The organism is Mycobacterium sp. 155 (assembly GCF_000373905.1).
GTDB lineage: Bacteria > Actinomycetota > Actinomycetes > Mycobacteriales > Mycobacteriaceae > Mycobacterium.
Window position 1 is genome coordinate 3,105,551 of the sequence record NZ_KB892705.1, and the last position, 57,366, is coordinate 3,162,916.

Sequence of the window (57,366 nt, forward strand, 5' to 3'; positions counted from 1 at the left end):
CACCCGCGCAGGCAGGACATTCGCATGCGCCGCCGCGACCTGTGGCCCACCGACATCGTGGAGCGCCATGGTCTTCGCGTGACCTCGTTGCCGCTGACCGTCGTCGAAGCCGCGGCGAGGCGGGGCGGTGGGGCCAAACTGATGGATTCCGCCTTACAGCGCCATGTAGAGCTGAAGGACCTGTGGCGAGTGCACATCCGCAACAAGGGCAGACACGGCTCCCCCGCAGCACGCATACTGCTGCAGGCCGCAGCCGACGGGGCACGCTCAGAGGCCGAACGTCTGCTCGTCAAACTGCTCAGGGAGGCCCAGATCACGGGGTGGAAAGCCAACTATCGCCTCGGCAGGTTCGTGATCGATGTGGCATTTCCCAAGCACAAGATCGCCATAGAAACCGACGGCTGGGCCTTCCACCACGACCAGGACGATTTCCAGAAAGACCGGGTCAAGCAGAACGAGATCGCGTTGATGGGCTGGCAGGTACTGCGATTCACCTGGCTGGATCTCACCGAGTACCCGCAAAGGGTGCTCGCCGAGGTCCGGTTCGCTATCGAGTCCCGTACAGCCGGCGAGCCACGGTGACCGCCACCGCCACCCACGCCGCCAACGCAATCCAGAAGAACACCACTGAGACGCTGGCCAGCGGCTGCCAACCGGTTCCGATCTCCATGGCATAGTTGGCCGCCGAGTACATGCCGAGCGGGAACACCGCCGGCCAGTCGAACATCTGGCGCCAACTGGTGATGGCCAAGGGCACGATCTGCACCGTGGCAACGGCCAGCGTCAGGATGGTGACGATGCGTACCGCGTCGGCGAGCGGGCCCGGGTGCAGGGCGGCGTGAATGTGCTCACCGGCCAGCGTGGCGATTGCAAGGCCGCCCATCAGTATCCAGTGATCGGGTGGAACGTTGCGCCGAGCTTCCGGCTCCCGCAACGCGCGCCACGCGATAAGTCCCGTCATCACGCAGTACACACCCAGTGCGACGATCCAGAAGATGAACGCCCAGAACAGGATTCCATCGGTGACGAAAACAATGGACAGTCCCGACGTCGCGACGCTGGCGAGTTCCCAGGTGCCGTGCGCCCGGTCACGCAAGCCTGTCGGGCCCAGCCGCCACATCCGCTGGAGCAGCCGAGGGACCAGTGACAGCCACCCCAGCAGCCCCAGTGTGCCCAGCACCCATACCGCCACGCGGTACTCGGCGAATCGCGAGGCCAGCACCGTACACGCCGCCACGTAGGTGAAAAACCCGACCACGGTGTTGATGTCGCGCAGGTCGAACGATCGCCAGCGCGTGGCTACCAGATACATCAGCACCGGCAGTCCGACAGCAGCCAGAGTCGCCAACCCAATGCTGAGAAGACCGAAACCGTGGTTCGCGGCGGATATCGAGACGATGCCCGTCGCCATGACCGAGGCGAACACCTCGGCCTTCATGCCGCGAGCTCCACCACCAGATGCCGTATGCCGGCAAGCCGACTGCTGCGGTCGACACCGAGGCAGTAGTGGACGCCATATCTGAAACCCAAGTGCGGATTGGGTTTGTCCAGATCGGCCAAGTCCACCAATCTCACAAGATGGCACCCGAGGTGTACTTGGCGGCCTCCGGGTAACGGCTGACCAGATCGTCGACGGCGGCCACCACCCCATCGACCTGCGCGCCCGCGGCTCCGGTGAACACCTGCCGATCAGCGAGGGCCGTCTCCAGCGCAACCCGGTCTAGCGGCAACCGCGGATCGGCGGCCAGCCGGTCGACAAGATCCTGCTCCGCACCCTTTTCTCTCATGGCCAGGGCCACCGCAACCGCGTGTTCCTTGATCACCTCGTGGGCGGCTTCCCGCCCCACCCCGGCGCGCACCGCGGCGATCAGGATGCGAGTGGTGGCCAGGAACGGCAGGTAACGGTCGAGCTCGCGCTGGATCACCGCCGGGTAAGCACCGAATTCGTCGAGGACGGTCAGGAACGTCTCGGTCTGTCCGTCGATGGCGAAGAACGCGTCGGGTAGCGCGACGCGGCGCACCACCGAGCAGAACACGTCGCCCTCATTCCATTGCGCCCCAGCCAGTTCCGCTGCCATCGACCCGTAGCCGCGCAGCACCACCTGCAGTCCGTTGACCCGCTCACAGGACCTGGTGTTCATCTTGTGCGGCATGGCCGAGGAGCCGACCTGCCCGGGCGCGAAGCCCTCGGTCACCAGTTCGTGCCCGGCCATCAGCCGGACGGTGTGTGCCATCGACGACGGTCCGGCGCCCAGCTGCACGAGCGCGGACACCACATCGTGGTCCAGCGACCGCGGATACACCTGGCCGACACTGGTGAAAACGTCGGTGAATCCCAGGAATTCGGCGACGCGACGTTCCAGCTCAGCCAGCTTCGCGGTGTCGCCGTCGAACAGGTCGAGCATGTCCTGCGCGGTGCCCATCGGTCCCTTGATGCCACGCAGCGGGTACCGGTCGATCAGCTCACGGAGGCGCTGCAGGGCCACCAAACTTTCTTCGGCCGCCGAAGCGAACCGCTTGCCCAGCGTGGTTGCCTGCGCAGCGACGTTGTGACTGCGCCCGGCCATCACGAGGTCGCGGTAGACCACGGCGCGCTCGGCCAGCCGCGCCACCACCGCCACACCGTGGGCGAACACCAACTCCAGGGAGCTGCGGATCTGCAGTTGCTCGACGTTCTCGGTGAGGTCGCGACTGGTCATGCCCTTGTGGACATGCTCATGGCCGGCGAGTGCGTTGAACTCCTCGATGCGGGCCTTCACATCGTGGCGGGTCACCCGCTCCCGCGCGGCGATCGAAGCCAGGTCGACGTTGTCCAGTACCTGCTCGTAGTCGTCGATCACGCCGTCGGGCACCGAGACGCCCAGCTCTGCCTGGGCGCGCAGCACGGCGACCCACAGCCGGCGCTCCGCGACGATCTTGGCCTCCGGCGTCCAGATCGCGACCATCTCGTCGCTGGCGTAGCGGTTGGCCAGAACATTCGGAATCGTCACGAACACACAGCTTACGGTCCGGGCGGACGCACCAATGAGACAGTGGATGGATGCACTTCGTCGGACTCGACCTCGCGTGGGGCGAGAAGAATCAGACCGGTGTCGCGGCGATCGACTCCGACGGGCGGGTTCTCTACGTCGGTGTGGCGCAGGACGACGAGAGCATCGCTGCGACGATCAAACCGTATGTCAGCGGCGACTGCCTGGTCGCCATCGATGCGCCGCTGATCGTGAAAAACGCGGAAGGTTACCGGCCGTGCGAGCGGGCGCTCAACCGAGACTTTCAGCGGTTCGACGCCGGGGCCCGTCCCGCGTTCACCGAACGGCCGGAGTTCAAGCACCCACGCGCAGCCCGCATCGCGTCCGCACTGGGCCTCGATGTTGACCCCGCCTCGTCGTCGCGCCGACGCGCCATCGAGGTCTACCCACACCCCGCAACGGTGGTGCTGTTCGGGCTCGACAAGATCATCAAATACAAGCGCGGCGCCTTCGAAGACCGCCAGCGTGAGCTGCTGAGACTCATGACTCACATCGAGGAGCTCGACAAGGCGACACCGCGGCTACGGGCCAACCGCAACGTCAGCTGGGTCGAGCTGCGCAAGCGGGTGGAAGCCGCGACCCGACCAGGCCAGCTGGACCGCGACGAAGACCCCGTGGACGCCCTGATCTGCGCATACATCGGGTTGTACTGGTATCACCGGCCGGAAGACGTGACGGTCTACGGTGACGTCAAGGCGGGTTACATCGTCACCCCGTCACTGCCGGCCAACCGGCTCCTCCGCTCGCAGAGAACACCCGCGGACCAGCCTGCGACCCCGCCCGCGATGACCGCGCAGAACGCCGTGGCCGAGTATCGGGAACGGCGGCCCGCCCTGGTCACGTCCACCGAGCATTACCTGGCGCTGGTGACGGGGCTGCTCGACGACGCGGGCATCAACTACCTCAGCATCAGGGCACGGACCAAGAGCGTCGAATCGTTCGCCGCCAAGGTGGACCGCACCGTCGACGGCAAGCGGCTCTACACCGATCCGCTGGTGGAGATCACCGATCAGGTCGGGCTGCGGGTGATCACCTACCTGCGCGAGGATGTCGACACGGTGGCCCATCTGCTGGCCACGGAGATGCGTCTACTGGACGACCAGGACATCGGCCTGCAGACCGCGCGCAAGGGTCGCTGGGGTTACGCCAGCCGACATCTGCTCGTAGGCGTCGAGGGCGAAAAGCAGCCGGCGTCGATCCAGGTCCGCACGGTGCTGCAGCACGCATGGGCAGAGTTCGAGCACGATGTGCGCTACAAGGGGCAGATCCCGGCCGAGCACGGCGCCGACCTGGATCGCCGCTTCACCCTTGCCGCCGGGCTACTTGAGCTGGCCGATCGGGAGTTCACCGCGATCCGCCAGCGGCTGCGCACCAGCGTGACCGAAGAGGAGCCGGACTGGACAGCGGATTCGCGCATCCCCACGCCGGTGCTGGCAACGTATTTGGGCAACCGTTATGCAGATGCGGGCTGGTCGCGGACCGACCACTACAGCTGGATTTCGGGGCTGCTGCTGGAACTGGGCATCACGTCGCCGGACGCGCTGACCGAGGTGTTGGACTCGGTGAATGACGACGAGGTCAACGACGCCATGGGTTACCGGTTCCCAGCGGGTGCGGTGCGCCGTCTGGACGACGCGCTGCTCGCGGTGTACGGCGATCGCTATATCGGACTGGACGGCAATGCACACCGAACTGAGTTGCTGCACAACAGGATTGAGAAGCTGCGCGGTAGTTCTTAGATGTGCACGGGCCGTTCGTCGACCGGGGCGAGCACGTCGATGACATCGATGAGCGTCGCTCGGGCACTGGCGCGGGGACCGTCGCCTTCGTCCATGAGCGACGCGACGACCGCGCCGTCTACTGCGCACACCAACGCGGTGAGCAGTTCGGAGCGCACCGCACGGCCGGACCGTTCGACCACTTCGACCACCGCCTCGGTGCGCTGTTGACGAATTCGGCGCTGGATGTCGCGCAGCCCGGGCTGGCGCGCGCACGCGATGTAGCGTTCGTAGCGGGAGATCAGTTGCTCGGTCACCCGGGTTTCCGGGGACTCCCCGACCAAGAGGTCCACCAGTACGTCGGCGGTGGACTCCGCGCCGCGGCGGCGGCGACTCAGCGCGGCCACGCCGGCCTTCAGCTGCTCGGCTTCGCGCGTTCCGATGTCCTCGACAGCGTTGGCGATCAAGTCGTCGAGGGAGGAAAAATAGTAGGTGGTCGACGCCAGCGGCAGACCGGCCCGGCGGGCCACCGCGCGGTGCCGGACGGCGTCGAATCCGCCTTCACACAACAGGTCAGCGGCCGCCCTCACGAGTGCGCACCGCCGACGCTCCCCCTTCGGAGTGACTGCTGCTGTCACCACTAGCATGCTGCCAGTCGAGCCGATCCGCCATCGGGCTTTCGGCCAATCATCAGTCTTTACACAGGTTCGTCGGGTGACGGCACCATTGGCCGGTGGCCATGGCGCGATGGCAAGATGGCCGCCATGCCCAACTTGAACCGTCGCGCCCTGCTGCGCCTCGGTGCCGGTGCGGCCGGCGCCTACACGCTGGGGTCCGCCCTGGCGTCGGCTCCCGCGATGGCCGATCCACCCGCCGCGGCGCCCACCTATGCCAGCGGATCATTCACGTCCGCAGCGCGTGGAGGCGTCGACACCAACTGGGCCATCGCCCGACCGCCCGGGCAGACCGGCAAGCTTCGACCCGTGATCGCGCTGCACGGCAAGGGTTCCAACGCCGCGGAGGTAATGGCCGGAGGCGTGGAATCCGGTCTGGCCCAAGCGGTTGCGGCCGGGATCCCGCCGTTCGCCGTGGTCGCCGTCGACGGTGGCGGCGGTTACTGGCACAAGCGCGCTTCGGGTGAGGATTCCGGTGCGATGGTGCTCAACGAGCTGATTCCGATGCTCGGCGACCAGGATCTGGACACCTCGCGGGTGGGCTTTCTGGGATGGTCGATGGGCGGGTACGGTGCGCTCCTGCTCGGCGCGCGGCTGGGACCGGCACGCACCGCGGCAATCTGCGCAGTGAGCCCGGCGCTGTGGACGTCGTCCGGCGCGACCGCGCCAGGTGCCTTCGACGGCGCCGACGACTACGCGGCCAATACCGTGTGGGGACTGCCCGCGCTGGGATCGATCCCCATCCGAATTGATTGCGGCACAAGCGATCCATTCTATTCGGCTACTCAGCAGTTCATCGCACAGCTGCCGAATCATCCGGCCGGCGGATTCTCCCCCGGCGGGCACGACTCGGCATTCTGGAGCCAGCAGTTGCCCGCCGAGATCGCCTGGATGGCTCCGCTGCTCGTGGCGTAATCCCGGTCACCTTCTACCGCGAGCAGACGGGGCGGTCCCCGACACGCGGCGTTTCCGGGACCGCAGCGTCTGCTCGCGGTAGAGGGTGAGGCCTAGAGGCTAATGTGCCCTTCGGCCGCGGCGAGGGCGATGTCGGTACGGAAGTGGCTGCCCGGCAACTTGATTGACGTGACCAGCGAGTACGCGGCGTCGCGGGCAGCTGACAGGTCAGGGCCAGTGCCCACGACGGACAGCACCCGGCCTCCGGAGGAGACGATGGCGCCGTCGTCGCGACGCGCGGTCCCGGCGTGCAGCACGCCGTCGGCTTCTGATCCGGTGATCACGTCGCCGACCCGGGGCCGGCCCGGGTAGTTCTCTGCGGCCACCACCACGGTGACGGCGTAGGCGTCCTGCCATTGCAGCTCACCGAACGACGCCAGTTGACCCGTCGCGGCTGCACGCAACAGCTGTCCCAGCGGTGACTCCAGCAACGCCAGCACCGCCTGTGTCTCGGGATCGCCGAAGCGACAGTTGAATTCGACCACCGCGGGCCCGTTCGACGTGATGGCCAGACCCGCATAGAGCAGGCCTGAGAACGAGCTGCCACGCGCAACCAGTTCGGCGGCAACGGGTTTGACGATCTCGTCGACGATCTGCGTGGTCACGGCGTCGGGCAGCCACGGCAGCGGCGAGTAGGCGCCCATACCTCCGGTGTTCGGTCCCGAGTCGCCGTCGCCGACGCGCTTGAAATCCTGTGCGGGCAGCAGCGGGACCACGGTCTCCCCGTCGACCACACAGAACAGCGACACCTCGGGGCCGTCGAGGAACGACTCCAGCAGCACCGGGTGGCCCGAGTCGAGCAGGCTGGCGGCGTGTGCCCGCGCGGCATCGCGGTCAGCGGTGACCACCACCCCCTTGCCCGCGGCCAGACCATCGTCCTTGACCACCCAGGCGGCCTCGCCCGCGGGCGGCCCGAACCGGTCCAGCGCCGCGTCGAGGTGTCCGGGATTGTCGACGATCTCGCTGCTCGCAGTACGAACGCCAGCCTTGGTCATGACGTCCTTGGCGAATGCCTTGGAGCCTTCGATACGCGCCGCATCCTTCGTCGGGCCAAAGCAGGCGATCCCGGCCGCGCGCACGGCGTCGGCGACACCGAGCACCAGCGGCACCTCGGGACCGATGACGACCAGATCCGATCCCAGTCGCTCGGCGAGCTTGACGACCGCTTCTCCCGAGGTGACGTCGACGTCGTATTGGTCGGCGATGATCGCCGTCCCCGCATTGCCGGGGGCGATCGCCAGCTCCTCGACTTCCGGGTCCCGGCGCAGAGCCAAGAGCAGGGCGTGTTCACGGGCACCGGATCCGATCACGAGGACGCGCACGGTGGTAAAGCGTAGCGGCAGACCATCGGACATACGCCGGCCACCACGCACCGGTGGCCTACCTGCGGCGATGGGTCGAATCTGCCGTCATTGCGGCCATTGCGTCGCCCTTAGACTGAGGTAATGAGCGCGCTCGACGCCTTCTACTCGACCTGGAATCAGGCCCGGAACACCTTCGGCTCCGGCGTACCGCAGAGCGGTGCGGAATTCGACCGCAGCTCGCAACTGCGCCAGATGCAATCGGCTGTCGAGGCCGCGACTCCCGATTCGCGGTGGCAAGGTTCCGCCGCTGACGCCTACACCGCCAAGAACCAGCAGCACGCGGCGGCCTACGGCAAGCTCGCCGATCTCGATCAGCGGATGGCCGCCGAGGTCGACCGGTCCGCAGCCGTGGTTACCGCAGGCCGGCAAAATCTCGACCAGATCCGCGACTGGGTCACCAGCACGGCAGCATCAGCCCCCAACGACAAGTCCAGTGAATACGTCAAACTCGCCATCGCCAGCAAGGGCCTCGGTCGGATCAGCGACATCATCCAACAGTCGAACAGCGAGATGAGCGCGATCGGTGAGCGTATCCGCGGCATCGCCAAGGAATACGACGAAATCGCTGGGGCCAAGGCCACGCCCGCCCCTGCGCGAGTTCCGGGCCGACACGGCCCGGACGAAGCCGCCGGGACCGGCATCGGTGAACTCCGCTGATAACTTGGACATGTGTCCAGTAATGGCGTGGTAGTAGTCACAGAAACGCCGCGCAACCGCCGACAGGAAGAGACCTTTCGCAAGGTCTTGGCTGCCGGAATGGAGATGCTGCGCGAATCGTCGTATGCCGATCTCACGGTGCGCGCAGTCGCCGCCCGCGCGAAGGTTGCGCCGGCGACTGCCTACACCTACTTCTCTTCAAAGAACCATCTGATCGCCGAGGTCTATCTCTACCTGGTCAGCCAGGTGCCGTTTTTCACCGATGTCAACGACGCGGGGGCGACGCGAGTCGACAAGACGTTGCGCGCCCTGACGCTGGTCGTCGCCGACGAACCGGAAGTCGCCGCGGCGTGCACGGCGGCGCTGCTCGGCGGTGGCAGCGATCCGGCGGTACGCACCGTTCGCGACCGTATCGGCGCCGAGATCCACAAACGGATCCGTTCCGCCGTCGGCCCGGACGCTGATCCACGCATCGTGTCGGCCTTGGAGACGACGTTCTTCGGCGCGCTGGTCAATGCCGGCAGTGGCGCCGTCACGCACCACCAGATCGCTGACAACCTCACCTATGTGGTCGGTCTCATCCTGGGAGAGCCCGCAACGACCAGACCCACCGAGTGATGCCGAGATGGCCGGGCCGATCGACTGATCCGATCGGCACCGCGCTCACTATGCTCGGGGCATGGCGACCGTCTTCACCAAGATCATCAACGGCGAACTGCCCGGCCGATTCGTCTATTCCGACGACGAGATCGTCGCGTTCCTGACGATCGCCCCGATGACCCAGGGCCACACACTCGTCGTGCCCCGCGCCGAGATCGACAACTGGCAGGACATCGAACCGGCCGTGTTCGGCCGGGTGATGGAGGTGTCGCAGCTGATCGGCAAAGCCGTGTGCAAGGCCTTCGGCGCGGAGCGGGCCGGCGTGATCATCGCCGGCCTGGAGGTTCCTCACCTACACGTGCACGTGTTCCCCGCCTACAACCTGTCCGACTTCGGGTTCGCCCACGTCGACAACAATCCCTCGCCGGAGTCCCTCGACGAGGCCCAGGCCAAGATCACAGCCGCGCTGGCAGATCTGCAATCCGCGGCAGGCTGACGGTAAAGCGGCAGCCCTCGCCGGGGGCGGTGACCACCCGCACCGTCCCGCCGTGGGCGTATACCAGCGAATCCACGATCGAGAGGCCCAGCCCAGTGCCGCCACTGGCTCGGGTGCGCGACGTGTCTGCCCGGTAGAACCGCTCGAAGACCCGCCGCGCATCCTCCTGGCTCATGCCCGGACCTTCGTCGCACACCTCCAACACCGCGTTGTCCCCTTCTGTGCCCACCCGTACCGTGATACCCGCCGTCTCCGGCGTGTGCTGCAGCGCATTGGCCACCAGGTTGCCGAGCACCTGCCGCAATCGGGCATCGTCACCGAGCACCTCCGGTGTCCCCGGACCATCGAACACCTCCATGGACACTTTGCGGTCCGGCGCGATGGACTGCGCGTCGTGCACGGCATCGGTGGCCAGCGTCAGCAGGTCGACGCGGCGGCGTTCCAGCGGTCGTTGCGCGTCCAGACGCGCCAGGAGCAACAGATCCTCGACGAGCAGGCCCATGCGCCGGGATTCGCTCTCGATGCGGCCCATCAACATCTCGGTGTCCCGGGCGGCACCCTGCCGGTACAGCTCGGCGAAACCGCGGATCGTGGTCAGCGGCGTGCGGAGTTCGTGGCTGGCGTCGGTGATGAAGCGCCGCATGCGCTCCTCGGAGCTGCGCGCCTGTTCGGCGGAGGCCTCCGACGCCGCCACCGCGCGTTGGATCTGCGCGAGCATCCCATTGAGCGCCAACGAAAGTCGGCCGACCTCGGTCCGCGGATCACGTTCGGGCACTCGACGATCGAGCTGACCGGCGGCGATCGCGGCAGCCGTCTGTTCGACCTCGACGAGGGGACGCAGGCTACGGTGCACCACCGCATAGCCGGCGATGCCGAGGACCAGCAGCACGGCCGCACCGATCCCGATCTGCGACCAAATCAACGCGCGTACCGAGGACTGCACGTCGGACAGGTCGATCGCGACCGTGGTGAGCGAACCGTCGGAAGATCGCACCGTCATCGCTCGCCACTGGATATGGGAGCCCCCCATCGACCCAACGGTCACGGGAATCGGTCCGACGTCGTTGTCGTCGGGCAGTGCGGGCTCGGCCTCCCGATCGTTGATCGCGATCCAGGTACGACCGTCCTCGTCGACTCCACGCACGTAGAAGTTCGACGGCGGCCGGGCTGGGTTCGGCCCCTCCGTCGGCGCGGACGGTGCGTGACGCGGTTCCAGCGCCCAGCTGCGCGACGCGTCGAGCAATGTCTGGTCGATCCGATCGACCTCGGTGTGCCGCATGATCGACGTGACTGCGATGCCCGACGCGAGCAGGCCACACGCCACCAGCACCAGCGCGGCGGCAACCAGCCCAACCCGCAGGGGCACACCCTGCCCGCGCGCGCGGCTAACCCGGTCTAACACCACTCATGCAGTATGCCGCTGAACCGAGGATGCTCAGCGCGGCTCACGTAACACGTAGCCGACCCCGCGCAGCGTGTGCAGCAGACGCTTGTCACCGGTGTCGATCTTGCGGCGCAGGTAGGAGACATAGGACTCGACGACGTTGACGTCGCCACCGAAGTCGTAGCGCCACACGTGGTCGAGGATCTTCGGCTTCGACAGCACGGTGCCGGCATTGATGATGAAGTAACGCAGCAGGGTGAACTCCGTCGGCGACAGCGAGACGGGCTCGCCGGCCTTCCACACTTCGTGGGTGTCCTCGTCGAGTTCGATGTCGGCGAAGGAGAGCCGGGCATTGCGGGTTTCTTCGACGCCGCGGCCAGACCGTCGCAGGATCACCCGCAGCCGGGCGACCACCTCTTCCAGACTGAACGGCTTGGTGACGTAGTCGTCACCGCCGAGGGTGAGCCCGGCGATCTTGTCCTGCAGGCTGTCGCGCGCGGTGAGGAACAGTGCCGGCGCGTCGATGCCGTCGGCGCGCAGGCGGCGCAGCAGGCCGAAGCCGTCCATGCCCGGCATCATCACGTCCAGGATGACCGCGTCCGGATGAACTTCCCTGGCCTTGTCGAGTGCGGCCGCGCCATTGGACGCGGTATGCACCTCGAAGCCCTGGAACTTCAGGCTGACGGACAGCAACTCCACGATGTTGGCCTCGTCGTCGACGACGAGGATCCGGGCTTCAGGGACGCTCTCGGGTACTGCTGGCATGGCCATTCTGCAATGTTGCCGCCGCCGCATGACGTAATCCTGCACGCCAGCTGTGAGCTTCCTGAAAGTTTTCCCCAGAGTGCCGGGAAAACTAGTGCCGGGAAAACCCCCGGGGAGACATCGCCCACCCGCCCCTAGACTGGCGCCATGAACCTCGGCAAGACCCTGGTCCAGGTTGCCACCGCCCCGGTCAAGGTCGGTCTTGCCATCGCTGACCTCGGCCTCGGTATCGCCGGGGGCACCCTCGACGTCGTGCAACGTTCCCTCAACGACGCCAACCCCATCCAAGGTAAGCCTTCGGTGGCCGGATTGCTCGGACTCGACGACGCCGTAGAGCGGGCAAACCGGCTGGCCCACCTGATGGACGACGATGCACCGATCGGGCGGGCACTCGCTCCGGACGGCCCGCTCAATCAGCTACTGCAACCGGGCGGCCTGGTCGATCAGCTGACCAAACCGGGCGGCCTGCTGGATCGGCTCAACTCCGACACCGGACCGGTGTCGCGCGCGCTGGCCGAGGGTGGCCTCGTCGATCAGATCACTGCCGACGGCGGGCTCGCCGACCGGCTGACCGCCGAGGACGGTGCCGTCTCGCGGGTGCTGGCCCCCGGCGGGCTGGCCGACCGGCTGCTGGCCAAGAACGGCATCGTCGAGCGGATCCTGCGTGAGGACGGGGTCGCCGACAAACTGCTCGCCGAGAACGGACCCGTCAACCGCGCGCTACAAGAAGGCGGGCTGGTGGACCAAATCACTGCCGAAGGCGGTCTGATGGACCGGCTGACGACCGAGAACGGCGCACTGTCGCGGGTCATCTCCCCCGGCGGGCTGGCCGATCAGCTGCTCTCCGACGACGGTCTGATCGAGCGCCTGCTGCGCGAGGACGGCGTCGCCGACAAACTGCTCGCCGAAGGCGGCCTGTTGGAGACCCTGGCCGATCCGGACGGGCCGCTGGCCAAGCTCGTCGACCTCTCCGACACCCTCAACCGCCTGGTGCCCGGCCTGGAAGCGCTGGCACCGATGGTCGACACCCTGCACGACGCGGTGCTGTCCCTGACCGCGGTGGTCAATCCGCTGAGCAATATCGCCGACCGCATCCCACTGTCCCGGCAACGCCGCCGCACCGCAGCCCGTGTGGTCGCGTCCCAGCGGGTCATCGACCAAGACATGTGACCCGTTAAGATAGACGCCGTCCGCCTCCGTAGCTCAGTGGTAGAGCACCCGCCTTGTAAGCGGAAGGCCGTCAGTTCAATCCTGACCGGGGGCTCAAAGCCGGTGCGGCACTTTGTCGGTACCACGTCCTAGTGTCCGCTCATGAGGTTATGTCCGGGCTGCGGTTCCCCACTGACGAAGCGCAGCCAAAAGGTCTACTGCGGCAACGCATGTCAGGCACTGGTCCAACGCGAGGCCAGCACGAAACGGTGGCTCGAGACCGGCGAAGCGTGGATCGACGGCCGCCGCGGTCACTACATTCGGCAGTTTCTCGCTACCGCCCAGTCCGGCTGCTGCGCGATCTGCGGCGGAGCCACCACATGGCAGGGGCTTCCGCTGGTATTGGTGTTAGACCACATCGATGGCGACCCGACGAACAACCGCCGGGAAAACCTGCGGCTGATCTGCCCGAACTGTGACTCCCAGCTGCCGACGTACAAGAGCCGCAACCGCGGCAGAGGGCGTCACTACCGTCGCGAGCGGTATGCCAACGGGCAGTCCTACTAGAGGCAGACGAGTTTCGCCAGCGCCGGCGGTCTACTCGTACATGACCTTCACCACCGCACACATATCCATCTCGTCGGACGGCTTCGTCGTAGGCCCCGACCAGTCACGTGACAACCCGATCGGCCGGGGCGGGATGCGGCTGCATCGATGGCACCTCGATCTGCCCCAGCACTACGTCGACGCCCGTTGGACCGCGTACCTGTTGCGTCCTTGCGGAGCATATGCAATGGGGCGCAACATGTTCGGACCGATCCGTGGCGACTGGGCCACCGATGGTGAGCAGTGGCGTGGCTGGTGGGGTGACGAACCCCCTTACCACGCACCGGTTTCCGTGCTGAGGCATTGCGAGCGCGAGCCCATCGAGATGGAGGGCGGCGGCTACGACTGTCCCGAACATGGCCCGGTCGACCCGACACCACGGTCAATGAGCTGGAGCTCGTCGAGACCGAGCACTCGCCGTTGGCGACGCACGTGCGCTACCGAATCACTCGCTAGACCAACCGCCCGATGAACACGAATGCGGCCAGCCCGAACAGCACGGCGTTGACCATGACGCTGCGCGGCTCGTGCAGTCGGCTGTGTGCCCATGCGGCGCCGACCATCACCACGCACAGACCGGCAGCCGCAAGCGGGGTGAGTACCAAACCGATTCGGGTGAGCCCCGGCGCCACCAGCCCGGTCACCGCGAGCAACTCCATGCCCGCGGTGAACCGGACCACCGGCAGGGGGAACATGGCGGTCCCGGTCTGACCGGTGGCGAGCAACCGTTGACGACTCATGGTGAGTTTGGCGGTGCCGGACAACGCGAATATCGCGGCCAGGACGAGTTGCGCGGTCCACAGTGCGGTGTTCATGGTCGTATCCCTTCTTCTGAGTGTGCAGACCTGATGACGAACGACCGCCGTCGGCTGTGACATGCGCGCCGGTGTCACAGATGCGCTCTCCGGATCGTCTATGGAGAAGACAGGGAGGTGCCATGACCGACCAGGAAGATCCCACCGAGCTGCGGCCGCTGCTGTTCTCGATCGCCTACCGGATGCTGGGCAGCGTCACCGACGCCGAGGACATGGTGCAGGCCGCGTACCTGCGCTACTTCGACTATCTGGACCGCGGCGGTGACGCGGATTCGCCGCGCTCACTGCTGACCACGATCACCACGCGGCTGGCCATCGACCACCTGCGTTCAGCCCGGGTGCAGCGCGAAACCTACATCGGCCCTTGGCTTCCGGAGCCGCTGCTCATCTCAGCCGATCCCGACGTCGCGGAACTGGCGGCGACATCAGATTCGTTGTCCATGGCATTCCTGGTGCTACTGGAGACACTTTCGCCGGTGGAGCGGGCCGTGTTTCTGCTGCGCGAGGTGTTCGCCTACGACTACGACGACATCGCCCGCATCGTCGACAAGGAACCCGCGAATTGCCGGCAGCTCCTCAACCGGGCGCGCAGACACATCGAGGCGGGCCGTCACCGTTTCGATGTCGACGCCGCGCACCGCGCCGAACTGGCCGACCGGTTCTTCGGCGCCGCAGAGCACGGCGACCTGAAGAATCTCGTGGAACTACTCGCGCAAGACGTGGCTTTCTACGGCGACGGCGGTGGCACGGGCCGGGGCCTACCGCGACCGGTGTTCGGGCGCGACCGGGTACAGCGGGTGCTGGCCGGCATCGTGCACGCCTATCACGGTATCGGCGCCCGGTTCCAGCGCTCGCCGGTCAACGGTCAGCCGGGCCTGCTGATGTTCGATCCCGACGGCGGGCTCATCAATGTGCTGACCGTGGACGTCGAGGGCGACAGTATCTGCACGATCCGCTCGGTGATCAACCCCGACAAGCTGGACCATCTTGGCTTCCCGCTATCCCCGTTGGCCCGGCGGCCGGCTCGATGAGCACGAATTACCAGACCACCGAATATTCGCGCCGGACTGGCATCGACACGGCGGCCGTAGCATCGAAATCGATTCTGCTGCCATCGAATTCGCTGACAGGCCGCGGCCCCAAGTTCTATGTCACGCCCGGAGTGCTGGCCAGTTTGCGAAAGGTCTGGTATTCGCTGTCCCGATAGGGTCTTCCGTCGGGCTGCAGCAGGTCGCTGAACCATACCTTCGGCAGCGTCTTGTAGGGATGGCTCCATGAATCCCACGGGAAGTACGTCTGACTCTTCCCGGCGACCAGCCCCCAGTTGTAGGCACCGACATTGTGCCGCTTCGCGACGGGCAACACTCCTTCGATGGTGCTGCCGAGTGTGCGGGCCAAGTACTCGGTACACAGAATCGGCCGCCCCAACGGCTCCAGTTCCCCGATGCGGGCCTCGAATTGCTCAGGGGTGCCGTAGGAGTGGAACGTGATGACGTCGGAGTTGTCGAGCTGGAACCCGCTCATCGCGCTGCGGTTACCGGCGCCCCAGCTCCCCTGCCAGACACCGCTGGTCAACGGTTGCGCGGGATTGACCGACCGTGCCCATTGGAACACCTGCGGCAGCAGCGCCCCGACCTGCTGCTGCTTATCTTTGCGTTCGACCGCACTGTACTGACCCGCGGGGTTGTCCGGCTCATTCCACAGATCCCAGCCCAATACCCTGTCGTCGTTGCGGAATTGGCTGATCACCCCGACCACGTAGTCGTAGAGCACGCGGCGGTACCGCGGGTCGGCGATACGCTCGGCGCCCGGGCTCTGCACCCAGCCGGAGTTGTGCACACCCGGCCGGGGCGCGCGTTGGGCACCGGGCCGCGGGAAAGGATCCCAGCAGGAGTCGAAGAAGACGAACAGGGGTTTGATGCCATAGCGCGCGGCGATGCCGACGAATTGACCTAGCCTGCTTTGGAATCCACCACGATCCTGCGCCCACAGTAGATCGTGCAGAAAAACCCGCACCGTGTTGAACCCGAGCAGGCGGGCCGCACCCAGTTCAGCATCTATCCGGCGAGGATCGTAGGTGCCCGGCTGGAACATCTCGAGCTGGTTTATCGCGGTTGACGTGATGTAGTTCGCGCCGACGAGCCATCCTTGCGCTTGATGCCACGCGTTGGCACGGTCGGCCGTCCACCGCCCGGTGTCGGCGCTGGCCCTAGGTATCGCCGACAGGGCAGGTAACGCCGACGCTGCTGCCAGCGCCAGCGGAATTTTCAAGGCCGTTCGACGGTGCACCAAGTGACCGTAGTGTGCGCGAAGGACACGCTTCGTGTTTCGTATCACTTTGAAATCGTTGAGGTTTCAAATCGTTATCCATCAGGGCCGGATACGCTGTCCACGCGAGCCGGCATCCACCCCGAGCTCGACGGACGCTACCTCAGAGGTGGCTGTCGGCGAAAGCTGCTGCGCTGCCGGTCATCCCAAGGAACACCCTGCCATACCCGTTCGGGTCCAGCCTGGATCAATCGAGCGGTACGTCGAGGAACGGCCGGGGATCGGCGGCGCCGGGCCCGTCGAAGTGCCACCACTCTCCCGAGTAGACGGTCAGCCCGCCGGATTGCATCGCCTGCCGTAGCCGGGCTCGATTGGCTTGCTCGGCAGGGCTGACACCCTCGGTCGCATATGCCAGGCTGCGCGGCGAGAAGTCGTCGAACCCGGTCCCCATGTCGACTCCGGCGATGGTCACGTCAACCGACCGGCCTGCCTCGTGGCTGCGCGCCGACGTACCCGGGCGCGCCACCCAGTTGGGGTTGGGAACGGCGTCGAACATCCGCACCTGCACCTCGTGCGGCCGATAGCAGTCCCAGAACACCAGCCGGTCCGGTCGTAGCGCCGCGGCGGCCGCGGCCAGCCCGGCGGCCATCGACTCGTGTACCAGACAGTGCGCGTCGGCAGGGTAGAGCTGCTGGCCGACGAAGTTGTCGGTGGTGGCGTACCGCAGGTCGACGATCGCGTCGGGCACCACCGTGCGTACGTCGACGAGGCCGGCGGCAGCTGCGGGCACGGCTGACGCCGCGGGCGCCGAAGCCAGCGCGGCAGCCGCAGCTAGCACCAGGCCGAACGCGATGGGACGCATACCGGCCAGCCTAGATCCAGGCCGCCACACCCCAAGGGACCTGTCCGCCAAAGCTTTCGTGACGGCCCGCGCCACCGACGGAAACCTCATCTTTCCCCCGCCGCCAAACGCAGCCGGTACAAGTGGAGGTATGAGGATCGGATTCATCGGCCTGGGCAACATGGGTGCGGCCATGGCCGCCAATCTGCTCACGGCGGGTCACGAAGTCACGGCCTACAACAGGTCACCCGACAAGGTGGCCGCGCTGGCCGCCAAGGGTGCACACCCCGCGGCCTCGGTCGAGGACGCGTGCCGCGGCGAGGTAGTGATCACCATGCTCGCCAACGACCATGCGGTGGAATCAGTTACGTTCGGGGACAACGGCATCCTCGCGAAGCTGCCTGCCGGCGCCACGCACATCTCGTCTTCGACGATCAGCGTGGAGCTGGCAGAACGCCTCACCGAAGCCCACGCCGAGGCCGGCCAGGTCTTCGTCAGCGCACCGGTGTTCGGCCGTCCAAAGGCGGCGGCAGCGGCCAAGCTGTTCGTCGTGGCGGCCGGTGTGCCTGCGGCGGTGGAAGCGGCGACGCCACTGCTCGACGCAATCGGGCAGCGCACGTTCGTACTCGGCGAGGAACCGAGAGCCGCCAACCTGGTGAAGCTCAGCGGCAACTTCCTGATCGCCTCGGTGATCGAATCCGTCGGTGAGGCGATGGCGTTGGTCGGCAAGGCGGGCATCGACAAACAGCAGTACCTCGAGATCTTGACCTCCACTCTGTTCGATGCCCCGGTGTACCGGACCTACGGTGGACTGCTGGCTCGCGAGGAGTTCAGCCCGGCGGGTTTCGCCGCCACGCTCGGCCTCAAGGACGTGAACCTCGTGCTGAGCGCAGGCGAGGGGCTGCGCGTGCCACTACCGGTGGCGAGCCTGCTGCGCGACCGGTTCTTGACCCTGCTGGCCACTGGCGGCGGCGAGCTGGACTGGTCGGCAATAGGCGCACTGAGCGCATGGGAAGCCGGATCCGAACATCCGGCCTAGATCCGTCGGAGAGGAAGAGCGGCCGCCGCATCTCTGAGATATCGGGATCCCGGCGCAGCCCATGACGGCCGCCGGCACTTAACAAACTGCGCACTGCGTGTCTCCCATACCGGAGCCTGTCACCGATTCGACAGCAACTAGACAGTGTTCTCACAGAAGGCCGCTGCAGCCCGTCCGGACACACTTGATCGTGCGACACTTTTCGCTAGTAAAGCGTAGCCTGTGCAGTACCAGAAGACATCGTGGCCAGCGATGGAGCGACCATCGCAACCGTGCAGTCAGCAAACTGGTCAGGCACTCTAGAGGAAGTAAGACTCATGGCCTTTTCCCAGCTTTCAGCACGCCGGTTCATCGTGGCGGGAGGACTTGCGTTCGCAATCGTCGCCGCCCCCACATTGACCGTGTTGACTCTGCCGGCCACCACGTTGGCCGACTGCCCCAACGGTGAGTCCGAGGACACCTTCACGGGGGTATGCATCGCGGATATTGCGCCGAACACGCCGTCGCCAGCCGAGCTCCCGCAGGTCGCCGGGATCCCGTGCACCGGCGGCAACACCGGTCAGTGCATCGGGCTTTCCGAGGAACAGCAGGCGCAGGGGCGGCAACCGGTTCCACAGTCGACCGTGGGCAGCAGCCCGACCGTGACCGGTTCCATCGGCTGATACAGCGGATCCCCAGACCGCGTGCAGGAAAGCACTCGGCAGCTATAAGCTGCCGAGTGTGATTCTACGTCTCACTGCGGTCGCCGGATTCGCGGCGGTCGTCGCCGGTTCGGCGCTACTCTTCTCGTCCCCTGCCGCACATGCAACGTGCTCCGACGGTGAGGAGGAGGACGTTTTCACGACGACGTGCACGCCCTTCATGGTGCCGAACACGTCGTCTCCGTTCTCCCCCATTGCGGGCAATCCGGACATTGCGGCGATCGACGGCGTGCCCTGCACCGGCGGCAACGCCGGGCAATGCATCGGACTGGCCGAGGATGCCGAATCCGAAGGACCAGCGGCCGTGCCCCGTTCGACGATCAGCGCAAGCCCGTAGCCTCAGACTCCCAGACAACACGGATAACCGATGCAGACTGCTCCAAGCTTTCGTAGAATTCGTCAGCAAGCAGTCGAATAACTATAGAAAGCGTGACGATGGCGACCTTCCCGTTCTCGATGCGACGATTGATCCTGGCTGGAGGATTCGCGGTCGTCGCGGCCGCTGCCCCGGTGATCACCGTATGCACCCTGCCGATGTCGTCGGCTCCTGCGGTCGCATGCCCCGGCGGCGAGGAAGAGGACCTCTACAGCGGTGAGTGCGTGCCGCACACGTCGCCCAACAGTGGGGCGGCGATCGGCGATACCACGGGCAACCCGTCGCTGCCATCGGTCAGCGAGCCCGGCGGCGGCGGTTCGATTCCGTGCACCGGCGGCAACACGGGTGAGTGCATCGGCCTGTCCGAAGAGCAGCAGGGCTCGCAGCCGTCGCCGAACTCGTCCGTCGGCAGCAGCCCGACGGTCACCGGCTCCATCGGCTGATCGGCGGCTAGGCGACCGGGCAGGGCCCGGTCGCCTAGAGTTGTCCCATGCCTGCAAAATCTGATCCCGCCGATATCGGCGATGTGGAACCGTTAGCCGACAGCACCGCCAGCCAGGCCCGGAGGGTGGTGGCTACCTATGCCACCGACGCCGACGAATGCCGGATGTTCCTGTCGATGCTCGGTATTGGACCGTCGAAAATCGAGGCGTAAATGTCTCCGGAAGGCAGTCTGACAGCTGCCTCCGGGGAGTCCGATTTCGTTGTGGTGGCCAACCGGCTACCCATCGACCTTGAGCGGTTACCCGATGGCACCACGAGGTGGAAACGCAGTCCGGGTGGCCTGGTCACAGCCCTGGAGCCGCTGCTGAGAAAGCGTCGTGGCGCCTGGATCGGCTGGGCCGGCATTCCGGACAGCGACGAGGAACCGATCGTCCAGGACGATCTGCGACTGCACCCGGTGCAGCTGTCGGCCACCGACGTGGCCGACTACTACGAGGGGTTCTCGAACGCCACGTTGTGGCCGCTGTACCACGATCTGATCGTCAAACCCGAGTACCACCGGGAGTGGTGGGACAGCTACGTCGAGGTGAACCAGCGCTTCGCCGAGGCGACAGCTCGGGCCGCCGCGTCCGGCGCCACGGTGTGGATCCAGGACTACCAGCTGCAGCTGGTACCGAAGATGCTCCGGATACTGCGACCGGACCTCACCATCGGCTTCTTCTTGCACATCCCGTTCCCACCGGTCGAACTGTTCATGCAGATGCCCTGGCGGACCGAGATCATCGAAGGCCTGCTCGGTGCCGACCTCGTCGGCTTCCACCTGCCCGGGGGCGCTCAGAACTTCCTGGTGCTGGCACGTCGCCTCATCGGGACGAACACCTCACGCCACAACATTGGCGTGCGGTCGCGTTTCGGTGAGGTGCAGTACGGCTCTCGCATAGTCAAGGTAGGCGCCTTCCCTATCTCCATCGATTCGGCGGAACTCGACGCCAAGGCCCGCGATCGCACCATCCGGCAGCGGGCCCGGCAGATCCGTGCTGAGCTCGGCAACCCCCGCAAGATCCTGCTCGGGGTGGACCGGCTCGACTACACCAAGGGCATCGACGTCCGGTTGGAAGCGTTCTCCGAGCTGCTCGACGAGCACCGCGTCAAGCGTGACGACACCGTGCTAGTGCAACTGGCCACCCCGAGCCGCGAGCGCGTCGAAAGCTACATCGCGATGCGTGAGGACATCGAACGGCAGGTCGGTCACATAAACGGCGAGTACGGGGAGGTCGGCCACCCGGTCGTGCATTACCTGCACCGGCCCGTGCCGCGTGATGAACTCATCGCGTTCTTCGTCGCCGCCGATGTGATGCTCGTCACCCCGCTGCGCGACGGTATGAATCTGGTGGCCAAGGAATACGTGGCCTGCCGCAGCGACCTGGGCGGCGCCTTGGTGCTGAGTGAATTCACCGGGGCGGCGGCCGAATTACGACAGGCCTACCTCATCAACCCTCATCATCTCGAGGGTGTCAAAGACGCTATCGAGGCTGCGTTGATGCAGACGCCCGAGGAGGGTAGGCGCCGGATGCGGGCGTTGCGCCGCCAGGTGCTGGCCCACGACGTCGACCGCTGGGCACGCGCGTTCCTCGATGCCCTGGCCACGACCGGCACGGCGCACCAGGAGTAGGTCGGCCCGCTGACGGCTCCTCGCGCGCCCGATTAGAAGGTGAACATGCGCACGGGCGCCAGCGCTTCATCACATTTTGACCAAGATGGCAATAGGGTCTTAGGCCATGACGACGTTTCTGGACGGATATCTCAAATCGCCGTTGTCCGGCATCGCTCCTTGGGTGTTGATGTCGGTCCTATCGTCGCCGGGCCGGTTCGAGCAAGCCGTCTGCTTCGCCTTGGGGCTGGCATTGTTCACGATGTGGCTCGGACGTCGGCGCGGCATTGCGATCCATGCCCTCGATGTCTTCGGCGCGGCCTTCTTCGCGGTTCTGGCGGCCGTGGGACTGGTCGCCTCCGCGCAGGTCATCGGGTGGATGGAACTCTGGGCTGGCGAACTCACGAACATCGCCTTGGCGCTCTTCGTCGTCACGACGATTGTGATCCGCCGCCCCTTCACCCTGCCGTATGCGAAAGAACAAGCGCCCGAGGAATATTGGAATACGCCGCTGTTCATCAGGATCAACTACGTCATCTCGGCGGTATGGGCCGGCGCCTTCACGTTCGCAGCGGTGGTCGGGTTGATCGGTGACGCCGTCCTGCACGACGCGAACAATTTCTGGACCGGTTGGGTACTGCAGCTCGCCGGGATCTTCTTCGCGATCTCGTTCACCGGGTTCTATCCCGACTTCGCCGGCGCCAGGGACGCCGCCCGCCGCGGCGAGCCTGAACCGGCGCCGTCACTGGTGAAGCTGTTCGACTGGTTGCCGATGTTCATCCTGATCGCCGGCATCTTCGGCTGGGTCACCGACGCGCTGCCCGATACGCTCGGAATCGGCATGATCGCGGTCGGCATCGTCGGGAGCGCCGTCGTCAAGAAGCTGTCCCCCACGGCCGAAGAACAGTCCCGGTGATTGCTGCCCGGTAGCGTCGGCGCGGCGGGCTACCGCGAAATTCAAGTAACGATGCAGGTCATCGGCACCGATCTCGATGACGGTCGGACTGACTTGTCCCCGAAAGACGAAGTTTCGCGGATTTGTCGGCTCCCAAGAGGGTTGGCCGGACCGCCGGTACCGGGTAGGTTGGGCACAACCGTAGTTACTGGCCAGTAGGGAGAGTCCCGATGCCCGCTCCGTCCACCCCCGACTTCGCCCGGCTCCGCAAGCTCGTCGCAATCGACAACCTGGATGCGCGCCCGACCAAACCGATCGACGAAGTGTTCACCGGCAAGGAGCTGACCACCATTCCGGTCGGCACTGCCGACGATGTCACCGCGGCCTTCGCCAAGGCCAGGGCCGCGCAGGTCGCGTGGGCCAAGCGCCCAGTCAAGGAACGCTGCGCGATCATCGAGCGGTACCGCGAGCTCGTGGCCAAGAATCGTGAATTCCTGATGGACGTCGCGCAAGCGGAAACCGGCAAGGCCCGCTCGGCCGCCCAGGAAGAGCTCGTCGACATCATTCTGAACGCGCGCTACTACGCGCGCGAGGCGGAGAAGCTACTCGCTCCCAAGCGCGTCCAGGGGCTGCTGCCCGGTGTCGTCAAGACCGTGGTCAATCACCACCCCAAGGGCGTGATCGGGGTCATCTCACCATGGAATTACCCGATGACACTGTCGATTTCGGATTCCATTCCAGCGCTGCTGGCCGGCAACGCCGTGGTGGTCAAGCCCGACAGCCAGACCCCGTACTGCACGTTGGCCAACGCCGAACTGCTGTATCAGGCAGGCCTGCCGCGCGATGTGTTCGCGGTGGTGCCGGGCCCCGGTTCGGTGGTGGGCACCGCGATCGTGGAGAACTGCGACTATCTGATGTTCACCGGCTCCACCGCTACCGGCCGGTCGCTGGCCGAGCAGTGCGGCCGCCGACTCATCGGCTTTTCGGCCGAACTTGGCGGCAAGAATCCGATGATCGTCACCAAGGGCGCCGACCTGGATGTGGTGGCCAAGGCCGCGACGCGCGCATGCTTCTCCAACGCGGGTCAGCTGTGCATCTCGATCGAACGCATCTACGTCGAACGCGAGATTGCCGATGAGTTCACCCGCAAGTTCGCCAACCGGGTGCGCAACATGAAGCTGTCCCCCGCATACGATTTCACCGCCGACATGGGCAGCCTGATCTCCGAGGATCAGGTCAAGACCGTGTCGGGTCATGTCGCCGACGCAAAGGTCAAGGGCGCCAAGGTCGTTGCCGGCGGCAACGCCAGGCCCGACATCGGTCCGCTGTTCTTCGAGCCGACCGTGCTCACCGACGTGACCGACGAGATGGAGTGCGGGCGCAACGAGACCTTCGGCCCGCTGGTGGCGATCTACCCGGTCGATTCCGTCGAGGAGGCCATCGCGAAGGCCAACGACACCGAGTACGGGCTCAATGCCAGTGTGTGGGCGGCCAGCAAGTCCGAAGGCGAGGCGATTGCCGCCCGGATCAATTCCGGCACGGTCAATGTCGACGAGGGTTATGCGCTGGCATTCGGGAGCACCGCCGCCCCGATGGGCGGCATGAAGGCCTCCGGCGTCGGGCGCCGCCACGGCGCCGACGGAATTCTCAAATACACTGAATCACAGACCATTTCGACCGCGCGCGTACTGAACCTGGATCCGCCGCTGCGGATTCCGCAGACCTTGTGGCAAAAGGCTTTCACACCGCTGATCCAGGCTGTGCAGAAGCTGCCCGGACGTTAACCTTCTCTCGCGAGCAGACACGCAGGTCCCGCTTCAGCGGCGTGTCAGGGTGCCTGCGCGTCTGCTCGCGAGGGGAAATCAGCTGTCCCGGAAAAAGCAGGGCCTCAGTCATGTTCGGGACACCAACGCCGGTGCGGAGGCCCCTAGAACAGAGGGGGCGGAGGCGGGGGCCCCGGGGGCGGCAGAGGCGGTCCCCAGAACGGCGGCGGCGGCCCCCAGAACGGCGGCGGCGGAGGCGGGGGCGGAGGGGGCGGGAAGAGCGGAGCCGACCCAAGCTGGACACTCGCAGGCACCGGTGCCGACTGGGCATCGGCGACACCGGACAAGCCGAGCGCGCAGGCTAAGAGCGCTCCGCCGGCGACCACCCCACCGATCACCCGCTGTTGGAATTTGCGTCGTGCCATACCATGCACCTCCTCCTCATCATCACAGTTATTAAGCCTATCTAATAGGGCTCTTGTTCGGGAAGGCCGCCTAACCGAACCATAGCGAAAACCTAACCACTACACAGCTTTTACGGGATCTCCACAGAGCCACTACCCCGGTTCCTACCCACGGCCCATACCGTTCCGAGCCAGGTACGACCTCGAGGCGGCTGTTCCTGCCGGACAAACCCGTGCCTCGCGAACTCGTCGACGAAGCCCTTGAGCTCGCCCGGGTACCGTCCACAATGACACCGAAGCCAGACGCCTTGCGGTGCTGCGCAACTGGACGTTCTTCGGCGCTCCGCTGGCCGGTGTCGTCTGCATTCACTATGAACTGGGCCATGCCGACAGCCTCGGCGTGGGGATGTTCTTGCAGACCTTCCTGCTGGCCCTTACCGCGCGAGGTTTGGACAGCTGCGTGCAGATATCCATGGCCGGTTATCCCGAGATCGTCCGCGAACAACTCGGAATCGGCGACACCCTGGCATGGTGTCTTGACCTGCCGAATTACCCAAACGTTTCACGACGATGTCATTACGATCGATGGGCACGTACACCGGTCGATGGGGATGGCGGATGAATCTCGAGAAAGTCGTTTTCGGATTCTTCGTATTGTTCGCCGCCACCCTGAACTTCGGATTCTTCATCGGCGACATCGACGACCCCGGCGTGCACAACAGCTACGAGCTCTACGCGGCGGTCGTCGTCAACCTCATCGCGACCGTCCTCAAGTTCGGTGACCGAACCCAGATCGGGGCGGTGCACCTGGCTACGAGCCTGGTCGCCGACCTCCAGCTGATCGCGGCGACACTGGTCTGGGGATACGCGTCCTACGTGACCGCGCACGTGACGCGGGAAGCAACAGCGAGCGTGGTCTCGCTGTCCGGCGGTGCGCTGATCGCCAACATCGTGTCGGTGACCTTGTTGCTGGTCGAAACCGTGTCATTTCACCGCCGGTAGATGGATCAGCCGTGAGCCTGACGTTGTTCTGGGCACGCATGTTCAAAGCGGAACCGGCGCGCCGCCCGCCGCGGTGGCGGATTCCGCTGTCCACGTCCGGGCGGGCGTCGGCATCGATCTTCCTGGTCATGCGCCGGATGCGGGCACCGTTGATCGTGCTGATCGTGATTTTCGCGGTCAGCACGATGGGTCTCACCCTGATCCCCGGCCAGGACTCGGCGGGGCGACCCTGGCGGATGGGGTTCTTCGACGCGTTCTACGTCATGAGTTACACCGCCTCCACCATCGGCTTCGGCGAGATTCCGTACGCCTTCAGCTACAACCAGCGGATGTGGTTGACGATCTCGATCTACCTCACCGTGGTGGGTTGGGCGTACGCGATCGGGTCGCTGCTCGCGCTGCTGCAGGAGCGCAGCTTCCGGCAAGCCCTGGCGCTGCAGCATTTCACCCGCAAGGTGCAACGGATGCGCGAACCGTTCCTCCTTATCGCCGGTTACGGTCGCACCGGCGAGCTGCTGGCCGACTCACTGGACGCATTGGGGCGGCGATTCGTGGTGCTCGACCGCGACGACACCCGGATCGCCAACCTGGAGCTGGCGTCATATCACGCAGATGTGCCAGGCCTGGCGGCAGACGCTGGCGACCCCGAACACCTCACCGTCGCCGGTATGGACCTGCCCTCCTGCGAAGGGGTACTGGCGCTCACCGACGACGACGAGATCAACCTCGCCGTCGTGCAGGCGGTGGCTCTCCTGCGGCCGGATCTGCAGGTGATCACCCAGGCGGTCTCGCCCATCACGGCTGAACGGATGCGTGCCTTCGGTGCGCCCACGGTGGTCAACCCGTTCGATCGGTTCGGCGATCACCTGAGCGTTGCGCTGCGCGCCCCCGCGTCCTACCAGCTGATGACCTGGCTGGAAAGTGGGCCCGGAGCTCCGTTGCCACCCCGGGGAGCCCCGCCGCCGCAGGGTTTGTGGGTGATCTGCGGGTACGGGCGCTTCGGGCGCGAAATTGCTCGCGACTTACGCGCTGAGGGACTCGACGTCACTGTGGTGGAACCGCAGAGCGTGACGGACGACGACCCGGAATCAATCGTGGGGCACGGTTATGAACCGGGCGTGCTGGCCCGCGCGGGTATCGAGAACGCGAGCGGGTTCGTGGCGGGAACGAGCAACGACACCACCAACCTTTCGTTGATCGCTGCGGCCCGGCGGGCCAATCCGACGCTGTTCATCGCGGCCCGGCAGAACAAGCCGACCAGCGCACCGCTGTTTGCCGCTGTCGATGTGGACTCCCTGTTCGTCCCTGCCGACGTTGTCGCACACGAGGTGTACGCACAGCTCTCCGCGCCGCTGATGTGGCGGTTCCTGCAAGAGGTACCGCGACTCGACAATGAGTGGGCCGCCGATGTCATCGACCGCCTCACCCAGTTGTGTGGCGAAAACCTGCAGGCGGTGTGGAAAGTACGACTGACCGCGACGGAAGCCCCAGCGCTCCAGACGGCGTTGCGCGGGGGCGGCCTACGGCTCGGCGACCTGCTGCGCAGCCCGGACGACCGCGACGAGCGGTTGCATGCGGTCCCGCTGCTGCTCGCGCGTGCCGACAGCACAGAGGTGGACGTTGCGCCGGACGACAACGCTGTGGTGGGCCTTGACGACGAGTTGTTACTCGTCGGATGGCCGTCCGCGCGCCGTCTGCTCGATGCGACGCTGCTGATTGACGCGACCCGGGAGTACGTCCTGCACGGACGGCATGTGCCGTCGAGTTGGATCTGGCGCAAACTCGCCCGCAGTTCGGGCTGACATTCAGCTGGTCGGCAACCAAACGGGCGGGCGAGTGATGAAGCCCACCCTCGGCGTGGCCGCGGACTCGAGCATCTGACCGGATTGGCCTGCACCGCAAAGGAAGTCGGGTTCGATATCGACATCTGTTGGGCGCCAAAGGAATTCGAGTAGTTCGAGGTTCCGTTCGCCCCCGATCTTCGCGGGGGCAGTCGGGTTCGCGCTGGGCACGCGGCCATCGCACGAATACAGCGATATCGCTCACATATACCGCAGTCCGCCTGCTTGGGCCGGGCACTCGCTCATGGCCACGCGTACTGTGAACAGTAATCATGTCCTTCTCGACGTCATCGCCGCTGAAATACGTACTCACTACAGGTCTCGCCACGATCGTCGCCATCTCGGCGGCGGGTTGTAATTCCTCTGATCCCGGTTCCGCCGCCCGTTGGGGTATGACGCCCACCACAACCACGAATGGTTCGTCGGCGGCGACAACCCCGCCGGCTGCCGGCGCACTGACGAAGCCGGGCGGCATCGACTACAGCCGCCTGCTGCTGACGGCTGCCGACGTGAGCATTCCGCCGGACACCTTCACGGTCAGGTCGTCCAATACCGACCCGAACGGTATGCGCGGCGCCAGTGTGTTCTTCGTCAACACCGACGACACCAAGGCCATCGCCGACACGATCCTGATCTATCCCGATGCGGCTACCGCCACTGCCACATTGCGACAAGCGTCGTCGGCGGTCAGCACCATCGTCACCGGCGGGCCACCGCAACCGTTTCCGGTCGGTTCGGACGGCACCATCCTGACCGGCACCTCTCCCGACGGCGCCAAAGCGGTGACGCTTCTGATGTTCACTAGCGACCGCGTACTGGTTCGGCTGGAGTTCGACAGCGCCCCCGGTGAACCGACATCACCGCAGGTGGTGACCAGCGTGGGAAATATGCAGGAAATCGCCCTGCGGGTGGGATTGCCTGCGGTGTAACACTATTCGAAGGTGCCGGGCGTCCGGGTCAACTCGTGCTGGCCAGCACGAACGGCAGCACTTCGGGCGCTCCGGCGTCCCGCAGCACCCGTGCCGCCATCGTCAGTGTCCAACCGGTGTCGGTCATGTCGTCGACCAGCAGGACAGGCCCGGCGCAGTCGATACGCGGTGGCTCCCAGCAGCCGGCCAGCGCCGCAACGCGGTAGGCCGAGTTCGCGGCAGCCACCGGCCGACGACCCGGTGCATACCGCAGCGCGCCGAGGTCGGTCAGCCGTCCCAACTGCGCCAGACGCTGCACGGTCGACGAGATCAAGACCGGATGACGGACCGAATCCAGGCCCACGACAGCAACCGGACGACGCTCCCAGTTCCAGGCCTTCAGCACTGCCACCGCCGCCTGCACGACCTCGTCAGGCACCTCCTGGTCGGGCTCGGCGAGCAGTTTGCGCAGCCGCGCACCCCAGCCCAGGTCAGTGAGTCGGCCGATCGCACGCCCCGGCGCGGCGCCGGAGTTGATGCGACCAGACAGCGCTACGCCGAGTGAGGCCAACCCTGACGGCCACTGCTTACGCGGTGCCACCGGGACACCGGGACGCCGCAGGCGGTCCCGGGTGGCGGTGAGGGTGGCTTCGTCGACAGCGGTCGCGTAGCGGCTTCCGGTGCAGTTGTCGCAGCGACCGCACCGTTCCCCAGGCTGCAGTTCAGGGTCGTCGAGTTGCCCACGCAGGAATGCCATGCGGCAGCCGTCGGTGTCCAGATAATCGAGCATGGCCTGCTGTTCGCGGCGGCGAGCCGCCTCCAGCGCCCGGTAACGCTCCTCGTCATAACTCCACGGCTCGTCCGTGCTGATCCAGCCGCCCTTGACGCGGCGCACCGCACCGTCCACGTCGAGCACCTTGAGCACCATCTCCAACCGCGACCGGTTTAGGTCCACCAGGGTTTCCAGCGTAGGAGCCGACTGTGGTCGTTCGGTGTCAAGCGCCCGGATGACGTTGCGCACCATGGGTTCTGATGGGAATGCCACAGAGGCGAAGTATCGCCAGACGTCTTGATCCTCCACACCGGGCAGCAAGATCACCTCCGCGCTGGCGCTGGCGCGGCCGGCACGACCGACCTGCTGGTAATAGGCGATCGGTGACGACGGTGCGCCCAGATGCACGACGAAGCCGAGGTCGGGCTTGTCGAATCCCATCCCGAGTGCCGACGTCGCCACCAGGGCCTTCACCTGGTTGTCCAGCAAGTCGGCTTCCAGCTGCTCGCGTTCGGCAGTGTCGGTAGACCCTGTGTAGGCGGCCACCTTGTGGCCCTGCTCGGACAGCAGCGCAGCGACGTCGTGGGCCTGTGCCACAGTCAGGGTGTAGATGATGCCTGACCCTGGAAGCGAATCCAATTGTGCGGCAATCCAAGCCGCTCGTTGAGCGGGGTTTCCCGCTTTGACCACCGCAAGCCGCAGCGACTCGCGGTCCAGCCCGCCGCGCAGTACCAGGGTGTCCCTGCCGCCGACTCCGAGCTGGGCCGCGACATCGTTGACCACCCGGTCGTTTGCGGTCGCGGTGGTGGCCAGCACCGGGATGTCGGCGCCCAGCTCGGCGAGCAGAGTGCGGATGCGCCGGTAGTCGGGCCGGAAGTCGTGACCCCAGTCGGACACGCAATGCGCTTCGTCGACCACCACCAGACCGGCATCGGCTGCGAGTGCGGGCAGCACGTTGTCACGAAAGTCCGGATTGTTCAACCGTTCCGGGCTCACCAGCAGTACGTCGAGCTCACCGTCGGCGACCCGTCGATGAATCGCATCCCATTCGGTGACGTTGCCGGAGTTGATGGTCGCGGCGGCCACCCCGGCGCGTTCTGCGGCCGCGACCTGGTTGCGCATCAGGGCCAGCAACGGCGAGACGATGACCGTCGGACCGCGTCCGCTGCCGCGCAGCAGCTTGGCCGCAATGAAATAGACCGCCGACTTTCCCCAGCCGGTGCGCTGCACCACCAATGCCTGGCGGCGCTGCACCACGAGTGCCTCGATCGCGGTCCACTGGTCACCGCGCAGCACAGCGGCGGGTCCGGCCAGGTGTTCGAGAATCGTCTGAGCCTGCTCGCGGGTTGCCATGGCTCCATACTGCCGGGGCCTTCTCGCCCATTGTCACGCTGGAGTGGCGCTCGCGGTCGACAGCCACGCTAGCGTGACAATCGGCAGGCTCTTGCAGCGCGGACCCGGCGGAGAATCTCATCTCGACGGTCTCCCGCCGTCACTCGCACATTGATCCACCTGCGTCGCTGCAGTCGGTCAGCCCTTCTCAGGTCCCACCGGTATTGCCAGTCATTGAGTCGATGCTGCTCACCGTCATATTCGACGCCGACTTTGATGTCGTCCCAACCCATATCGACAAACGCGAACGGGTCTCCTGGGCCGTCGAACACCGGGATCTGTGTCTGTGGCCGTGGCATGCCGTCGTCGATGATGATCAGACGTAACCAGGTTTCCTTGGGTGACTGAGCCCCACCGTCCATCAGATCGAGTGCTGTCCGCGCATATTCGACACCTCGGCGCCTGGCATACCGCTGTATCAACAAGTCGACATCGGCAGCCTTGAGGTCCGTCGCAGCAGCCAAGGCATCGAGAGCGGCCACCGCTTCATCACGCTCGTACCAACTTCCGATGTCCAGTGCCGTGCGAGCCAACGAGGTTACCGGCAGACCCGCGATCCGAACCACCTCATCCTCGTCGATCTGCTCGGTACGAACCTTCAAACCCGCAAGCGGGTTCCTGTTGGAGTGAATCAATTCCAGAGGTGCAGCAGCGTCAACCCATTTCGCCCCGTACAGCGCCGACGCAGACTTCCCGGCGATGATCCCACGTCGTCGGGACCACAGCCAGGCTGCGTGCGCACGGATTTCCGGAGTGAGTTCAGTACCGGGACTCACATAGACATCCCGGAAGACCCTGGTGTACCTGGTGCGTAGTGCGCTCTTGAGCAACTCGCCCCTCGCGACGGCCTCGCTGCCGACAAATGGCTCCCCCATGACGAAAGAGTTTGCCGCGCAACGCCCGAGGCGTCACTTCCGTTATCCACAGGCTCTGGCGTGACGCTCGGCATCCACAGCCGCACTGGCGTGACGCTCGACCACGCGTGCTTTGGCTGCTACGGCCCGACCGACCACGTTGTCACTCCAGCGTGACGCTCGACGCCGACAGCCACTCTGGCGTGACAAGTTGAGGACACGTGACAAGTTGAGGACACGTGACAGCTGGGGACACGTGACAAGCCGGGGACAGAGGGGGCCGGCTACATCCGGCGCGACAGGTCCCCGTCGTCGTGGCGCTGCGGCGGCGGGGCCGCCGGCGCCTGATGCGGGGCGACTGGAGCCGGGCCGGCACTGGGCCGGTTCTCACTCGGTCCGGCTCCGGAGCCGTGCGGGGCCGCCGGCACCTGGTGTGAGCGCTCGTTCAGCTGTGCCTCACGGGCATCCTGGCCGGCCTGTCGCTGGTCCTGCTGAACATCGCGATCGTTCTGCCGAGCTTCGCGCTCATCCTGTTTGGCGTCACGCTCGTTGAGCTTGGCCTCCCGGTCGTTCAGCAGCTGGGCGCCACCGGGACCACCTGCCGCCCCTGCGCCGGGCATGCCGTCCTCCGGAACACCTGACCCGGAGCCACCGCCACCCTTGGCACTGTCCATGGCCTTCATAGCTGGCTCCATCAGCGAGCCGAACTGCCCACCCATACCGCCGGCGGCCTGCGCGGGCTGACTGGCCATCTGACCCATCTGACCGAGCTGACCCATCATCTGGCCCAGCTGCCCCACGCCTTGCTGGCCGGACTGGTCGGCGTTCTCGTATGCGCCCTGTGCGTCGGAGAGTTTGCCGTTGAACATGTTCTCTTTGGCCGCCAGCGCGGTGACGTTGGCTGTCAGTGCAGCCGCCATGGTCGGGAGCAAACCGGCGATCGTCATGCTCATCGCGTCCTCACCGGCCTGGATGGCCGGCATTTCCGGCAGCTGGATCGGGGCGGCAGACCAATTCAGCGCGCCGGGGGTGGTGAACGGTGTGTTGCTCACGAGGCACCTCTTTCAAACTCGATCGCATCTACCCGCATGCCAACCGGCTCACCAGTCATCGTCCACGTCACCGTCGTCAAGTTCGTGCTCGAGGGGGGCGGGAACTGCGAGTCCCTGGGTAGTGCCACCACTGCCGGCGCCGCGATGCCCCATCGCGCCCATCGGCCCCATGCCTCCGGAGGCAACCGGAGCCAGCCCACCGAACGCATTGCTCCCGGCCATAGCGTGGTCGGTGGCTACCGCCACCGGCGAGGTACCAACCACGAGCTTGCCCATCAGCGGTGTCTGCGCACTTCCGCCGCCGGAGCCTGGCAACGACGCCGCCTTCATCAGCCCAGCACCCGAGCTCGGACCGGATCCCCCCGCCGTGGGATGAGTGGAGAACGCGGAGAAGGGCATTGGACCGCTGCCGGTCCCGCCTTTGCCTGCTGAACCGAACATCTGGGTCAACTGCTGCAAAGGCTGGGTCAGCTGCTGCAGCGGTTGAGTGAGCTGCTGGGGGATCTGGCCGAGCATCTGCGGGATCTGCCCCAGCAACTGGCCCATCATCTGCATCATCTGCTCGCCACCCTTCTGCGCGGCCTGCTGAGCCTGGGCCGTGGGCGGCGTGGTGACGGCCGGGATGTTGGCGGTGGTGCCGAGACTGCTGACCAGTTCCGAGGTCGCCGCCGTCACGGTGGCAATGTTCTGCGACAGCCCCATTTTGATGACGCCCTCGATCAACTCCTGCTTGTTGTCGATCGGCAGCGCCTGCAGCATCTCGACCTCGTGCTGGACCTGCTGCGCGGTGGCGTTGACGGCCGTCTTGGTCTGCACGACGGCCGCTGCCATGGCGGTGAGCTGGGTGGCGATGGCCTGCGCCTGGGCGCCGTTGGCCTGGTGGTGGCCGATCATCGTGGTGGCTTCGCCGGAGGCGGCCATGGCCCCCTCGCCCTGCCAGACCTCGTTGAGCCTCATCAGCTGATTGGTCTGCTCGGGCACGATATTGCCGGTGATGTTGGCAGCCAACTTCTGGTAAGACGCGGACGCCGCGGTCAGCTGCTCCTCGTCGATGTTCGGCCACCCCGGACCCGTCACCGTCTGCGACCCGTATGGGCTGCTGTCCGGCGGCATCCCCATGCCCCGGCCCCCTTCTCCCCGACCTGCATATGTGGAGCAAACATTACCGTGCCGAACCGGGACGGCAACGCGCCTTTGTCCCGCGATCAACCCGGAGGTCGGCACACCAGTGCCCGCGGTGACCAGCGCATGCTCGACATTGTCGACCCGATTGACCGATGTGCCGCACACCTTCGGCAATCCCGTTCATGCCATGAGGCGTTCGCCTCGGTGGTGCTGTCCTGAGCCCAGGTGCACAATGCCGACATGGACAGTCAACGTCAACGGGGCACGATTGCGCTGGGCCACCTCTAGTGGCGCCAGAGGGCGGGAGCAAATCGACACGGTCCGATGCCGAGCGCATCGCGGCGGCCCAGGCGTACATCGATGCGCTGGTGACGCACAAGGCCGACGCGGTGCCGTTCACCCCGGACTGCATCCGTATCGAGATGGGCCTCAAGACCGGCCGCTCCGGAGATCACTTGCGGCGCAGCCTGAATCGCGGTCCGCAGTTCAAGCTGATCGAGGCCACCACACCGCCCGAGTACACCGTCGACGGCGACGAGGTGCGGGCTCGGTTCGACGTGCTCACCAAGCCGCGACTGTTCGGCCGACGGGTGTGCTCGCACGTCGACGAAATCTTTCTCATCCCAGCCTCTGACGGACGGATCCACCACATCCGCGCCTCCTTGACTCCGTTCATCAGCCGATAGTCGCCAGAATCACTGAATTCGAAGGGCGTGGGCCACAGTGTCACTGGCTCAGCGACTTTCCTCGCGAACGGTACTCAGTGCAGTAGCGTCGCGCCGAAATAGTGGCACAGCAGCAACGCCACCTCGACGTCGAGGCGGTCATCGGTGATAGGCCTGCCGCGTCGCTCCACAGCCCGGCTCACCCGGTATTTCACCGAATTGGTGTGCAAATGCAGGTCTTCGGCAGCGGCCTTGTAGCTCGACCCACTGCCGAGAAACGCCCGCAGCGTCTCCCGCAGCCGCTCGTCGTTCTCCGTCGCTTCGGCGAGCGGCCCGAGCACCTCGCCCACCCACCGCGCGGCGGACTCGACATTGCCGCCGAGCAGAGCGGCCACGGCTACCCCGCTGTCGCCGGCGGCGGTGAACCTGCACGACGACGCCGCACCGGCCGCCACGGCCACCGTGCGGGCGTCCTGCGCCTGCCGATGTGAACGCCGGAATCCGTCGACACCGGGCAGCGGGTTGCCGACGGCCAGAAGCGGACCGTCGCCGAACGCCCGCAACCGGTTCACCACATCGTCGGCGACCTCTCGGGGCACCGGGACCCACACCCAGGCAGTGACCCGGTCAATCGAGATGAACAGCGGATTTTCCTGCGCACCAATCGATTCGGCGAATCGGACAAAGAATCGTTCCATCGACGCGAGCTCATTGCCGTCGCCGGATTCCTCGCACCATGCCACCGCCGCGAGGTGAATCCTCCTGAGCGGGTAGCGGATTGCCATGGCTGCCGCGTCGACGTCGACGTCCTCGCCCGATGCGAGCAGATCACGAACCCGTGATGCCCGGACGCTGTTGCGCGATTCCAGCCAGCGGTCGCGCTCATCCTGATAGGCCTCGACCACACGCTGAGAGATCTCGTCGATGTAATCGAACGAGACGGCTTCCATGAGCTCGTAGACGGCCAGTCCGAGCTCCGGATCCAGATCCGTCGCGCGAATCTCCTCGAGAATGAACCGCAGCGCCGCCCGGTGACCAAGCCGGTAGGCCCGAGTCAGCGCATTGGCCGACACCTCACGCTGTGCCAGCCGCCGGGAGTATTCAAGAGCCGCAATGGGAGGCTCGACGTTCTTCACCGAGATGCCGTGCCGAACAGCCGCGAAAAATGTCTCGACATTGCTCTCGACGGTGTCGCGCAGCAACTGCTGCAGCTGCTCCTCGCCACGCGGTTCGGAGATGGCGACAACGAGTGACTGCTGAACCGTCTTGGTGATGACCGGAAGTTTGTCGACCAGCCGGCCTGTCACCGCGACGGCAGCCTGCGCCACAGCGGTCTCGTCCACCCCGCGCTTCCCCATGGTCAAACCGTAGATCGCGCGGGTTGACGGAGGAACGGGTTGTGCGGATCGGCTTTGTCCTCCGGGGACAGTGCGCCCGCGGTATTTCAGCCGCCGAGGACGTCGGCACAACCGAGCCGCCTCCGTAACGTACATCACGAACGCAGCAACAAGCCCTCTACCAGCTGCGACAGCCGAAAAGCGCTATTTCCGAAAGTGAATTCACCATGTCGGTGTTCGGTTTCTTCCTCCTGTTCTTCATCGGTCTGTTGCCGGTCCTGATCCCCGCCGCCACCTCCACTGTCCGGGCCATCTCCGGGTGGCGTAGCCGCCGCCTGGCCTCCGCCCAGTAATCAGCACCCCAAACCTAAGGAGAACCGCCATGAGCACCGTGAGCGCCACCGAACTCGACAGCATCGACCTGGCCAACCCGGCCCTCTGGGAAGCCGGCCCGCCCTACGAGCTGTTCGCCCGGATGCAGCGCGAAGCTCCGGTGCACTACAGCCCGCAACACACCGCGCCGGGTGAAGGTGGTTTCTGGTCGATCACGCGCTACGACGATGTCCGCACGATCAGCCGCGACCACCGCACGTTCTCGTCGGAACGACACGGCATCTTCAACGTCGACGACATCGGGGTTCCGCTGGATGTGCAGCGGCTCCAGCTCATCTCGATGGACCCGCCCCGCCACGACCGGCTCAAGGCGCTGGTGATCAAGGCTTTCACCCCCGCGCGCGTCGCCGCGCACGAGGAAGCGATCAAGCAGATCATCGGTGAGGTCCTCGACAGCGTCGCCGACCGCGAGCGGTTCGATCTGGTGGCCGACGTGGCGCGGCCCGTGCCGGCCCGCGTCATCGGCTCCCTGCTCGGTACGCCGCCCGAGGACGACGAGCGGCTCGTGCACTGGACGAACGTGTTCAGTGCCTTCGAGGACCCGGAAATCCGGGCCCAATGGGACGACGCGGGGGCGGTGATCCTGGAGATCATCGCCTATCTCAACGAGCAGATGGCACAACGCAAGGATGCGCCGCGCGACGATCTGATCACCGCGGTGATGAACGCCGAAGTGGACGGCGAGAAACTCAACGAGCTGGAAATGGCCACGTTTTTCGCGCTGCTGATGACCGCGGGCAACGACTCGACGCGGGCGACCTACAGCGCGACCACGCTGGCCCTGATGCAAAACCCCGACCAGCTCGCGCTGCTGCGGGAGAACCCCGAACTGATCGAGGCGACGGTCGAGGAAGGGTTGCGCTGCTTCCCCGCCTTCGCCTTCATGGCCCGCACCGCCACGACGGACTTCGAACTACACGGCACGACCATCAAAGAGAACGACCGGCTGCTGTTGTGGTACATCGCGTCCAACCGCGACGAGACCGCGTTCGACGATCCGAACAAGTTCGACATCACCCGCGAGGGGTTGGCCGACCGGCATCAGGCTTTCGGCGGCCGCGGCAGGCACTTCTGCCTCGGCGCCAACCTCGCCCGGCTCGAGCTGAAGCTGTGGATCCAGGAGACGTTGCGCCGGTTCCCCGACCTTGCGCTCGACGGTGAACCCACCCGGGTGCAGGCATTGTTCCTCAACCAGTACAAGTCGATCCCAGTACGGCGGACATCATGATCAGGCCCGCTTACCGTGAGGTCGAACTCGACGTGATCGTCACTGGCCGCGAGGATTCGGCTGACGGCGTGGTGACCCTGACCCTCACCGATCCATCCGGGTGCGACCTGCCCGAGTGGACCCCCGGCGCCCACATCGACCTGGTGATGACGCCCGAGCTGGTGCGCCAGTACTCGCTGTGCGGTGACACCAACAACCGGGCCGAATGGCGGATCGGGGTGTTGTTGAACCCCGACAGCCGCGGCGGCTCGGAGTTCGTGCACAACAAGCTGCATGAGGGCAGCACAGTCCGGGTTCGTGGACCGCGCAACCACTTCGGTTTGGTCAGCGCGCCGCGCTACCAGTTCATCGCCGGTGGTATCGGCATCACACCGATGCTGCCGATGATCGCGGCCGCCGATGCGGTCGGCGCCGACTGGCAACTGCTCTACGGTGGCCGGACCCGGGCATCGATGGCCTACCTCGACGAGCTCGCCCGCTACGGAGACCGGGTCACGGTCTGCGCGCGTGATGAAGCGGCCGCCTTCCGCGTCACCTTGGAAACCGTTCTGGCCGAGTCACATCCGGACACTCTGGTGTACTGCTGCGGCCCGGAGGGACTGCTGAGCGCCGCCGAGGGCGGCTGCAAGCACTGGCCTATCGACAGCCTGCACATCGAACGCTTCTCCGCCAAAACTGTCGAGGACACCCCGGACACCCTGGAGTCCTTCGAGGTGGAATGCCAACGCTCCGGCATCACTTTGACTGTCCCACCGGATAAGACGATCTACGAAGTGGCCGAGGACGCCGGCCTAGACGTGCTCGGCTCCTGCATGGAAGGCGTGTGCGGCACCTGTGAATGCGATGTTCTCGATGGCGATCCGGACCACCGTGACTCGGTGCTCAACGATGCCGAGAAGGCGGCGGGCCAGAGCATCATGATCTGTGTATCACGTTCCCGATCAGCACGATTGGTATTGGACCTATGAGAAACCTACGCATCAACTATCCGTTCAACTGCTGGTACATCGCGGCATTGAGCGGTGAGGTCGGCCCCGACCTGTTCGCCCGCCGCCTGCTGGGCATCCCGGTGGTGTTGTACCGGATCGACGCCGGATCCATCGTGGCGATGGAGGACCGCTGTGCCCACCGAGCCCATCCGCTCTCGACCGGCCGGCGTGACGGCGACTTGGTGCGGTGCGGGTATCACGGCTTCGCCTACGACCCCGCAGGAGATCTGGTGGACGTACCGTCGCAGGACAACGTGCCCCGCGGTGTACGAGTACGCACCTATCCGACCATCGAACAGGACGAGTTCATCTGGATCTGGCTCGGCGATCCGGGCGCGGCCGCACTGCGCAACCCCCCGCGCATCCCGTGGTTCGCCGACGCCGACGATTGGGCGAGCACGGGCGAGGTGTTCGGCATCGAATGCAATTACCTTCTGCTGCATGAGCATTACCTCGATCTGACCAACGTGTTCACACTGCATCCCGAGGTGGTACCACCGGACATCGAGGTACTACCTCCGCTGGAGGAGGTCGAGGTTTCCGAACGTTCGGTGGCCTACTTCCGCACCACGCCACCCAGCCGGCTCGCAGCCTGGGAGACCGCGGCCACCGGCCTGCCGGCCGATACCAGTGGGACCCGCCGCGAGGAGGGCATGTTCGTCTCGCCGGCCTTGCACGTCCAGCGTTACGTGATCGAACCGGTCGGCGGCGCACCGCGGCAACTGTTGCGGATCCAGGGGTTCACCCCCGAATCCCCCGGCTTCACACATGTTTTCCTGCAAATGGCCCGCGACTACGCGATCGGCGACGACGCGGTCGGCAAGTTCCTCGCCACCATGTTCCACGACTGGGCCGAACGCGACGCCGAGGTGCTCGAGGGTATGCAGGACCTCCTCGAGGAGGATGCGGACGCAAGGAGCACAGAAGCTGATGCGGACGCGAGGAGCACAGAAACTAACCGGTCCCCTCGCCGCGAATTCAACGTCAAGGCCGACCGAGCCGCGGTGCGGGCCAGGCGCATAGCCCTGGACATGGTCGACGAGGAGTCCGGCCGGCTCACCCACAGCTGGCTTGCGGCCAGATAGCCAGCGTCCCATGACTGTCGTCGGCGGCGTCTCCATGATCGTTATCAGCCTGCTTCCGGTGCTGCTGCCGGCCGCCGCCACCTCCATAGTCCGCGCCAGACAGAGGCGGCGCGGACGCCATGACAACTCCGACGAGGATTCATGACATCAAACGGTTCCCACCACTATGACGTCGTGGTGATCGGTTCCGGCTTCGGCGGTTCGGTCGCGGCCCTGCGGCTGACCGAAAAAGGCTACCGCGTAGGCGTTCTGGAGGCCGGCCGACGGTTCGGGAACGACGAGTTCGCGAAGACCAACTGGCAGGTGCGCAAAGCGTTCTGGGCACCGAAGCTGGGCTGCACCGGCGACGTCGTTGTGGCCCAACAGGGGCGAACCCGATCCCCGCCCGCCGCTCGGCGGTGAATACCGGTGGCTCGAACCGATCACGCCGCGGCGCCCGGCGGTGCCCGCGAACGCACCGGCAGCGTTGCGACTCACCGGTGTTGACAACGGTCAGCGCACGACTTCCCGGTGACCAGCATCGAGCCGGCGGGTCCAACCGCGGGAATCGAGATGTTCCAGCAGCGGGATCGCGACGCGGCGCGTGGTGCCGAGCGCCTGCCGAGCCTCGCTGGTGGTGAACGGCTGCTCCAACTGCGCCAACTCGCGCATCGCCAGGGCGGGCGCGGTCGGCAGCAGCACCACCCCGTCGCGCAGGCGCAGCAGCCGGCCGGCCCGTTCAGCGGCAGCCAACTCACGCACGCCCAGGTGCAGGGCGGTCAGCTCGTCGGCTTCGGGTGCGTGAAAAGGATTGTCCCGCAATCTTTCTGTCAGTTCTGTGATCGCGGCCTCGGCGGGGCCGAGATCGTCGGGACGGCCGGGCCGCCGGATCAAGCCGGCGGCCTGCTCGAGACCCGCGGCGCGGCTGACCTCGTCGAGCAGCGCCGGGTCGGGTAGCGCCAGCAGATCGCAGGCAGCACCGCGAGACATGCCGGCGGCCAGCGGATCCCGCTCATGCAGCTCCTGCACCGCGGTGCGCAGCCGCTGTTGCCACGCCTCGTATGTGGGCGCATGCACCCACCAGTGTCCGATCACGCGGACGCCCGTCGGCGCCTCGGTGGTCCGAAAGCCCAACCGGTGCAGATGTTCTTCGGTGACCGCACCTCGACGGGCCACCTCAACGAGCACATCGCCGTGCGGATCCATCCCGGCCAGCGCACCGATCCGGCGGGCACTGTCACCACGGCGCCGCAGTGCGGGCGGATCGGCGTCGAGCACCTGGGCACCGCCCAACACCCGACGACCACCCGGATGCCTCAGCACCAACCGGTCGCCGAGTACGAGTGGTAGCCGCCGGTCGAGCACGAGCCGGGCGTGGTCGTCGTCGAAGGGACGCAGCCGGCCCGGTACCGCCGCGGTACCGACGTGCACGGTGAGTCGTTCGGGAGCATCGCTGAACGCGGCGCCGCTGACGCGGCGCACGTCGAGGATGCGGGAGGTCTCCCACGCGCCGGGAGTCAACAGCACGTCGCCGCGGCGGACCTGATCGGCAGGCACCCCGCGCAGGTTGAGCGCGGCCCGTGTCACCGGGCCGAGTGCCGGGTAGGGCTGGTTGCGGGATTCCAGACCACGGACGACCGCCTCACGCACCCGCCGCCGGCCGATCAGTTGAAGCCGGTCACCTTCGGCCAGCGTGCCCGCCGCGAGGGTGCCGGTCACCACCGTCCCGGAACCGGTAATGGTGAACGATCGGTCTACCCACAGCCGCACCCGAGCCGTCGCCGAAGGGGCAGGCAGCGCACTCAGTACGTCATCCAATGTGGTTCGCAGCTCGCTCAGACCGGTGCCGTCGACTGCCGACACCGCGACCGCCGGGGCATCGCGCAGCCCGGTGTCGGACAGTTCGGCGCGGGCCTGTGCGATCACGTCGTCGACGCGGTCCGGAGCGCGGTCGACGCGGCTGATCACCACAAGGCCGTGCCTGATGCCCAGTGCCGCGACGGCGTCGCGATGGTCGCTCGACTGCGCCCGCCAGCCCTCGTCTGCGGCGACCACGAAACACACCACCGGAGCCGGCCCGAGCCCGGCCAGCATGTTGCCCAGAAAGCGTTCATGCCCAGGCACGTCGACGAAGGCGACCTCCCGTCCCGACGGCAGCGTGGTCCACGCGAAACCGAGGTCGATGGTCAGGCCGCGGCGACGCTCCTCGGCCCACCGATCCGGTTCGATACCGGTCAGAGCGCGCACCAGCGTGCTCTTGCCGTGGTCGACGTGCCCGGCTGTGGCGACAACGTGTTGCTGCACCGTCAGCCACCCAGCGCGGTCTGCACCGCGGCCAGCACCCGCTCGTCGTCGGACTCGGGTACACAACGCAGGTCGAGCAGGCAGGCGCCGTCGTGTACCCGCGGCAGCACCGCGGGATCGCCGGCCCGCAACCGGGCTGCGACAGCCTCAGGTAACCGGACCGCCCAACCGGGCAGCGGAACACCCGGGGCACCGCCACCGCCGACACGGCCGTCGTGCGGAACCACGGTCGCGCCCACGGCATCGGCGATGCGTACGGCCCGGGTCCGCAACGCCTCGGCGTCGGCGTGCAGCGCCTGGATAACCGGAGCCGGCCCGCCGCACAGCGTGGCCTCCAGCGCGGCGAGGGTGAGTTTGTCGGCGCGCACGGCCCGCGCGAGTGGATGACGGGCCATGCGGGCCACGACGTCGGAGCGGCCCAGCACGATCCCGGCCTGAGGGCCGCCGAGCAGCTTGTCGCCGCTTCCGGTGATCACGTCGGCGCCGTCGCCCAGCGCCGTGGCGGCATCGGGCTCATCGGGCAGCAACGGATCGGGTGCGAGTAGCCCGCTGCCGAGATCCACTACGAGCGGCACTACCTTGTCCTGCAAGAGGTTTCGAAGCTCACCCAGCGAGACCGCCGACGTGAAGCCGGTGACCCGGAAATTGCTCGGGTGAACCTTGAGCACACATCCGGTGTCCGGGCCGAGTGCGTCCGCGTAGTCCCGCAGATGCGTGCGGTTGGTGGTGCCGACCTCACGCAGCCTGGCACCGGTCGACGCGATCAGATCGGGCAGGCGGAACCCGGCACCGATCTCGATCAGCTCGCCGCGGCTCACCACCACCTCACGGCCCGCCGCGAGTGCGGTGGTGGCCAGCACCAGCGCAGCGGCACCGTTGTTGACCACGAGCGCATCCTCGGCCGCAGGACACGCCGCGAGCAGAGCTTGGCGGGCCGCAACCCCGCGCTTGGACCGGGTGCCGGTGGCGAGGTCCATCTCGACGTCGACGTATCCGCTAGCCGAGACCAGGGCGTCCACCGCGGCCCCCGACAGCGGCGCGCGGCCCAGATTGGTGTGGACGACGACACCGGTGGCGTTGAGCACGGGCCGCAGTGACATCGGTGCCCGCGCGGCCAGGGCCGCCACCACGGTCGCCGCCACTTCGCCGGGTGGCAACACCCCTTGCCGAGCCTGCTCCTGGGTCTTGAGCACCGTGGCGCGGACAGCGCTGTCGCCCAGACGGTTTCGAGCCTCACGCACCTCTGGCAGCGCCAACAGCTGGTCGGTACGCGGGATGCGCCGACGCGGGTCGAGCTGGGTCACGTGCCCTCCTCGAGCGTCGACGACGACAACTGGCGGAGGCGGACGGGAATCGAACCCGCCAGACCGAGATACTCGATCTCACCGGTTTTGAAGACCGGGGGGCCCACCAGGAACCCAAACGCCTCCGCCGCCCAACTTAGTCGCCGCTCGACTTAGTCCATGCCGCGAGCGGCTACATTGGCGCCATGGAATCCGTTCGCCTGACCGGTTACGCCCACGGCGGAGGGTGCGCCTGCAAGATCCCGCCGGGCGAACTGGAGGATGCGGTGCGCGGGTTGGTCGGGCAGTCCGGGGACAACGTCCTGGTCGGGCTCGACGACGGCGACGACGCGGCAGCCGTGCTGATCCGCGACGACCTCGCGGTGCTCTCGACCGCGGACTTCTTCACGCCCGTGGTCGACGACGCCTACGACTGGGGCCGGATCGCCGCGGCCAACGCGCTGTCCGATGTGTACGCGATGGGCGGGCGTCCCGTGGTCGCGATCAACCTCGTCGGCTGGCCCCGCGACACCCTGCCGATGGAGTTGATGACCGAGGTGCTCCGCGGCGGGCTTGCGGTCGCCTCGGAGGCGGGGTGTCCGGTGATCGGCGGCCATTCCATCGACGATCCGGAGCCCAAGTACGGCATGGCGGTGACGGGTGTGGCCGACCCGAATCGGTTGCTGCGCAACGACGCCGCCGAGCCGGGCCTGCCGCTCACGCTGACCAAGCCGATCGGCGTCGGGCTGCTGAACAACCGGCACAAGCAGACCGGCGAGGTGTTCGCCGAGGCAGTGGCGACGATGACCGCGCTCAACCGCGACGCCGCCGACGCGGCCCTAGCCGCCGGGGTCCGGGCCGCCACCGACGTCACCGGGTTCGGGCTGCTGGGCCACCTGCACAAGATGTGCCGGGCCTCCGGCGTGGGCGCGGTGATCGACCGTCGTGCGGTGCCCGTGATCGACGCCGCTCTCGACGCGTTGCGCGACGGCTACGTGTCTGGCGGCACTCGCCGCAATCTCGACTGGGTGCGGCCGTATCTGCGCCCCGGGTCGGGTGTCACCGAGGACGATCTGCTGCTGCTCGCCGACGCCCAGACCTCCGGTGGCTTGCTTGTGGTCGGTGAAGTACCCGGGTATCCCGTCATCGGGCACACGGTGGCCGGGGACGGCATCCAGGTACGGGTCTAGCCCAGCTGTCACTTCGGCGTCAGCGAGTTGATGGGCGCCCGACCTGGAAACGTGCCATCACCGGTACGGCTGTGGCACCTGTGCCGAATGACTACATGAAGTTCTTCGTGTGCAGCGCGGAGATGTCCGCGGCTTCGTCTGCCGGGAAACCGAGATGGATCAGTCGCCGCTGGCGCCCCTCGTCCATTTCAGCTTGCAGGGCCAGTACGGCACGGTAACCGTCGGCGATCGCGGTGGGTTCCCAACTGCCGGCCGCCAGCAGGACAAGGGAGTCGAACACGTCCGCGTTAAGACCCGCGGTGTCGACCAGTGCCGAGTACCGCCGCTCGACGGCGGCGCGCAACTGGCTCAGCACCCCGCGATCGCGGTCGGCCTGGTAGCGCAGGTGTGCCACGCCGAATGCGACGTGGCGGGCCTCGTCGCGACGGGCGAGCCGGGTGACGTCGCGGGTCACCGGGTCAGGTGCATGCACGTCGAGAAACTCCAGGAGGTTGAGGAAGCTGCCCTCGCCGAGTACCGATAACAGGAACGAGGCCATGGAAAAGTCGGCCTCGTCGAGCAGCGTTGCCAGCGACTGTCTTCCGCCGACCGTCGAGGTACCCATCGGCAGACCGGTCAGCAGTGCGCGGCGGGTGAAGACCTCCATGTGCCGGGCCTCGTCGGCGGCCTGGACGGCCAGCAGCTGCAGCACCTCGCGGAAATGCGGGTGGATGCGGGCCAAAAGTTTGGCCGGCACCACCAGCGCCGCCTGCTCGTTCTCGACCAGATACGTCATCACCTGGACGACGGCCCGGTCGACGTCGGGGTGGATGTCGAACCCGGCGGTCCAGTCCACCGCGGTGTTGGGGTCCCACTGTTCGGCGGCGGCGTGCGCGTACAGGCTGGGCGCAATGTCGGCCCACACCAGGTCGCGGTCGCGAATGTCAAAGGGCGAGTGGGCCGTAGCGCCGCGTTCGACCAGCGCACCCCGCGCGGCCAAGCCCCAATACGCAGGTGCAGAGGCCACGATCCCGTCCGGGCCGGGGGCACCCGCGCGTTCGGCGCCCAGCCATCGGTCGCGGTTTCCCGGTTCGATCGTCCAGGAATCGTCCCCGCGCATCACCCGGTGGCCGAATTGCCGGCACCAGGCGGGCAGGTCGACTGCGAGAGCCGGTGCCCGGCCGACGATTTCGACGGTCTGGCCGGGGCGCACGGAATTCAGCGCACGTTGCAGCAGCAGGTGCGCCCCGTTGTCGAACCCGAGGTTCTCGAGATCGACGCGGATGTTCATGGCCGGTAATCGGATGCGGTGACGGTGCCTGCCGTGTCGTAGAAGCCGAGCAGTTCCACAGCGGTGTTCAACACGTCGTAGCCGCTCGTTCGACCGGGCAGCCAGCGGGTGAGGCCTTCGAGATCCAGCAGGGGCCGCACGGTCTCGTCGGTATACGACATCGACAGCAGCAGCTCCCGCAGCCGCTCGACCTCCGCGGTGGGCGCGGTATCGACCACGGTCATATTGCAGTGGTCGAAAGGCGTTGTCTGACCGATGATCCGCAGACTCGACGGCGGCACGGTGCCATCCCGGCCGAAGCCGAGATGGTTGGTGTCGATGATCGCCGCCGCATCGGCGCGGCCGTCGAGCACGGCCCGCACGGCGCCGCGCTCACCGCCGATGTGGTCGCCGTGCAGGCCTACGCCCACATCGAAGCGCTCGACGGTGACGTCCCGCCCGGCAAGCAACCCGGCGTCGGCCAGCGTCGCCAACGGAATCAGCGTGGCCTGCGGCGAATCCACGGCACCCAGCGCCAGCCGCGTCGCTTTGAGGTCGGCAATAGTTTGAATCGGCGAATCCGCGCGGACCACGAAAACCGAGGTCAGATCTTGGTCGGTGTCGCGCATCAACAGCGCCGACACCTTCCGGCCCCGCGCTGCCGCCAACCGCTCACAGCGCAACCACGCGAGCGGCGAGTTCCAGGCCACGTCGATACGGCCGTCGGCGAGGTCCTCAGCCTGGCGCTCGTAGTTCGAGTACAAGACGAAGTCGAAGTCGAGACCGTTCTGGCGCAACCAATCTCGAAACCCGAACCAGATGGTGACCACCTTGGGGTCGTACGCAACAGCGCCCAGCAGAAGAGTCATCGTTACCTCACAGTAGTGGTTGGCCGAACGCGGCGCGGCCGATGAAATCGTGCAGGGCCTCAGTGGTGGGTGCCATCACCCGGGCCGCCAGTGAATCCCGGAACCGGCGTTCGATGCCCAGCTCCTTGCGGAACGCCGAACCACCGCACAACCGCATCACCCCGTCGGCGATATCCGAAGCAGCTTCCGCTGCAACAGCTTTCACCTGCAAAACCCGCAACATCGCATCGGCGCGCCCGGCCTCCAGGGCGCTCAAGGTGTCGTCGAGGAACAGGCCAGCCGTGTCGGCGAGCGTCAGCAGCCGGGCATAGGCACGGCGCTGCTCGGGCTGTTCGGCCAAGCTCTGGCCGAGATGCTCGAGGCGGCTGTGGGCCAGGTGCGTGCCCGCGGCGGCGACCAGCGACCGCATCAGACCAACCGAGAACGCGGCGTTGAGCACCAGGAACGTCGGCAGCACCGTCTCCAGCGCCAAGTCAAGGCCCTGCCCGTCGCCGCCGAGCATCGCCGACGGGGCCACCGCCAGACTCGTCGCGGTCATGGGCGTCGACGAATTGCCGCGCAGGCCCAGCCCGTCGAACGACCCGGCCACCTCGAGCCCTTCGACCGTCGCGGGCACGTGCCACAGCGTCATCGGACCGTCGGCATCGAGCGCGCGACTCGACCAGACGTAGCTGTCGGCATGGCCTGCCGAGGTGACCCAGCTCTTACGGGAATCCAGGAGCACGGTGTCGCCGTCACCGCGGGTGGCAGTGCCCACCGGCGCCCAAAAGTGGCTGCGAGAGCCGACTTCGGAGAAGGCCAGGGTGCTCAGGTGACGGCCCGCGGCAATGGCGGTCCGGGTGTCGTCGTCGGCGAACCGTTCGAGCACACTGACCGCGGCATAGTGCATGGCGAGCACCATCGCCGTCGAACCGCAGACGGCTGCGACACTGCGCACCACCTGGGCTGCGTCACCGAGACTGCCACCGCCGCCGCCGAATTCGGGTGCGCTCAGCAGGCCGAGAAAACCGGCCTTGGCCAACGCGTCGATCGATTCGCGGGGAAAGCTTCCGGCGGCGTCGACGGCCGGTGCGGCCGGTTCGATGACGTTGCGGACCACTTCATCAAGGGCCGAACACAGGGCAGAGTCCACAACAACCTCGGTACGTAGGCGGGCCAGGTAGGGCGCTCGCCACCGTACCGCTTCAGCCTGCCGTGGTGATCGAGTCGTCGGTAATGCCTGCCGCGCGGCGTGCGGCCAACCTGCGCTTCTGCGGCTCGATCGTGTAACGCGGGTCCTTGGCGGAATGGATGCCGGCTTCGAATACACCGAAGCGGGTCAGTGCCGAAGCCGCCAGCAGCGCCAGGCCGGAGGCCGCGGCGACGAGGCGGTTACGCCCGCCGAGCACCGCGCCCAGACCGCCTGCGGCGGCCAGTCGTTCGGCCCACCGCAACATCTCGCCGGCCGAACCGTGATGCAGCGGCTCGGCGGCAACCGGATCCATACGGCGCTCCATGAGCTTCATCGCCGTGATGTCCCCAACCACACCGAGGGCCGCCAGGGTGCGCGCCGGCCCCGTCTCAGCCACCGGCGTGGTGATCATCGCGAGCCCGGCAGAGGCCAGGCTTGCAGAGCTGACGAACACGAACGGCAGGTCCCGGTGGGCGTCGTTCCACGTCGGGTTCGCGGTGTCGGACAACAGCACCGCGGTGTAGACGGCCAGCGGTGCCGCGAACAGGCCTGCCTCCAGCCCGGCCGGTCCCTCGACGAGTCGCAGGACCGGTCGCAGCGGGCCCAGCGGCAGCCGCTCCCCCGACATGCGGTCCACTTCGGCTACCGCCGCGACGCCGATACCGCCGCTGAACGCCGAGAGGATCCACGACCCCACGCTCATCGGTGAGGTGATCTTGAAGGTGCGCATCATGTTGTAGAAGCGGTCCGGGCGGCCGAGATCCAAGACCAGCGCGATCGCGCCCAGGATGACCGCGCCCAGAGCACCCAGGCGGGCGTTGCGGCGCAGCCGGCGCCGACCGGTCAGCTGGGCCCCGAGCCCCAACAGCCCCGATCCACCGGCGACCCCGCCGAGGAACAGGTACGCGGCCACTTCATGACCCCATGGCGGCGGTTTGATCACCGGATGGCCGTAATAGGAGGTGAATTCGACCTCCGGCACCATGATCATCTCGCGGGCACCGTCACCCCCGGTGTCCATCCCACCGCGGCGCCGACGGCCCTTCTTGCCGCCGATTCGCCGACGAGCGGGCTCTGGCGGCCGGTAGCTGTCGAACTCCGACTGGGTCATCGGTGCTGTCTCCTCTTCGCGCAAGCGCTCATCGCAGTTATCTCCTCTTCGCGCGAGCGCTCATCGGCGCCCTCCCCGGAGGAACGAAAACGCCGCTGCCGCAACCATTCCCAGCGCCGCGATCCCGGCCCGCTTGTACATCGTCATCAGATCGGCGGTGCAGACGCGCGGATCCGGCGGCAGGCCGTACACCTCCGGCTCGTCGAGCAACAAGAACACCGACCCGGTGCCGCCGACGCCGTCCAGCTCGTTCGCGCCGTACAGCCGCGCCTCGGTCATACCTTGGGCGTGCAGCTGAGCGACTCGCTCGCGTGCCTCGACGACCATGTCGTCATGGTTGCCGAACTTGATAGAGGTGGTCGGGCAGGTTTTCGCGCACGCCGGTGTCTGGTCGTCGACCAGCCGGTCGTAGCACAGCGTGCACTTCTGCGCGATACCGCGTCTGGGCACCTCGGGCTGCTCACCCTTGCGTTCGCCCTGCCGGGTGGTCGGCGCCATCGTGCCGTCGCTGCGGCGCTCGACCACCCCGAAGGGACAGCCCGCCACACAGGTGCCGCAGCCGTTGCAGACATCATGTTGGACCACCACGGTGCCGAACTCGGTGCGAATCATCGCGCCCGTGGGGCATACATCCAGGCATCCCGCGTGCGTGCAGTGCTTGCAGACGTCGGAGGCCATGAGCCAGCGGAACTCCGGGGTGTCGGGCGGGGTGGTGTCGACCGCCGCCGGCTCAGGAGCGCCGATGGTCGGCATCCCGAGGCCGACGAGAGCGCGGCCGGATTCCCGGGCCGCCTCGATCTTCTCGCGACCCTGCTCGATGAACGCGACGTGCCGCCACGTGCTGGCCCCGAGCGAACCGGTGTTGTCATACGACATCCCGAGCAGCTCAAGATCGCCGTCGCGGGGGTTGCGGTTCCATTCCTTGCAGGCCACCTCGCACGCCTTGCAGCCGATGCAGATCGAGGTGTCGGTGAAGAAGCCCTTGCGTGGTTGTATGTCCGCCCATCGCGCATCCGCAGCTGGATCGGTCGGCCCTGCCAGCTGGCCCATCAGCCGGCCTCCCCGGGATCCACCGCTGCCCAGTCAGTCACCATCGTGACCAGCCTTCCTTGTTGGGATCATCTTGCTCGGCAGGCGGATCGATGATCTCGCGCGTCGGGTCGGTGATTCTCTCATTGTCGGTCTCGATGGTCACCCCGGAGCGCGCTTGGTACTCCTCGACCAGCCGCAGTAGCTCGGCGCCCTGCGGGCGACGGCCCGGCTGAATGTCGCAGGAACCAACCTTGCATTCCTGGATCTGCACATTGGGATCCAGCGTCAGGCCGATCAAGTCGTTGACGGCGTCGCCGCTGACCACCGCGTCGCTGCCCACTCCCCAGTGATACGGCAGCCCGATCTGATGCACTGTGCGGCCGCCGATGGCCAGAGGGGTCATCCGTTCCGTGACCAGCACCCTGGTCTCGATGGCCGCCCGTGGCGAAATGATGGTGGCCCAGCCGTACGGCTCCAGACCGCGCTCGGCAGCCAGTTCCGGGGACACCTCGCAGAACAACTCGGGTTGCAGCTCGGCGAGGTACGGCTGCCAACGGCTCATCCCGCCCGCGGTGTGGTGTTCGGTGAGCCGATAGGTGGTGAACACGTAGGGGTAGACGTCCACGCCCGGGTGACCGGCGCTCGGCGCACTGAAGTTGTCCGTGCGCGCAAATATCACCCGTGCGGGGCTCTGCTGCTGCGGGTAGAGCGCGTTGGCCACCGGCGACTCCTGCGGCTCGTAATGCGTGGGCAGCGGGCCGTCCACCATGCCGGTCGGGGTGAACAGCCAGCCCTTGCCGTCGGATTGCATCACGAATGGGTCATCGCCGGCGAGCGCGTCTGGACCACCCAGCGCCGGGTCAGGGCGGCTGCCCGGGGCCCGGTCGATCGGGAAGTCGGGCACGTCATCACCGACCCAGCGGCCCTGCTGTTCGTCCCACCAGATGTATTTCTTGCGCTCACTCCACGGCTTACCGTCCGGGTCCGCCGACGCACGGTTGTACAGGATCCGCCGGTCAGCCGGCCAGGCCCAGCCCCACTCGGACTGGCTCGGCCCGGAGCCGCCGCCGGGCACCCGGCGGGCCGCCTGGTTGATGCCGTTGGCGTACACGCCGGTATAGATCCAGCAGCCGCCGGCGGTGGACCCGTCAGCGCGCATCTCGTTAAAAGTTGACAGCGGCTTGCCGGCATCAGGGCCGGTCAGGTGGCTCCCGTTGATCTCGGCCAGCACCGCCACCGGATCCGGCTCGCCGTGCTCATCGGTGGGATAGTCCCAAGTCAGATCGATCAGAGGCCGGTCGCGTTCGTCGGTCGAATCGGCCAGCTTCTCCTTGATCCGCCGGCCCAGTTCGAAGAAGAACTGCAATTCGCTCTGGCATTCGCCCGGCGGCGCGACCGCCTGGTGGCGCCACTGAAGCAGCCGCTGGGTTTGGGTGAACGAACCGGCCTTCTCCACGTGCGTCGCAGCGGGCATGAAGAACACCTCGGTCTCGATGTCCTCGGTGCGCAACTCGCCGGACTCGATCTCAGGGCCCTCCTTCCACCAGATCGCCGACTCGATCATGTTGAAGTCACGCACGACCAGCCACTTGAGGTGCGCCATGCCCAGTCGCTGCATCCGGCCGTTGGCCGATCCGACGGCAGGGTTCTGCCCCAGCAGGAAATAGCCCTCCACCTGGTCGGCCAGCATGTCGGCCACGGTCTGATACGTGCCGTGCGCGCCCGTCAGGCGTGGTAGGTAGTCGTAGGCCCAGTTGTTGTCCTCGCGGGCCGCGTCACCCCACCACGCTTTGAGCAGGCTCACGGTGTAGGCGTCGGCGTTGGCCCAGAAGCCCTTCTGCTTCTTCGAGCCGATTGCGTCGATGTACTCGCGAAAGTGGTCATGCGTGCCCGCGACGGGCATGGGCAGGTAGCCGGGGAGCAGATTGAACAGCGTCGGTATGTCGGAGGCGCCCTGAATGCTGGCGTGACCACGCAGGGCCATGATTCCGCCGCCCGGGCGACCCATGTTGCCGAGTAGCAGCTGCAGGATCGCAGCCGTCCGGATGAACTGTGCGCCCAGGGAGTGCTGGGTCCAGCCGGTCGCGTAGGCGAAGCAGGTGGTCCGCTCGCGGCCGGAATTCTCGGTTACCGACCGGGCCAGGTACTCGAAGTCGTCGAGGCTGATCCCACACATGTCCCGCACCATCTCCGGGGTGTAGCGGGAGTAGTGCCGTTTGAGGATCTGGAACACCGTTCGAGGGTCCTGGAGAGTGTCGTCCCGAACTACCCGGGCGTGCTCCAGTGGCGGACCGCCGCTGCCGTAGGCGTCGCCCGGCGCGGCTGACGTACTGGTGCCATGGTGATGGCCGCCGCCGGAGGATTCGATGCTGCCGCCATCCTGCTCGGCGTACGCCCATGTCGACGGGTCGTACTTGCCCGTCTCGGGGTCGAAGCCGGAGAACAGACCACCGAGGTCTTCGGTGTCCCGGAAGTCCTCGTTGATCAGGGTCGCGGCGTTGGTGTACGCGACGACGTACTCCTTGAACCACAGGTCGTGGGTGATCACATAGTTGATCAGGCCGCCCAGCAGCACGACGTCGGAGCCGACCCGGATCGGAATGTGCTTGTCGGCTACCGCGCCGGTGCGGGTGAACCTGGGGTCGACGTGGATGATCCGCGCGCCTCGGGCCTTCGCCTCGGAGATCCACTGGAAGCCCACCGGGTGTGCCTCAGCGGCGTTGCCGCCCTGGATGACGATGCAATCGGCGTTCGCCAGGTCTTGCAGGGTCTGTGTCGCGCCGCCGCGACCGAACGAGGCTCCCAAACTGGGAACCGTGCTGGAGTGTCAAATACGGGCTTGGTTCTCGATCTGGATGGCACCCGCGGCCGTGAAGAGCTTCTTGATCAGATAGTTCTCTTCGTTGTCCAGGGTGGCGCCGCCGAGCGACGCGATGCCCATGGTCCGGCGCAGCAGGTTGCCCCGCTTGTCGATCTCCTGCCAGGTGTTGCGGCGCGACTCGATGAAGCGGTCGGCGATCATCTCGGTCGCGGTGTCGACATCAAGACGCTGCCACTCGGTGGCACGGGGTGCGCGGTAGAGCACGTGGAGCTGGCGTCCGGCGGCATTGACCAACTGCTCGCTCGCCGAGCCCTTGGGGCACAGCCGGCCACGCGAGATCGGCGAATCCGGGTCGCCCTCGATCTGCACAACCCTCTCGTCCTTGACGTACACCCGCTGACCGCAGCCCACCGCACAGAACGGGCACACGCTCTGCGCGACGCGATCAGCGGTCGACGTGCGCGCGGTGATCTCGCGAGTCAGCCGTGACGCCACCGCGGGACCGCGGCCCAACAGGTCACCCGAGCGGAACTGCCGCAGCACGGGCCACTCGAGAAAGAACTTCGGTCCTGCCATGGATACGAGGCTAGTACGGCGACGGCCGCTCGTCGGCCTGATTCCGCTTCAGCCCTTCTTGGCCGGCGTCTTCCTCGGACTCTTCTTCGTGGACTTCTCTTCGTCGGCCTGTCCGTCCGCAGCCGCCTGGGTTTCATCGTCGGCGGTGCCCTCTGCCCCGCCGGGGCTGACCGTCTCGATCACCAGACCGTTCGCATCGGCGTCGACCCGGACCGTATCACCAGGGCGCACAGTGCCTTTCAACAACAGCCCGGACAGCTTGTTGTCCAGCTGACGCTGCACGGTGCGGCGCAGCGGCCGGGCCCCGAACTTGGGATCGAAGCCTTCCTCGGCGAGCCAGTCCTCGGCCTTGGTGGTCACGTCGAGCTCGATGTCCTGGGCGTGCAGGAGCCGCCGCGTACCGTCCAGGATGAGCTCGATGATCTGGCGCAGCTGCGCCTGGTCGAGCCGGTGGAACACGATGGTCTCGTCGATGCGGTTGAGGAACTCCGGCCGGAACCGGGTGCCCAGCAACTCCATGAGCTTCGGCGTGATCTTCTCGACGTCCCCGTCGGGTGCGTCGAGGATCAGATCTGAACCGATGTTGCTCGTCAGGATCACGATGGTGTTCTTGAAATCCACTGTGCGGCCCTGCGCGTCGGTAACCCGACCGTCGTCGAGCAGTTGCAGCAGCACGTTGAACACATCCGGGTGCGCCTTCTCGATCTCGTCGAACAAGATCACCGAATACGGTTGGCGCCGAACCTTGTCCGTGAGCTGACCGGCATCCTCGTAGCCGACGTAGCCGGGAGGCGAGCCGACCAGCCGCGACACGGTGTGCTTCTCCTGGAACTCGCTCATGTCGAAGCGGATCATCCGGCCCTCGTCGCCGAACACCGCCTCCGCCAGCGCCTTGGCCAGCTCGGTCTTGCCGACCCCGGTGGGCCCGAGGAACAGGAACGAGCCGATCGGGCGGTTCGGATCGGCCAGTCCGGCACGCGAGCGTCGCACGGCCTCGGCGACCGCGGTCACGGCGTCCTCCTGCCCGATGACGCGGTTGTGCAGCACATCTTCCAGCGCCATCAGCTTGTCGCGTTCCTCGGCGGTCAGCTCGGTGACGGGGATGCCCGTCTGCCGCGACACCACCTCGGCGATGTCGACGACGCCGACCTGCGGTTCGGCGCCGGCCTCGATCTCACCGACCTGCTCCTTGGCGTTCTCGATCTGCTGAGCGATCTCCTTCTTGAGCTCGTTGGCCTTCTCGAAATCCTCGGCGGCAACTGCAGCGTCCTTCTCACGGTTGAGCCGGGCCAGCTGCTCCTCCAGCGATTTCGCGTCGGCACTGGGCGTCTTGGTGCGCAGCCGCACCCGGGCCCCGGCCTGGTCCATCAGGTCGATCGCCTTGTCGGGCAGGAACCGGTCGGTGATGTAGCGATCCGACAGTTCGGCCGCAGCGACCAGTGATTCGTCGCTGAAGTGCACCTGGTGGTGCTCCTCGTACACATCGGCGAGCCCACGCAGGATCTCGATGGTGTCGTCGACGGACGGCTCGGACACCATCACGGGCTGGAACCGCCGCTCCAGCGCAGCGTCCTTCTCGATGTAGCGCCGGTATTCGTCGATGGTGGTGGCGCCGATGGCGTTGAGATCACCACGCGCCAGGGCCGGCTTGAGCAGGTTGCCGGCATCCATCGATCCGTCACCGGTCGAACCGGCACCGACGATGGTGTGCAATTCGTCGATGAACACCACCAGCTCGTCGGAGTGGTCCCGCACCTCGTCGAGGATCTTGGTGAGCCGCTCCTCGAACTCTCCGCGGTACTTGCTCCCGGCGACCAGCGACCCGACGTCCAGTGCCACGACGCGCCGGTCGGCCAGGGTCTTGGGCACGTCGCCGTTGACGATGCGCTGCGCGAGGCCCTCGACGATCGCGGTCTTGCCGACTCCGGGGTCACCGATGAGGACGGGATTGTTCTTGCGCCGACGCGACAGAATCTCCACGGTCTGCGAGATCTCGTCGGCGCGACCGACGACCGGGTCGAGCTTGCCGGCGCGGGCGTCGGCGGTCACGTCGCGGGCGTACTGGTCGAGCGTGGGGGTGTCGCTGGCGGGCTGCTGCTTGCCGGACGACGCGGCCCGCAGACTGGGTGCGCCGGCGAGGACCTTGGTGGCCGCGGTGTCCGGCGTCGCGGCGATACCGAGCAGGATGTCCTCCGGGCCGACGTAGCTCTGCCCGGCCTGGGCGGCATGTTGCTGCGCGACGCGCAGGGCACGTTTGGCTGCCGGGCTCAGCGTCGGCGTGTCGCCCGAGGCGTCACCGCGTCCGACCGCCGCCTTCATCTGATCGGCCACTCGATCCGGGTCCAGTTGCAGGCTGGCGATGGCGTCGCGGGTCGGCTCGTTGGTCGCGGCGGCATAGAGCAGATGCTCAGCGGTGATCTCCGGATTTCCCCATTCCACGGCGGCGTCGCGCGCCGCTCCGACGAGTTGCTTGGCGCTGTCCGTCAAGAGCCGGCCGAGGTCGACTTGCTGTACGGGCGGCCGCGAGCGCCCACCCGGACCGAAGAACCTCTGGAACACATCATCGAAGAAGTCGTCGAAATCACTCATCGGAGAAGCTCCTCACCATGGTCGATGTGAGAGGGAAGGGAGATCTCGATCGATCATCCCTCGATCTACTGGTCTGCGCTGCCCGGACTCGTCGAGCCGTCGGCGGTGTAGGACCTAGCGCCGGTACCTGCCAGCTGACCGCCCTCGACGATGAGGTACTCGTCGCGGATGTCGCGGCCGGCGAAGAAGTCCTCCAGGATCTCGCGGGTTCCCGCGGCGTACCGTGCCTGCGCCGACAACGTCGTTCCCGAGACATGCGGAGTCATCGCCTCGTGCGGCATGGTCCGCCAGGGATGGTCGACAGCCGGTGGCTGCGGGAACCAGACATCCCCCGCGTAGCCGGCCAGCTGGCCGGACCTCAACGCCGCGACGATGTCGTCCCGCACTGTGATCTCGGCGCGGGCGGTGTTCACGATGTACGAGCCGCGGCGCATCGTGCTGAGCAACTCGGCGTCGAACAGGTGATAGGTCTGTGGGTGCAGCGGTGCGTGGATGTCGACGATGTCGACCGACCGGACCAGCGACTGGACGTCGGGGTGATAGGTCAGACCGAGTTCCTCCTCAACCTCGGCCGGCAGCCGGCGCGTGTCGAAGTAGTGCAGCCGCACGTCGAAGGGCGCAAGACGCCGCAGCACCGCCTGCCCGATACGGCCCGCGGCGATCACCCCGACATCCATACCTTCGAGGTCGTACGCGCGCTCGACGCAGTCGGCGATGTTCCAGCCGCCGTTGGTCACCCACTCATGCGACGGCAGGTAGTTGCGCACCAGCGCGAGGATCTGCATCACGGCGTGTTCGGCGACGCTGATGCTGTTGCAGAAGGTCACCTCGGCCACCGTGATACCCGCTTTGATCGCGGCGTCCAGGTCGACGTGGTCGGAACCGATCCCCGCGGTGAGCGCAAGCTTGAGCCTAGGCGCCTTGGCGATGCGCTCCGCGGTGAGGTAAGCAGGCCAGAATGGTTGGGAGATAACCACATCCGCGTCCGGAAGTTCCTTCTCGAACACCGAATCGGGGCCGTCCTTGTCCGACGTCACGATCAACTCGTGCCCCTCGGCCTCCAGATACTTCCGCAGCCCCAATTCGCCCGATACGCAGCCGAGCAGATGACCGGGGGTGAAATCGATGGCAGATGGACTGGGCAGGGTCTGACCGTCCGGGTATGCCTCAAGGATGGGGATGGAGTCCCGCGCATAGACCGGCGGATACCCGGTCACGGGGTCGGGGTACAGCACGCACAGGATCTTGGCCATCATTACTCCCTGTCGGCGAACGGTTTTGTCGGGGAATTCGGACAGTTACAGCCTGTTCCCGCGACCGCGATCGCGTCCAAGACCTGCCTCCGACCGCGTGATAGGCAGCGTCGATCAATAGCCGACAAGCTGCATCGATAGGCATCACCGATCAACGGCTCGGAACTTCCGCTTTGACGCCCGCCCTCCGGTTGGGCAGCCTGATTACTGTTGTCCGTCAATCTTTTTCACCGGATCGGAGTGAGCCATGCGCACCGTCGAGGTGTACACCCGGGTGCGCATCGCCATGACCCCGCCGATGGGCGATCACCGCCCGGCGTTGCGCGTCGCGCTCGGACTGGCCGTTCCCGGCGTCGCACTGCTGTGGGCCGGGCGCCCCGACCTGATCATCTACGCGGTGTTCGGTGCGATCACCGGAATGTACGGACGGGTCGAACCACGAAAACGGCGGCTCACAGAACAGACCCAGGGCGCCGTGATCCTGACTCTCGGCGTGGCCATCGGTGTCGCGCTGGCCGACTCCCACGTCGCACCATGGGTTCTCGTCCTCGCCGCCGTGGTGTTCGCGGCAGTCGGTTCGGCCGCGACGGATCGCCTCGCACTCAGACCCGCAGGCCCGTTCTACGGTCTGTTCGCCCTCGGAGCGGTGGCCACAGTCCCTGCGGGCCGGGTGTCGCCGTGGACCGGGATATTCATATGTGCC

The 57,366-nt window shown here is 66.5% G+C and carries 52 protein-coding genes, 2 tRNA genes and 4 pseudogenes (2 of these 58 only partly in view); 31 read left to right on the forward strand and 27 right to left on the reverse strand.

Annotated features, from left to right (window positions below; translation table 11 throughout):
• Positions 1-582, forward strand: the 3' portion of a protein-coding gene (locus tag B133_RS0114885) for a type IV toxin-antitoxin system AbiEi family antitoxin domain-containing protein (protein ID WP_018602203.1). The gene continues 297 nt to the left of window position 1, outside the view; the window shows 582 of its 879 coding nt (coding positions 298-879); its start codon lies beyond the left edge, outside the window; the stop codon is at positions 580-582.
• On the opposite strand, the gene B133_RS0114890 is transcribed toward B133_RS0114885, so the two are convergent.
• From B133_RS0114890 to purB, 3 genes and pseudogenes are all read right to left on the reverse strand, one after another.
• Positions 548-1,438, reverse strand: coding sequence for a tellurite resistance/C4-dicarboxylate transporter family protein (locus B133_RS0114890; protein WP_018602205.1), 891 nt, complete (start codon positions 1,436-1,438; stop codon positions 548-550). The two genes, B133_RS0114885 and B133_RS0114890, sit on opposite strands and share 35 nt — an antisense overlap.
• Positions 1,435-1,545 (reverse strand): annotated as a pseudogene (locus B133_RS25355) (hypothetical protein); the annotation flags it as partial. The gene B133_RS0114890 and the pseudogene B133_RS25355, both read right to left, overlap by 4 nt.
• Before the next feature lie 26 nt (positions 1,546-1,571).
• Positions 1,572-2,990 carry an adenylosuccinate lyase gene (purB, locus tag B133_RS0114900; RefSeq protein ID WP_026256464.1) on the reverse strand — a complete coding sequence of 473 codons (1,419 nt, stop codon included), beginning with the start codon at positions 2,988-2,990 and terminating at the stop codon, positions 1,572-1,574.
• Between the two features lie 50 nt (positions 2,991-3,040).
• Here purB and relZ point away from each other — a divergent pair, with 50 nt between their 5' ends.
• A complete protein-coding gene (gene relZ / locus B133_RS0114905) occupies positions 3,041-4,768 on the forward strand; it encodes a bifunctional ribonuclease/(p)ppGpp synthase (protein WP_018602213.1) in 1,728 nt (575 codons plus the stop codon).
• Here the strand turns inward: relZ and B133_RS0114910 are convergent.
• On the reverse strand, positions 4,765-5,394 hold the full coding sequence (locus B133_RS0114910; RefSeq protein ID WP_026256465.1) for a TetR/AcrR family transcriptional regulator: 630 nt from the start codon (positions 5,392-5,394) through the stop codon (positions 4,765-4,767). The genes relZ and B133_RS0114910 overlap by 4 nt on opposite strands.
• A gap of 108 nt (positions 5,395-5,502) precedes the next feature.
• On the opposite strand from B133_RS0114910, the gene B133_RS0114915 reads away from it, so the two are divergent.
• Complete coding sequence (locus B133_RS0114915) at positions 5,503-6,336, forward strand: alpha/beta hydrolase family protein (RefSeq protein ID WP_018602216.1); 834 nt, start codon at positions 5,503-5,505, stop codon at positions 6,334-6,336.
• Positions 6,337-6,428: 92 nt separating this feature from the next.
• Here the strand turns inward: B133_RS0114915 and purD are convergent, their stop codons facing one another.
• Entirely contained in the window at positions 6,429-7,697 is a 1,269-nt protein-coding gene (gene purD / locus B133_RS0114920) for a phosphoribosylamine--glycine ligase (RefSeq protein ID WP_026256466.1), read from the reverse strand.
• A 123-nt stretch (positions 7,698-7,820) separates the two neighbouring features.
• On the opposite strand from purD, the gene B133_RS0114925 reads away from it, so the two are divergent.
• From B133_RS0114925 to B133_RS0114935, 3 genes are all read left to right on the forward strand, one after another.
• Positions 7,821-8,396, forward strand: a complete 576-nt coding sequence (locus B133_RS0114925) for an EspA/EspE family type VII secretion system effector (RefSeq protein ID WP_018602220.1) — start codon at positions 7,821-7,823, stop codon at positions 8,394-8,396.
• Positions 8,397-8,408: 12 nt separating this feature from the next.
• Entirely contained in the window at positions 8,409-9,014 is a 606-nt protein-coding gene (locus B133_RS0114930; protein WP_026256467.1) for a TetR/AcrR family transcriptional regulator, read from the forward strand.
• 61 nt (positions 9,015-9,075) lie between these two features.
• The gene (locus B133_RS0114935) at positions 9,076-9,492 is read left to right on the forward strand and encodes an HIT family protein (protein WP_018602224.1); all 417 of its coding nucleotides are present in this window, start codon (positions 9,076-9,078) and stop codon (positions 9,490-9,492) included.
• Here the strand turns inward: B133_RS0114935 and B133_RS0114940 are convergent.
• Both B133_RS0114940 and B133_RS0114945 read right to left on the reverse strand, forming a co-directional pair.
• Positions 9,452-10,894: a cell wall metabolism sensor histidine kinase WalK gene (locus tag B133_RS0114940; protein WP_036419256.1), complete on the reverse strand. Its 1,443-nt coding sequence runs from the start codon at positions 10,892-10,894 to the stop codon at positions 9,452-9,454. The genes B133_RS0114935 and B133_RS0114940 overlap by 41 nt on opposite strands.
• Positions 10,895-10,927: 33 nt before the next feature.
• Positions 10,928-11,647 (reverse strand): response regulator transcription factor, encoded by a 720-nt coding sequence (locus B133_RS0114945; RefSeq protein ID WP_018602228.1) that lies wholly within the window; start codon positions 11,645-11,647, stop codon positions 10,928-10,930.
• 141 nt (positions 11,648-11,788) lie between these two features.
• Here B133_RS0114945 and B133_RS0114950 point away from each other — a divergent pair, with 141 nt between their 5' ends.
• The 3 genes from B133_RS0114950 to B133_RS0114960 all read left to right on the forward strand — a co-directional run bounded on the left by B133_RS0114950 (position 11,789) and on the right by B133_RS0114960 (position 13,357).
• Entirely contained in the window at positions 11,789-12,811 is a 1,023-nt protein-coding gene (locus B133_RS0114950; RefSeq protein WP_018602230.1) for a hypothetical protein, read from the forward strand.
• 22 nt (positions 12,812-12,833) lie between these two features.
• A tRNA-Thr gene (locus B133_RS0114955) sits at positions 12,834-12,905 on the forward strand.
• A gap of 47 nt (positions 12,906-12,952) precedes the next feature.
• Positions 12,953-13,357 carry an HNH endonuclease gene (locus B133_RS0114960; RefSeq protein ID WP_018602231.1) on the forward strand — a complete coding sequence of 135 codons (405 nt, stop codon included), beginning with the start codon at positions 12,953-12,955 and terminating at the stop codon, positions 13,355-13,357.
• 491 nt (positions 13,358-13,848) lie between these two features.
• Here the strand turns inward: B133_RS0114960 and B133_RS0114965 are convergent, their stop codons facing one another.
• Positions 13,849-14,211 (reverse strand): DoxX family protein, encoded by a 363-nt coding sequence (locus B133_RS0114965; protein ID WP_018602233.1) that lies wholly within the window; start codon positions 14,209-14,211, stop codon positions 13,849-13,851.
• Between the two features lie 122 nt (positions 14,212-14,333).
• Between B133_RS0114965 and B133_RS0114970 the strand changes: the two genes are divergently transcribed.
• Entirely contained in the window at positions 14,334-15,242 is a 909-nt protein-coding gene (locus B133_RS0114970; protein ID WP_018602235.1) for an RNA polymerase sigma-70 factor, read from the forward strand.
• A gap of 115 nt (positions 15,243-15,357) precedes the next feature.
• Here the strand turns inward: B133_RS0114970 and B133_RS0114975 are convergent, their stop codons facing one another.
• Both B133_RS0114975 and B133_RS0114980 read right to left on the reverse strand, forming a co-directional pair.
• Positions 15,358-16,500, reverse strand: a complete 1,143-nt coding sequence (locus B133_RS0114975) for a cellulase family glycosylhydrolase (RefSeq protein WP_026256468.1) — start codon at positions 16,498-16,500, stop codon at positions 15,358-15,360.
• Between the two features lie 226 nt (positions 16,501-16,726).
• Positions 16,727-17,341, reverse strand: a complete 615-nt coding sequence (locus tag B133_RS0114980; RefSeq protein WP_018602238.1) for a M15 family metallopeptidase — start codon at positions 17,339-17,341, stop codon at positions 16,727-16,729.
• Between the two features lie 130 nt (positions 17,342-17,471).
• Here B133_RS0114980 and B133_RS0114985 point away from each other — a divergent pair, with 130 nt between their 5' ends.
• From B133_RS0114985 to B133_RS0115040, 12 genes and pseudogenes are all read left to right on the forward strand, one after another.
• Complete coding sequence (locus B133_RS0114985) at positions 17,472-18,359, forward strand: NAD(P)-dependent oxidoreductase (RefSeq protein ID WP_018602239.1); 888 nt, start codon at positions 17,472-17,474, stop codon at positions 18,357-18,359.
• Between the two features lie 317 nt (positions 18,360-18,676).
• Positions 18,677-19,021, forward strand: a complete 345-nt coding sequence (locus tag B133_RS0114990; protein WP_018602240.1) for a hypothetical protein — start codon at positions 18,677-18,679, stop codon at positions 19,019-19,021.
• 58 nt (positions 19,022-19,079) lie between these two features.
• Positions 19,080-19,397 carry a hypothetical protein gene (locus B133_RS0114995; RefSeq protein WP_018602241.1) on the forward strand — a complete coding sequence of 106 codons (318 nt, stop codon included), beginning with the start codon at positions 19,080-19,082 and terminating at the stop codon, positions 19,395-19,397.
• Positions 19,398-19,495: 98 nt separating this feature from the next.
• Positions 19,496-19,879 (forward strand): hypothetical protein, encoded by a 384-nt coding sequence (locus B133_RS0115000; protein WP_018602243.1) that lies wholly within the window; start codon positions 19,496-19,498, stop codon positions 19,877-19,879.
• A gap of 47 nt (positions 19,880-19,926) precedes the next feature.
• Complete coding sequence (locus tag B133_RS24105) at positions 19,927-20,091, forward strand: hypothetical protein (protein WP_018602245.1); 165 nt, start codon at positions 19,927-19,929, stop codon at positions 20,089-20,091.
• Positions 20,092-21,552, forward strand: coding sequence for a trehalose-6-phosphate synthase (locus tag B133_RS0115010; protein ID WP_018602247.1), 1,461 nt, complete (start codon positions 20,092-20,094; stop codon positions 21,550-21,552). It abuts the gene before it with no gap.
• 106 nt (positions 21,553-21,658) lie between these two features.
• Complete coding sequence (locus tag B133_RS0115015) at positions 21,659-22,447, forward strand: hypothetical protein (RefSeq protein WP_018602249.1); 789 nt, start codon at positions 21,659-21,661, stop codon at positions 22,445-22,447.
• 209 nt (positions 22,448-22,656) lie between these two features.
• Positions 22,657-24,210, forward strand: a complete 1,554-nt coding sequence (locus B133_RS0115020; protein ID WP_018602251.1) for a succinic semialdehyde dehydrogenase — start codon at positions 22,657-22,659, stop codon at positions 24,208-24,210.
• A 672-nt stretch (positions 24,211-24,882) separates the two neighbouring features.
• A pseudogene (locus B133_RS24455) lies at positions 24,883-25,107 on the forward strand (nitroreductase family protein); the annotation flags it as partial.
• Positions 25,108-25,211: 104 nt separating this feature from the next.
• A complete protein-coding gene (locus B133_RS0115030; RefSeq protein WP_018602254.1) occupies positions 25,212-25,595 on the forward strand; it encodes a DUF6394 family protein in 384 nt (127 codons plus the stop codon).
• 11 nt (positions 25,596-25,606) lie between these two features.
• On the forward strand, positions 25,607-27,397 hold the full coding sequence (locus B133_RS0115035) for an NAD-binding protein (protein ID WP_018602256.1): 1,791 nt from the start codon (positions 25,607-25,609) through the stop codon (positions 27,395-27,397).
• Between the two features lie 431 nt (positions 27,398-27,828).
• Positions 27,829-28,365 (forward strand): hypothetical protein, encoded by a 537-nt coding sequence (locus B133_RS0115040; RefSeq protein WP_018602257.1) that lies wholly within the window; start codon positions 27,829-27,831, stop codon positions 28,363-28,365.
• Between the two features lie 28 nt (positions 28,366-28,393).
• Here the strand turns inward: B133_RS0115040 and B133_RS0115045 are convergent, their stop codons facing one another.
• The 5 genes and pseudogenes from B133_RS0115045 to B133_RS25360 form a co-directional block, all read right to left on the reverse strand.
• Positions 28,394-30,469, reverse strand: coding sequence for a RecQ family ATP-dependent DNA helicase (locus tag B133_RS0115045; RefSeq protein ID WP_018602258.1), 2,076 nt, complete (start codon positions 30,467-30,469; stop codon positions 28,394-28,396).
• A 68-nt stretch (positions 30,470-30,537) separates the two neighbouring features.
• The gene (locus tag B133_RS0115050; RefSeq protein WP_018602259.1) at positions 30,538-31,383 is read right to left on the reverse strand and encodes a hypothetical protein; all 846 of its coding nucleotides are present in this window, start codon (positions 31,381-31,383) and stop codon (positions 30,538-30,540) included.
• Between the two features lie 263 nt (positions 31,384-31,646).
• Positions 31,647-32,414 (reverse strand): hypothetical protein, encoded by a 768-nt coding sequence (locus B133_RS0115055; RefSeq protein WP_018602260.1) that lies wholly within the window; start codon positions 32,412-32,414, stop codon positions 31,647-31,649.
• Positions 32,415-32,462: 48 nt separating this feature from the next.
• Complete coding sequence (locus B133_RS0115060; RefSeq protein ID WP_026256470.1) at positions 32,463-33,533, reverse strand: hypothetical protein; 1,071 nt, start codon at positions 33,531-33,533, stop codon at positions 32,463-32,465.
• Between the two features lie 78 nt (positions 33,534-33,611).
• Positions 33,612-33,729 (reverse strand): annotated as a pseudogene (locus tag B133_RS25360) (lipid-transfer protein); the annotation flags it as partial.
• Between the two features lie 97 nt (positions 33,730-33,826).
• Here B133_RS25360 and B133_RS0115065 point away from each other — a divergent pair.
• Positions 33,827-34,225, forward strand: a complete 399-nt coding sequence (locus B133_RS0115065; protein ID WP_018602262.1) for a nuclear transport factor 2 family protein — start codon at positions 33,827-33,829, stop codon at positions 34,223-34,225.
• Between the two features lie 74 nt (positions 34,226-34,299).
• Here B133_RS0115065 and B133_RS0115070 read toward each other — a convergent pair whose 3' ends face one another.
• Positions 34,300-35,562, reverse strand: a complete 1,263-nt coding sequence (locus B133_RS0115070; protein ID WP_036418651.1) for a CdaR family transcriptional regulator — start codon at positions 35,560-35,562, stop codon at positions 34,300-34,302.
• Between the two features lie 206 nt (positions 35,563-35,768).
• Between B133_RS0115070 and B133_RS25190 the strand changes: the two genes are divergently transcribed.
• From B133_RS25190 to B133_RS22845, 6 genes and pseudogenes are all read left to right on the forward strand, one after another.
• Entirely contained in the window at positions 35,769-35,894 is a 126-nt protein-coding gene (locus B133_RS25190; protein WP_018602264.1) for a hypothetical protein, read from the forward strand.
• A gap of 29 nt (positions 35,895-35,923) precedes the next feature.
• Positions 35,924-37,162 carry a cytochrome P450 gene (locus B133_RS0115080; RefSeq protein WP_018602265.1) on the forward strand — a complete coding sequence of 413 codons (1,239 nt, stop codon included), beginning with the start codon at positions 35,924-35,926 and terminating at the stop codon, positions 37,160-37,162.
• The gene (locus tag B133_RS0115085; RefSeq protein WP_018602266.1) at positions 37,159-38,130 is read left to right on the forward strand and encodes a PDR/VanB family oxidoreductase; all 972 of its coding nucleotides are present in this window, start codon (positions 37,159-37,161) and stop codon (positions 38,128-38,130) included. Before B133_RS0115080 ends, B133_RS0115085 begins: the two co-directional genes overlap by 4 nt.
• The gene (locus B133_RS0115090) at positions 38,127-39,236 is read left to right on the forward strand and encodes an aromatic ring-hydroxylating dioxygenase subunit alpha (protein ID WP_018602267.1); all 1,110 of its coding nucleotides are present in this window, start codon (positions 38,127-38,129) and stop codon (positions 39,234-39,236) included. The genes B133_RS0115085 and B133_RS0115090 overlap by 4 nt, the downstream gene beginning before the upstream one ends.
• Positions 39,237-39,246: 10 nt before the next feature.
• Positions 39,247-39,381, forward strand: coding sequence for a hypothetical protein (locus B133_RS25195; protein WP_018602268.1), 135 nt, complete (start codon positions 39,247-39,249; stop codon positions 39,379-39,381).
• Positions 39,378-39,581, forward strand: a pseudogene (locus B133_RS22845) (FAD-dependent oxidoreductase); the annotation flags it as partial. The gene B133_RS25195 and the pseudogene B133_RS22845, both read left to right, overlap by 4 nt.
• 147 nt (positions 39,582-39,728) lie before the next feature.
• Here B133_RS22845 and selB read toward each other — a convergent pair.
• From selB to B133_RS0115115, 3 genes are all read right to left on the reverse strand, one after another.
• Positions 39,729-41,519, reverse strand: a complete 1,791-nt coding sequence (gene selB / locus B133_RS0115105; RefSeq protein ID WP_018602270.1) for a selenocysteine-specific translation elongation factor — start codon at positions 41,517-41,519, stop codon at positions 39,729-39,731.
• Between the two features lie 2 nt (positions 41,520-41,521).
• A complete protein-coding gene (selA, locus tag B133_RS0115110) occupies positions 41,522-42,823 on the reverse strand; it encodes an L-seryl-tRNA(Sec) selenium transferase (protein WP_018602271.1) in 1,302 nt (433 codons plus the stop codon).
• A 30-nt stretch (positions 42,824-42,853) separates the two neighbouring features.
• Positions 42,854-42,949 (reverse strand) — tRNA-Sec (locus tag B133_RS0115115).
• Positions 42,950-43,008: 59 nt separating this feature from the next.
• Between B133_RS0115115 and selD the strand changes: the two genes are divergently transcribed.
• Positions 43,009-43,992, forward strand: coding sequence for a selenide, water dikinase SelD (selD, locus tag B133_RS0115120; RefSeq protein WP_018602272.1), 984 nt, complete (start codon positions 43,009-43,011; stop codon positions 43,990-43,992).
• Positions 43,993-44,083: 91 nt separating this feature from the next.
• Here selD and B133_RS0115125 read toward each other — a convergent pair whose 3' ends face one another.
• The 8 genes from B133_RS0115125 to B133_RS0115165 form a co-directional block, all read right to left on the reverse strand.
• Positions 44,084-45,262 (reverse strand): sulfurtransferase TusA family protein, encoded by a 1,179-nt coding sequence (locus tag B133_RS0115125; RefSeq protein ID WP_018602273.1) that lies wholly within the window; start codon positions 45,260-45,262, stop codon positions 44,084-44,086.
• Positions 45,259-46,110 carry a phosphate/phosphite/phosphonate ABC transporter substrate-binding protein gene (locus B133_RS0115130; RefSeq protein WP_018602274.1) on the reverse strand — a complete coding sequence of 284 codons (852 nt, stop codon included), beginning with the start codon at positions 46,108-46,110 and terminating at the stop codon, positions 45,259-45,261. Before B133_RS0115130 ends, B133_RS0115125 begins: the two co-directional genes overlap by 4 nt.
• Positions 46,111-46,117: 7 nt before the next feature.
• Positions 46,118-47,242, reverse strand: a complete 1,125-nt coding sequence (locus B133_RS0115135) for an acyl-CoA dehydrogenase family protein (protein WP_026256472.1) — start codon at positions 47,240-47,242, stop codon at positions 46,118-46,120.
• A 52-nt stretch (positions 47,243-47,294) separates the two neighbouring features.
• Entirely contained in the window at positions 47,295-48,392 is a 1,098-nt protein-coding gene (nrfD, locus tag B133_RS0115140) for an NrfD/PsrC family molybdoenzyme membrane anchor subunit (RefSeq protein WP_026256473.1), read from the reverse strand.
• 60 nt (positions 48,393-48,452) lie between these two features.
• Positions 48,453-49,442 (reverse strand): 4Fe-4S dicluster domain-containing protein, encoded by a 990-nt coding sequence (locus tag B133_RS0115145; protein ID WP_018602277.1) that lies wholly within the window; start codon positions 49,440-49,442, stop codon positions 48,453-48,455.
• 37 nt (positions 49,443-49,479) lie between these two features.
• Positions 49,480-52,821 (reverse strand): formate dehydrogenase, encoded by a 3,342-nt coding sequence (gene fdh, locus B133_RS0115150; RefSeq protein WP_157625881.1) that lies wholly within the window; start codon positions 52,819-52,821, stop codon positions 49,480-49,482.
• Between the two features lie 48 nt (positions 52,822-52,869).
• Positions 52,870-55,410, reverse strand: coding sequence for an ATP-dependent Clp protease ATP-binding subunit (locus B133_RS0115160; protein WP_018602282.1), 2,541 nt, complete (start codon positions 55,408-55,410; stop codon positions 52,870-52,872).
• A gap of 65 nt (positions 55,411-55,475) precedes the next feature.
• On the reverse strand, positions 55,476-56,663 hold the full coding sequence (locus tag B133_RS0115165) for an NAD-dependent formate dehydrogenase (RefSeq protein ID WP_026256474.1): 1,188 nt from the start codon (positions 56,661-56,663) through the stop codon (positions 55,476-55,478).
• 247 nt (positions 56,664-56,910) lie between these two features.
• Here B133_RS0115165 and B133_RS22850 point away from each other — a divergent pair, with 247 nt between their 5' ends.
• Positions 56,911-57,366, forward strand: partial view of an FUSC family protein gene (locus B133_RS22850; protein ID WP_018602286.1) — the 5' end (the start) only. It continues 561 nt past the right edge of the window; only the first 456 of its 1,017 coding nucleotides appear in the window; its start codon is at positions 56,911-56,913; its stop codon lies off the right edge, out of view.

Excerpts from the sequence above, each read along its gene's own strand:
- B133_RS25190 (WP_018602264.1), top strand. The coding sequence starts at position 35,769 with ATGTCGGTGTTCGGTTTCTTCCTCCTGTTCTTCATCGGTCTGTTGCCG.
- B133_RS0115045 (WP_018602258.1), bottom strand. The coding sequence starts at position 30,469 with ATGGCAACCCGCGAGCAGGCTCAGACGATTCTCGAACACCTGGCCGGA.
- B133_RS0114945 (WP_018602228.1), bottom strand. The coding sequence starts at position 11,647 with ATGGCCATGCCAGCAGTACCCGAGAGCGTCCCTGAAGCCCGGATCCTC.
- nrfD (WP_026256473.1), bottom strand. The coding sequence starts at position 48,392 with ATGACCCAGTCGGAGTTCGACAGCTACCGGCCGCCAGAGCCCGCTCGT.
- B133_RS0115160 (WP_018602282.1), bottom strand. The coding sequence starts at position 55,410 with ATGAGTGATTTCGACGACTTCTTCGATGATGTGTTCCAGAGGTTCTTC.
- B133_RS0114915 (WP_018602216.1), top strand. The coding sequence starts at position 5,503 with ATGGCCGCCATGCCCAACTTGAACCGTCGCGCCCTGCTGCGCCTCGGT.
- B133_RS0115010 (WP_018602247.1), top strand. The coding sequence starts at position 20,092 with ATGTCTCCGGAAGGCAGTCTGACAGCTGCCTCCGGGGAGTCCGATTTC.
- B133_RS0115020 (WP_018602251.1), top strand. The coding sequence starts at position 22,657 with ATGCCCGCTCCGTCCACCCCCGACTTCGCCCGGCTCCGCAAGCTCGTC.
- relZ (WP_018602213.1), top strand. The coding sequence starts at position 3,041 with ATGCACTTCGTCGGACTCGACCTCGCGTGGGGCGAGAAGAATCAGACC.
- B133_RS0115015 (WP_018602249.1), top strand. The coding sequence starts at position 21,659 with ATGACGACGTTTCTGGACGGATATCTCAAATCGCCGTTGTCCGGCATC.
- B133_RS0114925 (WP_018602220.1), top strand. The coding sequence starts at position 7,821 with ATGAGCGCGCTCGACGCCTTCTACTCGACCTGGAATCAGGCCCGGAAC.
- B133_RS0115145 (WP_018602277.1), bottom strand. The coding sequence starts at position 49,442 with ATGGGCCAGCTGGCAGGGCCGACCGATCCAGCTGCGGATGCGCGATGG.
- B133_RS25195 (WP_018602268.1), top strand. The coding sequence starts at position 39,247 with ATGACTGTCGTCGGCGGCGTCTCCATGATCGTTATCAGCCTGCTTCCG.
- B133_RS0115000 (WP_018602243.1), top strand. The coding sequence starts at position 19,496 with ATGGCGACCTTCCCGTTCTCGATGCGACGATTGATCCTGGCTGGAGGA.
- B133_RS0115125 (WP_018602273.1), bottom strand. The coding sequence starts at position 45,262 with ATGAACATCCGCGTCGATCTCGAGAACCTCGGGTTCGACAACGGGGCG.
- B133_RS0114935 (WP_018602224.1), top strand. The coding sequence starts at position 9,076 with ATGGCGACCGTCTTCACCAAGATCATCAACGGCGAACTGCCCGGCCGA.
- B133_RS0115060 (WP_026256470.1), bottom strand. The coding sequence starts at position 33,533 with ATGGGGATGCCGCCGGACAGCAGCCCATACGGGTCGCAGACGGTGACG.
- B133_RS0114985 (WP_018602239.1), top strand. The coding sequence starts at position 17,472 with ATGAGGATCGGATTCATCGGCCTGGGCAACATGGGTGCGGCCATGGCC.
- B133_RS0114960 (WP_018602231.1), top strand. The coding sequence starts at position 12,953 with ATGAGGTTATGTCCGGGCTGCGGTTCCCCACTGACGAAGCGCAGCCAA.
- B133_RS0114970 (WP_018602235.1), top strand. The coding sequence starts at position 14,334 with ATGACCGACCAGGAAGATCCCACCGAGCTGCGGCCGCTGCTGTTCTCG.
- selD (WP_018602272.1), top strand. The coding sequence starts at position 43,009 with ATGGAATCCGTTCGCCTGACCGGTTACGCCCACGGCGGAGGGTGCGCC.
- B133_RS0114980 (WP_018602238.1), bottom strand. The coding sequence starts at position 17,341 with ATGCGTCCCATCGCGTTCGGCCTGGTGCTAGCTGCGGCTGCCGCGCTG.
- B133_RS0115130 (WP_018602274.1), bottom strand. The coding sequence starts at position 46,110 with ATGACTCTTCTGCTGGGCGCTGTTGCGTACGACCCCAAGGTGGTCACC.
- B133_RS0115040 (WP_018602257.1), top strand. The coding sequence starts at position 27,829 with ATGACGCCCACCACAACCACGAATGGTTCGTCGGCGGCGACAACCCCG.
- B133_RS24105 (WP_018602245.1), top strand. The coding sequence starts at position 19,927 with ATGCCTGCAAAATCTGATCCCGCCGATATCGGCGATGTGGAACCGTTA.
- B133_RS0115080 (WP_018602265.1), top strand. The coding sequence starts at position 35,924 with ATGAGCACCGTGAGCGCCACCGAACTCGACAGCATCGACCTGGCCAAC.
- B133_RS0115085 (WP_018602266.1), top strand. The coding sequence starts at position 37,159 with ATGATCAGGCCCGCTTACCGTGAGGTCGAACTCGACGTGATCGTCACT.
- B133_RS0114950 (WP_018602230.1), top strand. The coding sequence starts at position 11,789 with ATGAACCTCGGCAAGACCCTGGTCCAGGTTGCCACCGCCCCGGTCAAG.
- B133_RS0115090 (WP_018602267.1), top strand. The coding sequence starts at position 38,127 with ATGAGAAACCTACGCATCAACTATCCGTTCAACTGCTGGTACATCGCG.
- B133_RS0114990 (WP_018602240.1), top strand. The coding sequence starts at position 18,677 with ATGGCCTTTTCCCAGCTTTCAGCACGCCGGTTCATCGTGGCGGGAGGA.
- B133_RS0115050 (WP_018602259.1), bottom strand. The coding sequence starts at position 31,383 with ATGGGGGAGCCATTTGTCGGCAGCGAGGCCGTCGCGAGGGGCGAGTTG.
- B133_RS0114910 (WP_026256465.1), bottom strand. The coding sequence starts at position 5,394 with ATGCTAGTGGTGACAGCAGCAGTCACTCCGAAGGGGGAGCGTCGGCGG.
- B133_RS0114890 (WP_018602205.1), bottom strand. The coding sequence starts at position 1,438 with ATGAAGGCCGAGGTGTTCGCCTCGGTCATGGCGACGGGCATCGTCTCG.
- B133_RS0115070 (WP_036418651.1), bottom strand. The coding sequence starts at position 35,562 with ATGGGGAAGCGCGGGGTGGACGAGACCGCTGTGGCGCAGGCTGCCGTC.
- B133_RS0114965 (WP_018602233.1), bottom strand. The coding sequence starts at position 14,211 with ATGAACACCGCACTGTGGACCGCGCAACTCGTCCTGGCCGCGATATTC.
- B133_RS0115165 (WP_026256474.1), bottom strand. The coding sequence starts at position 56,663 with ATGGCCAAGATCCTGTGCGTGCTGTACCCCGACCCCGTGACCGGGTAT.
- B133_RS0115030 (WP_018602254.1), top strand. The coding sequence starts at position 25,212 with ATGAATCTCGAGAAAGTCGTTTTCGGATTCTTCGTATTGTTCGCCGCC.